The sequence below is a fragment of the Pseudoflavonifractor hominis genome, from assembly GCF_014288125.1.
GTDB lineage: Bacteria > Bacillota > Clostridia > Oscillospirales > Oscillospiraceae > Pseudoflavonifractor_A > Pseudoflavonifractor_A gallinarum.
In genome coordinates, this window is sequence record NZ_JACOPR010000009.1 from 1 (window position 1) to 57671 (window position 57671).

General features: G+C 55.6%; 49 protein-coding genes and 3 pseudogenes (1 of these 52 running past the window's edge). 16 read left to right on the forward strand and 36 right to left on the reverse strand.

Annotated elements, in window-relative coordinates:
• The 4 genes and pseudogenes from H8S34_RS15215 to fabZ all read right to left on the reverse strand — a co-directional run.
• A pseudogene (locus H8S34_RS15215) lies at window positions 1-119 on the reverse strand (electron transfer flavoprotein subunit beta); the annotation flags it as partial.
• Window positions 120-140: 21 nt separating this feature from the next.
• Complete coding sequence (locus tag H8S34_RS12625) at window positions 141-1283, reverse strand: acyl-CoA dehydrogenase (RefSeq protein ID WP_101692071.1); 1143 nt, start codon at window positions 1281-1283, stop codon at window positions 141-143.
• A 21-nt stretch (window positions 1284-1304) separates the two neighbouring features.
• Window positions 1305-2789, reverse strand: coding sequence for a 4-hydroxyphenylacetate 3-hydroxylase family protein (locus tag H8S34_RS12630; RefSeq protein WP_207724981.1), 1485 nt, complete (start codon window positions 2787-2789; stop codon window positions 1305-1307).
• A gap of 152 nt (window positions 2790-2941) precedes the next feature.
• Complete coding sequence (fabZ, locus tag H8S34_RS12635) at window positions 2942-3388, reverse strand: 3-hydroxyacyl-ACP dehydratase FabZ (RefSeq protein WP_235964341.1); 447 nt, start codon at window positions 3386-3388, stop codon at window positions 2942-2944.
• Window positions 3389-3631: 243 nt separating this feature from the next.
• On the opposite strand from fabZ, the gene H8S34_RS12640 reads away from it, so the two are divergent.
• Window positions 3632-4396: an IclR family transcriptional regulator gene (locus H8S34_RS12640; protein ID WP_186964164.1), complete on the forward strand. Its 765-nt coding sequence runs from the start codon at window positions 3632-3634 to the stop codon at window positions 4394-4396.
• A 69-nt stretch (window positions 4397-4465) separates the two neighbouring features.
• On the opposite strand, the gene H8S34_RS12645 is transcribed toward H8S34_RS12640, so the two are convergent.
• The 4 genes from H8S34_RS12645 to H8S34_RS12660 form a co-directional block, all read right to left on the reverse strand.
• Window positions 4466-5785 (reverse strand): L-cysteine desulfidase family protein, encoded by a 1320-nt coding sequence (locus H8S34_RS12645; protein ID WP_186964165.1) that lies wholly within the window; start codon window positions 5783-5785, stop codon window positions 4466-4468.
• Between the two features lie 209 nt (window positions 5786-5994).
• Window positions 5995-6423, reverse strand: a complete 429-nt coding sequence (nifU, locus tag H8S34_RS12650) for a Fe-S cluster assembly scaffold protein NifU (protein ID WP_101692075.1) — start codon at window positions 6421-6423, stop codon at window positions 5995-5997.
• Window positions 6413-7600 (reverse strand): cysteine desulfurase NifS, encoded by a 1188-nt coding sequence (gene nifS / locus H8S34_RS12655; RefSeq protein WP_186964166.1) that lies wholly within the window; start codon window positions 7598-7600, stop codon window positions 6413-6415. Before nifS ends, nifU begins: the two co-directional genes overlap by 11 nt.
• Before the next feature lie 132 nt (window positions 7601-7732).
• Complete coding sequence (locus tag H8S34_RS12660; RefSeq protein WP_101692077.1) at window positions 7733-8155, reverse strand: RrF2 family transcriptional regulator; 423 nt, start codon at window positions 8153-8155, stop codon at window positions 7733-7735.
• A 198-nt stretch (window positions 8156-8353) separates the two neighbouring features.
• On the opposite strand from H8S34_RS12660, the gene H8S34_RS12665 reads away from it, so the two are divergent.
• On the forward strand, window positions 8354-8956 hold the full coding sequence (locus H8S34_RS12665) for a cytidylate kinase-like family protein (protein WP_101692078.1): 603 nt from the start codon (window positions 8354-8356) through the stop codon (window positions 8954-8956).
• Window positions 8957-9021: 65 nt separating this feature from the next.
• Here the strand turns inward: H8S34_RS12665 and H8S34_RS12670 are convergent, their stop codons facing one another.
• The 27 genes and pseudogenes from H8S34_RS12670 to H8S34_RS12795 all read right to left on the reverse strand — a co-directional run bounded on the left by H8S34_RS12670 (window position 9022) and on the right by H8S34_RS12795 (window position 44336).
• A complete protein-coding gene (locus tag H8S34_RS12670) occupies window positions 9022-9231 on the reverse strand; it encodes a hypothetical protein (protein WP_101692079.1) in 210 nt (69 codons plus the stop codon).
• An 87-nt stretch (window positions 9232-9318) separates the two neighbouring features.
• Window positions 9319-10506: a nucleoside recognition domain-containing protein gene (locus H8S34_RS12675; protein WP_186964167.1), complete on the reverse strand. Its 1188-nt coding sequence runs from the start codon at window positions 10504-10506 to the stop codon at window positions 9319-9321.
• 55 nt (window positions 10507-10561) lie between these two features.
• On the reverse strand, window positions 10562-12547 hold the full coding sequence (locus H8S34_RS12680) for a sensor histidine kinase (RefSeq protein WP_186964168.1): 1986 nt from the start codon (window positions 12545-12547) through the stop codon (window positions 10562-10564).
• A 30-nt stretch (window positions 12548-12577) separates the two neighbouring features.
• Complete coding sequence (locus tag H8S34_RS12685) at window positions 12578-13249, reverse strand: response regulator transcription factor (protein WP_101692082.1); 672 nt, start codon at window positions 13247-13249, stop codon at window positions 12578-12580.
• A 194-nt stretch (window positions 13250-13443) separates the two neighbouring features.
• Complete coding sequence (locus H8S34_RS12690) at window positions 13444-14175, reverse strand: M23 family metallopeptidase (RefSeq protein ID WP_101692083.1); 732 nt, start codon at window positions 14173-14175, stop codon at window positions 13444-13446.
• A gap of 42 nt (window positions 14176-14217) precedes the next feature.
• Complete coding sequence (locus H8S34_RS12695; protein WP_101692084.1) at window positions 14218-15444, reverse strand: YibE/F family protein; 1227 nt, start codon at window positions 15442-15444, stop codon at window positions 14218-14220.
• A gap of 96 nt (window positions 15445-15540) precedes the next feature.
• Window positions 15541-21690, reverse strand: coding sequence for an S-layer homology domain-containing protein (locus tag H8S34_RS12700; protein ID WP_186964169.1), 6150 nt, complete (start codon window positions 21688-21690; stop codon window positions 15541-15543).
• A 225-nt stretch (window positions 21691-21915) separates the two neighbouring features.
• The gene (locus H8S34_RS12705; RefSeq protein ID WP_235964340.1) at window positions 21916-22113 is read right to left on the reverse strand and encodes a polysaccharide deacetylase family protein; all 198 of its coding nucleotides are present in this window, start codon (window positions 22111-22113) and stop codon (window positions 21916-21918) included.
• A gap of 191 nt (window positions 22114-22304) precedes the next feature.
• On the reverse strand, window positions 22305-23942 hold the full coding sequence (locus H8S34_RS12710) for an alpha-glucosidase (protein WP_186964170.1): 1638 nt from the start codon (window positions 23940-23942) through the stop codon (window positions 22305-22307).
• Window positions 23939-24442 (reverse strand): hypothetical protein, encoded by a 504-nt coding sequence (locus tag H8S34_RS12715; RefSeq protein ID WP_186964171.1) that lies wholly within the window; start codon window positions 24440-24442, stop codon window positions 23939-23941. The genes H8S34_RS12710 and H8S34_RS12715 overlap by 4 nt, the downstream gene beginning before the upstream one ends.
• Window positions 24436-26616, reverse strand: coding sequence for a glycoside hydrolase family 2 protein (locus tag H8S34_RS12720; protein ID WP_186964172.1), 2181 nt, complete (start codon window positions 26614-26616; stop codon window positions 24436-24438). Before H8S34_RS12720 ends, H8S34_RS12715 begins: the two co-directional genes overlap by 7 nt.
• Window positions 26617-26627: 11 nt before the next feature.
• A complete protein-coding gene (locus H8S34_RS12725; protein ID WP_180956771.1) occupies window positions 26628-27446 on the reverse strand; it encodes a carbohydrate ABC transporter permease in 819 nt (272 codons plus the stop codon).
• A gap of 12 nt (window positions 27447-27458) precedes the next feature.
• Complete coding sequence (locus tag H8S34_RS12730; protein ID WP_180956772.1) at window positions 27459-28355, reverse strand: carbohydrate ABC transporter permease; 897 nt, start codon at window positions 28353-28355, stop codon at window positions 27459-27461.
• An 85-nt stretch (window positions 28356-28440) separates the two neighbouring features.
• Window positions 28441-29754 carry an ABC transporter substrate-binding protein gene (locus H8S34_RS12735; RefSeq protein WP_180956773.1) on the reverse strand — a complete coding sequence of 438 codons (1314 nt, stop codon included), beginning with the start codon at window positions 29752-29754 and terminating at the stop codon, window positions 28441-28443.
• 56 nt (window positions 29755-29810) lie between these two features.
• On the reverse strand, window positions 29811-30818 hold the full coding sequence (locus H8S34_RS12740) for a LacI family DNA-binding transcriptional regulator (protein ID WP_101692092.1): 1008 nt from the start codon (window positions 30816-30818) through the stop codon (window positions 29811-29813).
• A 771-nt stretch (window positions 30819-31589) separates the two neighbouring features.
• Window positions 31590-33248 (reverse strand): response regulator transcription factor, encoded by a 1659-nt coding sequence (locus tag H8S34_RS12745; RefSeq protein ID WP_186964173.1) that lies wholly within the window; start codon window positions 33246-33248, stop codon window positions 31590-31592.
• Window positions 33223-35031: a sensor histidine kinase gene (locus H8S34_RS12750; RefSeq protein WP_186964174.1), complete on the reverse strand. Its 1809-nt coding sequence runs from the start codon at window positions 35029-35031 to the stop codon at window positions 33223-33225. Before H8S34_RS12750 ends, H8S34_RS12745 begins: the two co-directional genes overlap by 26 nt.
• Window positions 35032-35034: 3 nt before the next feature.
• Window positions 35035-35748 carry a cyclase family protein gene (locus H8S34_RS12755; protein ID WP_186964175.1) on the reverse strand — a complete coding sequence of 238 codons (714 nt, stop codon included), beginning with the start codon at window positions 35746-35748 and terminating at the stop codon, window positions 35035-35037.
• 21 nt (window positions 35749-35769) lie between these two features.
• Window positions 35770-36729: an ABC transporter permease gene (locus tag H8S34_RS12760; RefSeq protein WP_186964176.1), complete on the reverse strand. Its 960-nt coding sequence runs from the start codon at window positions 36727-36729 to the stop codon at window positions 35770-35772.
• Window position 36730: 1 nt separating this feature from the next.
• The gene (locus H8S34_RS12765) at window positions 36731-37756 is read right to left on the reverse strand and encodes an ABC transporter permease (RefSeq protein ID WP_186964177.1); all 1026 of its coding nucleotides are present in this window, start codon (window positions 37754-37756) and stop codon (window positions 36731-36733) included.
• On the reverse strand, window positions 37746-39284 hold the full coding sequence (locus tag H8S34_RS12770) for a sugar ABC transporter ATP-binding protein (RefSeq protein ID WP_186964178.1): 1539 nt from the start codon (window positions 39282-39284) through the stop codon (window positions 37746-37748). The genes H8S34_RS12765 and H8S34_RS12770 overlap by 11 nt, the downstream gene beginning before the upstream one ends.
• Window positions 39285-39390: 106 nt before the next feature.
• Window positions 39391-40467 (reverse strand): substrate-binding domain-containing protein, encoded by a 1077-nt coding sequence (locus H8S34_RS12775; RefSeq protein ID WP_186964179.1) that lies wholly within the window; start codon window positions 40465-40467, stop codon window positions 39391-39393.
• A 64-nt stretch (window positions 40468-40531) separates the two neighbouring features.
• Entirely contained in the window at window positions 40532-41203 is a 672-nt protein-coding gene (locus H8S34_RS12780; RefSeq protein WP_180956776.1) for a cyclase family protein, read from the reverse strand.
• A 404-nt stretch (window positions 41204-41607) separates the two neighbouring features.
• On the reverse strand, window positions 41608-42060 hold the full coding sequence (locus H8S34_RS15380; RefSeq protein WP_366485970.1) for a GTP-binding protein: 453 nt from the start codon (window positions 42058-42060) through the stop codon (window positions 41608-41610).
• Window positions 42040-42483: pseudogene (locus tag H8S34_RS15385) on the reverse strand (GTP-binding protein); the annotation flags it as partial. The pseudogene H8S34_RS15385 and the gene H8S34_RS15380, both read right to left, overlap by 21 nt.
• A 46-nt stretch (window positions 42484-42529) precedes the next feature.
• Window positions 42530-43798, reverse strand: coding sequence for an ASKHA domain-containing protein (locus tag H8S34_RS12790; RefSeq protein WP_186964181.1), 1269 nt, complete (start codon window positions 43796-43798; stop codon window positions 42530-42532).
• Window positions 43680-44336, reverse strand: coding sequence for a 2Fe-2S iron-sulfur cluster-binding protein (locus H8S34_RS12795; RefSeq protein ID WP_366485958.1), 657 nt, complete (start codon window positions 44334-44336; stop codon window positions 43680-43682). The genes H8S34_RS12790 and H8S34_RS12795 overlap by 119 nt, the downstream gene beginning before the upstream one ends.
• Here H8S34_RS12795 and H8S34_RS12800 point away from each other — a divergent pair.
• The 10 genes and pseudogenes from H8S34_RS12800 to H8S34_RS12845 all read left to right on the forward strand — a co-directional run bounded on the left by H8S34_RS12800 (window position 44260) and on the right by H8S34_RS12845 (window position 53134).
• The gene (locus H8S34_RS12800) at window positions 44260-44511 is read left to right on the forward strand and encodes a cobalamin B12-binding domain-containing protein (protein ID WP_186964183.1); all 252 of its coding nucleotides are present in this window, start codon (window positions 44260-44262) and stop codon (window positions 44509-44511) included. The genes H8S34_RS12795 and H8S34_RS12800 overlap by 77 nt on opposite strands.
• A gap of 7 nt (window positions 44512-44518) precedes the next feature.
• Window positions 44519-45547 carry a uroporphyrinogen decarboxylase family protein gene (locus H8S34_RS12805; protein ID WP_186964184.1) on the forward strand — a complete coding sequence of 343 codons (1029 nt, stop codon included), beginning with the start codon at window positions 44519-44521 and terminating at the stop codon, window positions 45545-45547.
• A 4-nt stretch (window positions 45548-45551) separates the two neighbouring features.
• Window positions 45552-46325, forward strand: a complete 774-nt coding sequence (locus tag H8S34_RS12810) for a uroporphyrinogen decarboxylase family protein (protein ID WP_186964185.1) — start codon at window positions 45552-45554, stop codon at window positions 46323-46325.
• Window positions 46326-46475: 150 nt separating this feature from the next.
• Complete coding sequence (locus tag H8S34_RS12815; RefSeq protein ID WP_186964186.1) at window positions 46476-47324, forward strand: transporter substrate-binding domain-containing protein; 849 nt, start codon at window positions 46476-46478, stop codon at window positions 47322-47324.
• A gap of 101 nt (window positions 47325-47425) precedes the next feature.
• Window positions 47426-48097 carry an amino acid ABC transporter permease gene (locus H8S34_RS12820; protein ID WP_207724982.1) on the forward strand — a complete coding sequence of 224 codons (672 nt, stop codon included), beginning with the start codon at window positions 47426-47428 and terminating at the stop codon, window positions 48095-48097.
• Window positions 48098-48106: 9 nt separating this feature from the next.
• Window positions 48107-48859 (forward strand): annotated as a pseudogene (locus tag H8S34_RS12825) (amino acid ABC transporter ATP-binding protein).
• A gap of 15 nt (window positions 48860-48874) precedes the next feature.
• Window positions 48875-49957 carry a uroporphyrinogen decarboxylase family protein gene (locus H8S34_RS12830; RefSeq protein ID WP_186964187.1) on the forward strand — a complete coding sequence of 361 codons (1083 nt, stop codon included), beginning with the start codon at window positions 48875-48877 and terminating at the stop codon, window positions 49955-49957.
• A gap of 179 nt (window positions 49958-50136) precedes the next feature.
• Entirely contained in the window at window positions 50137-51456 is a 1320-nt protein-coding gene (locus H8S34_RS12835; protein WP_186964225.1) for an MATE family efflux transporter, read from the forward strand.
• Window positions 51457-51624: 168 nt separating this feature from the next.
• Window positions 51625-52077: a MarR family winged helix-turn-helix transcriptional regulator gene (locus tag H8S34_RS12840; RefSeq protein WP_207724983.1), complete on the forward strand. Its 453-nt coding sequence runs from the start codon at window positions 51625-51627 to the stop codon at window positions 52075-52077.
• Window positions 52064-53134 (forward strand): FUSC family protein, encoded by a 1071-nt coding sequence (locus H8S34_RS12845; protein ID WP_186964188.1) that lies wholly within the window; start codon window positions 52064-52066, stop codon window positions 53132-53134. Before H8S34_RS12840 ends, H8S34_RS12845 begins: the two co-directional genes overlap by 14 nt.
• Before the next feature lie 134 nt (window positions 53135-53268).
• Here the strand turns inward: H8S34_RS12845 and H8S34_RS12850 are convergent, their stop codons facing one another.
• Window positions 53269-53694: a helix-turn-helix domain-containing protein gene (locus tag H8S34_RS12850; RefSeq protein ID WP_346727983.1), complete on the reverse strand. Its 426-nt coding sequence runs from the start codon at window positions 53692-53694 to the stop codon at window positions 53269-53271.
• 168 nt (window positions 53695-53862) lie between these two features.
• Between H8S34_RS12850 and H8S34_RS12855 the strand changes: the two genes are divergently transcribed.
• The 4 genes in view from H8S34_RS12855 to H8S34_RS12870 are tightly spaced (at most 14 nt apart) and all read left to right on the forward strand, a layout consistent with a single transcriptional unit that may run on beyond the window.
• Window positions 53863-54510 (forward strand): serine/threonine protein kinase, encoded by a 648-nt coding sequence (locus H8S34_RS12855; protein WP_207724984.1) that lies wholly within the window; start codon window positions 53863-53865, stop codon window positions 54508-54510.
• Window positions 54511-54512: 2 nt separating this feature from the next.
• Complete coding sequence (locus H8S34_RS12860) at window positions 54513-55775, forward strand: zinc ribbon domain-containing protein (RefSeq protein WP_186964189.1); 1263 nt, start codon at window positions 54513-54515, stop codon at window positions 55773-55775.
• 14 nt (window positions 55776-55789) lie between these two features.
• Window positions 55790-57046 carry a hypothetical protein gene (locus H8S34_RS12865; protein WP_186964190.1) on the forward strand — a complete coding sequence of 419 codons (1257 nt, stop codon included), beginning with the start codon at window positions 55790-55792 and terminating at the stop codon, window positions 57044-57046.
• A 14-nt stretch (window positions 57047-57060) separates the two neighbouring features.
• Window positions 57061-57671, forward strand: the 5' portion of a protein-coding gene (locus H8S34_RS12870; protein ID WP_186964191.1) for a zinc ribbon domain-containing protein. 310 nt of this gene lie beyond the right edge of the window; only the first 611 of its 921 coding nucleotides appear in the window; the start codon lies at window positions 57061-57063; its stop codon lies off the right edge, out of view.

Sequence of the window (57671 nt, forward strand, 5' to 3'; positions counted from 1 at the left end):
TTCATATCATCGGGGTTGGTGATGGTCGCCATGGACGCACGGTCCATGGTGCCGTCCGCCTTCACCGCAACCTTACCGGAGGTATCCGGCACCTGCTTCACACATACGATTGCTTTCATAATTGCTCTGTCCCTCCGTTCTTACTTCAGGCCCATGTGGCTGGCGATCACGATCCGCTGCACCTCGCTGGTGCCCTCGTAGATCTCCGTGATCTTCGCGTCCCGCATCATCCGCTCCATGGGATAGTCCTTCGTGTAGCCGTAGCCGCCGAACATCTGCAGCGCCTTCGTCGTGATCTTCATCGCGTTCTCGGAGGTGAACAGCTTCGCCATCGCAGCCTCGGTGGTGAAGGGCTTGCCAGCCGTCTTCAGGGTCGCAGCCTGGTAGGTCAGCAGACGGCCGGCCTCAATGGCCACCTTCATGTCCGCGAAGGTGAACTGCGTGTTCTGGAACAGCGAGATGGGCTTGCCGAACTGCACGCGGTTCTTCGTGTAGTTGATGGCCTCTTCCACCGCGCCCTCCGCGATGCCCAGTCCCTGGGCCGCGATGCCGATGCGGCCGCCGTCCAGCGTCTGCATGGCGATCTTGAAGCCCTGGCCCTCCTTGCCCAGGAGGTTCTCCTTGGGCACGATGCAGTCGGTGAACACCAGCTCAGCCGTGGGGGAGCCGTGCAGGCCCATCTTCTCCTCGTGCTTGCCCACAGAGTAGCCGGGGAAGCTGCTCTCCACGATGAAGGCGGAGATGCCGCGGGTGCCCTTGCTGGGATCGGTCATGGCGAACACCACCGTCACGTCGGCCACATAGCCGTTGGTGATGAACACCTTGGAGCCGTTGAGCACATAGTGGTCGCCCTCCAGCACCGCAGTCGTGGTGCCCTTGGAGGCGTCGGAGCCAGCGTTGGGCTCGGTCAGCGCGAAGGCGCCCACCTTCCGGCCCTCGGTCAGCATCCGCAGGTACTTCTGCTTCTGAGCCTCGGTGCCGTTGCGCAGGATGGGGTCGCAGCACAGACCGTTGTGGGTGGCCACGATGTCGCCCGTGGAGGCGCACACCTTGCTCAGCTCCTCCACCGCGATGGCCGCGCTCAGGTCGTCCGCGCCAGCGCCGCCGTACTCCTTGGGCACGCACATGCCCATCACGCCGTAACGGAACAGCTTCTCAATGTTTTCACGGGGATACTCGCAGGTACGGTCGGTCTCTGCCGCGATGGGCTTCACTTCGTTCTCCGTGAACTCGCGCACCATCTTCTGGACCAGCGCCTGCTCCTTGCTGAGATTGAACTCCATAATTCGGTTCGCCTCCTACCTTCAGTTCTTGTTGTCGTTATGGATGCCCGCAATGTTCCGGGCCAGCTGCTTCTTGCCCTCCATGTTGCATTGCCGGGAGATCATGATCCGCTGCGCCTGGGGAGAGCCGGCTCCGTGCATGGACTCCGTACGGTAGCCAACCGCCGCCGCGCCCAGGCAGATGTTCTCCAGGAACCGCATCACGCGCTGACGGTCCTCCGTGGACACGCCGGGGCGGCCCTTGAAGAACTTGTTGCAGATCTCGCCGATGGTCTCGCCGTTCCGGCCCACCACCGTGCCGGACTTGAAGTCCGCCTCAGAGGGCATGGTCACCATCAGGCCGCCCGCCACGTCCTCGGCCAGGCGCACGATCTCATAGGGGAAACGGGTCACGTTCTGCTTGCACACGTTGGCCAGCAGCAGGTCGATCTGGTAGTTGCCCGCCTTGGTCTGGAAGCCCTGGCTGGAGCAGGCAATGCCGCAGCAGTACAGGGTCTCGTTCAGGTGGGTCATCTCGATCAGCTTGTCCTTCACGGCGGAGGCCTTCTCCACGCCGTTGTACTCGGCCGCCAGCGCCGTGGCGCCGATCACCACGTCGCCCACGCCCACCTTACAGCCGCCGTAGCTCTGACGGTGATACCCGGCGAACCGCTCCACCATCATGCCGGCAAACTCGTACTCGCCGTTCAGGAAGATATACTCGTTGGGGATGAACACATGGTCCAGAACCACCAGGGCCTCCTGGCCGCCGAAGGCCTTGTTGCCCAGGTCGATGTCCGCGTTCTCCTCCATCTTCCGGGTGTCACAGGACTGACGCCCGTAGATCATGTACATGCCCTCCGCGTCGGTGGGGCACGCAAAGGAGACCGCCCAGTCCTTATCATCCGGACCCATGGAGATGGTCGGCATGAAGATGTGCCAGTGGGAGTTGATGGAACCCGTCTGGTGGCACTTGGCACCGCACACCACGATGCCGTCCGCACGCCGCTCCACCACATGCACGTACATGTCCGGATCCTCCTGGGCGTGGGGCGCCTTGGAACGGTCGCCCTTCGGGTCGGTCATCGCGCCGTCCACCGTCAGGTCGTTGTCCTGCACCATGGTCAGGAACTTCTTGAAGTTCTCGTGGTAGTGAGTACCATGGGCCTCGTCCACCTCATACGTGGTGGAGAACACCGCGTTGAAGCTGTCCATGCCCACGCACCGCTGGAAGCAGCTGGCCGTCTTCTGGCCCAGAAGACGCTGCATCTTCACCTTCTTGATCAGGTCGTCCGTGGACTGATGCAGGTGGGTGAACCGGTTGATCTTCCGCCCGGTCAGGCTGGAGGTGGCGGTCATCAGATCCTCATACTCCGGGTTCTGGGCCAGCGCGTAGGTCATGGCCACGCAGTTGATCGAAGGACGGATCATCGGGTGATCCACCCAGTTCTCGATCTGCTCCCCGAACATGTACACCCGCGTCTTCAGCTTCCGCAGGCTCTCGATGTACTCCTGGGATGTCATCATGCAGATTTCCTCCTTTAAAATATACAGGTCAAAGAGAAGGTATAAAAAGCCAAAAATGGAATCTCATTCCGAATTTGGATCATGGGCGAAATGGAGCGCCTGCACGAGGGGTCTCGGGGACAGGCACTCCATTCCAAGGTTTGCGCAGCGCCTCAGCGCATCGCAATGGTGACTTCAGTCTCCGCCGCCAGCTCTCCAGCGGTGAATACCTGACACCGGCACGTGGCAATTGCCTTTTCCATGCGTTCGCTGAGCAGCTCCGCGTGGATCTCCAGGGTATCGCCGGGGAGGATCTTTTTACGGAACTTCACATTGTTTATGCCAAGAAACAGGGGGGTCTTGCCGGCATAGCAGGGTTTGGTCATCAGGATCAGGTCCGTGGCCTGAGCAGTGGCCTCCACAGTGTAAACACCGGGCAGCACTGGATCGCCTGGGAAATGACCCCGAAATAAATCGCGGGCAGGATCCACCCAGAAGGTAGCAACAATACGCTTGCCGGGCTCCAGCTCACTCACCTCATCAATGAGCAGCATGGGGTCGCGGTGAGGAATAATTTCCATGACCTGTACGTGATCGAGTTTCATCACGTTCTCAGCCATTCTCCACCCTCCTTTTCTGTCATCGGCGCAGCGCCTGGTCTGTTCTCCGCAGAAATCAGGCCGCTTTTCTGACCATTTTTCCTCCAATTCCTTATACCGGAAAAAGATTCCGAAAATCTGTCAGAAAAAGATTCACAAATCAGACGGATTGTGATATGCTAATCATAGACAATTTTCGGGGCTTTGTCAAGTTGAATCCTCGATTTTTATATGTAGAAAATATGGACGAAAGGTCGATGACATATGGCGAAAGAACAGGTTTCCAGTATTCTGCGTGCATTACAGATCCTGGAATGTTTTATGGACGGAGAGACGGAATGGACGCTGAAGGCTCTGGTGGATCATCTGGGGATCCCCACCACCACAGTATTCCGGCAGGTCTCCACGCTGGTTGAGCGGCAATATCTGGAGCAGGATCCGGTACGCAAGAGCTACCGCGTGGGGCCCCGCCTGATCCTGCTCTCCAGCGTGATCCTGGGTCAGTCTGATCTCCGCCGGGTGGCCCGCCCCGAGCTGGAGCAGCTCTCCAACGCGGTGAAGGAGACCATCAATCTCAGCGTGCTTTTGGACCGGGATATCTTCTATCTCGACAAGGTGGAGACCCACCGCTCCATTGTCTGTAATACAAAGATCGGTTCCCGGGTCCCGGCCTATGCTACCAGTGCCGGCAAGATCATTCTGGCCGACCAGAGCGAAACCTATATCGACGATTACTGCGAGTGGCTCAAGCAGTGCGCCCCCCTCACCGAGCGCACCATCATCGATCCCGACCGCCTGCGGGAGGAGCTGGCGCGGGTCCGGATTGAAGGATATGCCATGGACAACGGCGAGATCGAAAGCGGCCTGATCTGCATCGGCGCTCCTATCTATGATCTGAGCCGCCGGGTGATTGCCTCGGTATCGGTCTCCGGGCCGGACTACCGCATGTCGGCCGATCAGGAAGAGATGATCAAAGAGGTCAAGCGCACGGCCGCCAATATCTCCCGTGTGCTGGGCTATCGGGGATAATCCCACTTGCCAAGCTCTCTTTGGTGCAAAAAGAGGACCTGCTTCTGAGAAGCAGGTCCTCTTTCTTGTTCAGCAGTTTCCCGTCTCGACCGCTCCAGACGCGGAGGAGAGGTTGTCCAGCATCAGCTCCACGATCTTCCGGTCGGTCTCCTTCATACCGTCCCGGGCCAATTCGCCCACGTTCCGGATGGTCTGGTCCACGCCCTTGCTGACGATCCCGTCTCCGCCCCAGAACTGGTGGCCCTGCCGGTACATCTGGTAGCCAAGGATACCGCTCTCCACTGCCACGGCGATCTTTCCGGCGCAGGAGGCTTTGGCTCCATCACAGATGACCCCCGAGGTGATCGCCAGGGCGTTGACCATCGTGTGGGCCACCGCGTCATAGCCGCCCCCCTCCAGGTAGGCAATTCCGGCGGCCGAAGCGCTCCCGGCGCTCACCGCTCCGCAGTAGGCCGAGAGCACACCGATGTAGGCCTTCTGGTGGATGGCCAGCAGATTGGAGACCGCCAGCGCCCGGTACATCCGCTCCTCGTCGTACCCCTTCTCCCGGGCCCAGACCACCACGGGCACCGAGGCGGTGATCCCCTGGTTCCCGCTGCCGGAATTGATAACCACCGGTAGCTCGCACCCACTCATACGGGCGTCCGATCCCGCGGCCGCCATGGACTTCACCTTGTTTTTGAGGCTTCCGCCGTCCTCCAGCAGGGTACGCCCGATGCCGGCGCCGTACTCGTGCTCCATTCCCTCCTGGGCAATGGCCATGTTATAGGACACCTGGCGCTCCAGGACGCTCCGCACATCCTCCACGTCCAGGCAATCGGCAAATTCCACAATGCGCTCCACGCTGAGCAGACCGCGGTCCGCCTTATCTGCCGGCGTATCCTGCGTTTCCCCCTGCTCTGCCCGGGGCAGCTCCTTCCCGTTACGCTGAAGGGAGACAATGTTGGTGTGTCGGTCGGTGATCCGGATGAGAGCCGTATCATCTCCTGCCCACGCGGTGAGCTCCATGTCCAGTACCGACGGGCTCTCCAGCCGCTCCACCTGGATGGGCACCTCCCGCAGGAAGGCCCGAATGGCCTCCCGCCCTGCCTCATCCACCGTGGAGATGACCTCCAGCTCCCGCTCGGCCGCGCCCGCCGCCGCACCTGCCGCCACCGATGTCTCGATCCCCCGGAGGCCGCCGGTATTGGGCACGATGACGCTCTTCACATTCTTCATCAGATTGCCGCTCAGCGCCACTTTCATCCGCTCCGGCCGCTTTCCCAGCGCCTCCCGTACTTTGGCTGCTGCGTAGGCCAGGGCAATGGGCTCGGTGCACCCCATCGCGGGCTGGAGCTCCTCCTCCAAAATGCGGACAAAATTCTGGTAGAGCGAATCCTTGCGCTGCATACTCCATGTCCTCCTTCTGTAAAATCTCAACCGGGAAGTTCCCTATTCCAGTTCAGTATAGCACACACCCGGTCCCTCCGCCAATCCCGAATGCAGAAAAGCCATCAGGCCCGGCAGATACCGGGCCTGATGGCTTTTGAGTTAAAGAGAGAGAGTTGGAATATATCTGCACTCCGCCGCAGGAGGGCGGAGGCATATGTGGGGTTGTATCAGCCGTGGCAGCAGGGGCACTCGGGCGCCGGGGCCAGATCCTTCTCATCGTAGCAGATGCCGTTGCGGTCGTAGTAGTCCTTGACCGCGGCCTTGATGGCCTCCTCTGCCAGGACGGAACAGTGGATCTTCTGGGTGGGCAGTCCATCCAGAGCCTCCACCACCGCCTGGTTGGTGAGCTTCACCGCCTCTGTAATGGGCTTTCCCTTCACCAGCTCCGTGGCCATAGAGCTCGTGGCAATGGCGGAGCCGCAGCCGAAGGTGTTGAACTTCACATCGGTGATGATCCCGTCCTCCACCTTGATATACATCTTCATGATGTCGCCGCACTTGGCGTTGCCGACTTCTCCGATCCCGTCGGCGTTTTCCATCTTGCCCAGGTTCCGGGGATTCTGGAAATGATCCATCACCTTTTCACTATATAACATGTGTTTTCACTCCTTTTTCCAGGTCCTCCCACACGGGAGAGATGTCGCGCAGATAGGAAACCACCTCGGGGACGACCTTGAGAATGTGGTCCATCTCCTCCATGGTGTTATACTCAGACAGGGACAGGCGCAGGGAGCCGTGGGCCACCTCATGGGGCAGTCCCAGGGCCAGCAGCACGTGGCTGGGATCCAGAGAGCCCGAAGTGCAGGCCGATCCGGAGGATGCGGCCACCCCCTTGGCATCCAGCAGGAGGAGCAGGCTCTCCCCCTCGATGCCCTCAAAGCAGAAGCTCACATTGCCGGGAAGACGGTGCTCCCGGTCTCCGTTGAGCCGGGCGTGGGGGATCTGCGAGAGCCCGTCAATGAGCTTGTCCCGCAGGGCGGTGATGTGGGGAGCATTGCGCTCCAGATTGGCATTGGCCTCTTCCAGCGCGGCGGCCAGTCCCGCGATCCCGGCCAGGTTCTCGGTACCAGCCCGGCGGTTGCGCTCCTGTGCGCCGCCCTCAATAAAGGGCAGCAGCGGAAGTCCCTTCCGGCAGTAGAGGGCACCCACACCCTTGGGCCCGTGGAACTTGTGGGCGGAAAGGGATAGCATATCGATCTGGTCCCGCTCCACGTCGATGGCAAGGTGTCCCACCGCCTGGACCGCGTCGGTATGGAAGGGAATCCCCTTCTCCCGGCACAGCGCGCCGATCTCGGCAATGGGCTGGATGGTGCCCACCTCATTGTTGGCGTACATGATGGTGACCAGCGCAGTATCCTCCCGGATCGCGGCGGCTACATCCTCCACCTTGACCAGACCCTGGCTCCCCACACCCAGCAGAGTGACCTCAAAGCCCTCCCGCTCCAGCTTTTTGAGGGTGTGGAGGACGGCATGGTGCTCAAAGGCGGTGGAGATGATGTGGCGCTTGCCCTTCCGGGCGCCTACCAGCGCGGCGGAGCGGATGGCCTGGTTGTCGGCCTCGCTTCCACCGGAGGTGAAGTAGATCTCCTCCGGCTTTGCACCCAGGCAGGATGCTACTTTGGCCCGGGCGGCCTCCAGTGCTTCGGCGGCCCGCTGGCCCACACTGTGCAGGCTGGAGGGATTGCCGTAAAGCATATCATAATAGGGCTCCATAGCCCGAATCGCCGTTTTGCTCATGGCAGTTGTGGCGGCATTGTCTGCATATACGTACACGAAAAGACCTCCTGTTCGGCTGTCATTTTTCTTTTTTCTTTAATTCCTATTGGTTTAATATGATTATAATAGAAACCGCTCTTTTTGTCAAGCGCAAAACGCGGACTTCTGTCAAAATTTACAGTACCTCTGTCATTCTCCCGTCTTGGGGAGCAGATCCTGCAAGGTCTTACGGTCCAGAAAGTCATTGATCGTATCGTAGAATTCCGTCCAGAAGGCCCGGGCCGGACAGTCTCCATGGGCCTGGTGCCGCTGGCACAGATCGGGTCCCAGTTCCAGACAGACCGTGGGGGCCAGCTTTCCCTCGGTCGCCCGCAGGATGTCCCCAACGGTATATTCCCAGGGCTCCCGTACCAAACGGTATCCCCCGCTTTTCCCCCGGACGCTCTGAAGGAAGCCCGCCCGGCTCAGCAGAGAGATGATCTGCTCCAGATATTTGACGGTAATATCCTGGCGCTCCGCGATCTCATGGAGCGGGATCAGCCCCTCATCCCGATGGACGGCCAGATCGATCATGACCCGCAGGGCATAGCGCCCCTTGGTGGAAATTTTCAATGCTGCTCACCTCGTTTTATTTTGATTATACGATAGAAATAGTAGGAATTCAAGAGGGTACTCGGTTTCTCCCCTCCAAAACCGCCTTTCAAAGTACAGAAATCCGTTGACAGGGTTTCCGAATCGACCTAAAATATAAGAAAGGGGGAACGATTTCCCCGGTTCCAATCACCCACTGCCGGAAAGGAGGTCCCGAGTATGGAACATACCGTTATCTGTCTGAGCCGTCAGTTCGGGAGCGGCGGACGTGAAATCGGCCGCCGTCTTGCCCAGCGTCTGGGCATCGCATTTTATGACCGTGAGCTCATCGAGTTGGCCGCCGCCCGCGGCCAGATCCGGGTATCCCGGCTGGAGGACGCCGATGAGCGCAAGAGCAGTCCCTGGCTCTTCGAGAGCCTCTATGAGGGCAACGGCGCGGTCAACCGGGGCTCCTCCCCCAACGATACGCTCTTCTGGCTTCAGAGTGAGGTCATCCGGGAGAAGGCCCGCACGGAGGACTGCCTTCTGGTGGGCCGGTGTGCCGACTATGTGCTGACGCAGGCCGGCATTCCCCACAAGAGCGTCTATATCTGCGCCCCCTGGGAGGAGCGGGTCCGCCGGGTGAGTGCCCTGGAGCAGATTGACGAAAAATCCGCTGCGGCACTGGTCCGTAAAACCGACAAACAGCGCAAGTCCTACTCGGAGTATTATACCGGAGGCACCTGGGGCGACCCGGAGAGCTATGACCTGTGCCTCAACAGCGCCCAGCTGACCACGGAAGAGATCGTGGAGCTGCTGGCCTATTTCTGCAAAGCCAAATAGACGATGCATGCCGCACCGCCGATGATACGAAAGAGGGCAGACCATATGGTCTGCCCTCTTGCTGTTTACAGACTGAAATCCTCGTCGTCCAGACGGCTCAGGTCCAGCACGGCCGGACGGGGCGGGACCCGCTTGAGCGGATCATACTGGAACGACCGGCAGTGTCCTCCCGCTTCCACCACGCCTTTCTTTTTACAGAGGATGGTATGTTCCTCCAATTGGGTCCCACGGGCGCAGTAGGCGCAGCGGGGCTCGATCTCTTTTTTGAATAGCATGGTGTGACCTCACTTCCGTCTCTTGTACACAGTGTTCTCGCACAGTCCATCCTGCGGCAAATGCCTTTCCATGGACTTATTAGGATATTATAGCACGCTTTCCCCGGTGTGAACAGGTTTTTTTCGCGTCTTTCCGGCACCCAGAAGGAGCAGAAGCAAAAAAATTCCTCCCGCCGTCCCGAAGGAGCACATCCAGAGGCTTCCCGGCTCCACGGAGAGGAGAAACGCTCCCCCTCCGGTCACCGCGCTCCAGGCGGGCTGCTCCATCGGCAGCAACGATACCGCCGCCGCGGTCAGGCCCGCCGCACACAGGGCATGCAGCCCTTTTCCCAGCAGATAGGTGCGGGTGGAAAGGCCGCTCCCGCCCAACAGGGAGAGGACCTGACAGTGGACCGACAGCCCGGCCCACCCCAGGATCAGGGAGGCCATCACCATCCGCGGCCCCGCCGCTCCCCCGCCCGAGAGGGTCCACACGCCGGAGGAGATCTCCAGTGCCCCGGTCAGGAGACGCTGGGCCCACACCCCGTCCATCCCCAGGGACCCCAGCAGCACACGGAGGAGCCATCCCGCTCCGGTGAGTACCCCCGTCACAGTGAGCAGACGCAAAATCACATTGAAGCACACCACAAAGGCGCAGATATTCAGCATTGCCTGGAGGGATTGCTTGACCGATTCCGTAAAGGCGGCCGTGAGGTGTCTGGCCTGAAAGACCGGCCGCCGTCCCGCATGCCCTCCCCTTTGGTCCGCCCGGCCGCACACCAGCCGGAAGGCCGCCCCCACGCACAGCGCGGAGAGGATGTGCAGCCCATAGAGGAGCAGTCCCACCCGGGCACTGGAAAAGATCCCCGCCCCCACTACCCCCAGTACAAAGGCCGGGCCGGAGTTGTTGCAGAAGGCCAGCAGCCGCTCCGCCTCCCGGCGGGTACAGAGCCCGTTCTCGTAGAGACCCAGCGCCGTCTTAGCTCCCACCGGGTATCCGCCAATCAGCCCCAGGGCCACAGCAGAGGCACAGGCGCCGTTCAGGCCGAAGAGCGGCCCCATGACCGGCTCCAGCGCCCGCCCCAGCTGACCGGCCAGTCCCAGCTCCACCACCAGAGAAGAGAGGATGAAAAAAGGAAACAGCGAGGGGATAATGACCTCCCCGCACAGCGCCAGTCCGCTGCGCGCCCCCTCCATGGCCTGGGCAGGACAGGCCATCAGCGCCGCCGCCGCACACAATAGGCCAACCGCTGTTCCCACGTCCCGGCCCCATCCCCGCTCCGGTCTATGCGCCATACGCATCACCTCCACGGGCCTATCCTATGTGTGTCTGTCCTCTCCTATGCCGCCCTCACAGAGTAAAGCGAAATTCCACTCCCCAGTCGGTATTCCGCACCGAGCAGCGGCCCCCGTGCAGTTCCACGATGCTCTTTGCGATGGCCAGTCCCAGCCCTGTTCCGCCGCCGGAGCGGGCCTCATCCACCCGGTAGAAGGTGTCCCAGATCCGCTCCAGCGCCTCTTCCGGCAAAGGTGCGCTCTCATTTGCAATGGAGAAGGAGACCGTATCCCGCCCATTCTGGATGCACACCATGATACGCCCGCCCTCGGGGGTGTATTTGACGGCGTTTGAGGCAAAGTTCTCAATCACCTGGGCAATGCGCCCCTCATCCGCTGTGATTGTAAAGGGCGGCGGAAACTGGTACTCGATCTGAAGATTCCTGGCCTGCGCCGTCCGCTCCAATTTTTCAAAGACCGCCCGGGTCAGGTCGATGAGGGAGAACTCATCCCGGGAGAGCTTCACCTTGCCCGCCTCCAGCCGGGAGAGGTCCAGCATCTCCAGCACCAAAGCGTCGGTGCGCTCGGCCTCGGCCAGAATGACGTCGACGTATTTCTCCCGCTTCTCCTCCGCAATATGCTCCTTCAGCCCCTCTGCGTAGCTGTGGATGACGGCAAGGGGGGTTTTCAGCTCGTGGGCGATGTTGGAGGTCATCTGGCGGCGGTTCTGCTCCGCTGCCTTGGCATATTCCAGCGCAGTGGTCAGGCGGTTGATCTCATTTATACGGATATGCCGCCAGTCCTGTTCGGCGTCAAAGGCCTTTGCCAGTCCTTCCGCCTCTCCCCACAGCGCCGGGACATGGTCAGGCCGGTAGACCTTCTTCCACTGATCTCCCATGGCCTGCACGATCTCAGCCACCGGCTGTACCAGACGCTTTTTGATCTGACTCCGGACGATCAGCAGCAGTACCAACGCCAATGCGAAGGTAACGAGATATACATTGCGCAGCTCCCGGAAGGCCGTGCGCCACGGCGAACAATAGATGATGCTGACCGTATAGAAGCGAAGCTGCGGGGCCCCCTCTTCATAGGATTCCTCCCCATAAAAATAGGGCGAGTAGTGGGTCTGCCCATCGAAATCCGTGCAGTAATTTACACTGGGGATCAACAGATCCATCCCCTCATACCGGGTCAAATCCTGTAACCCGTCTGCCAGTTTTGGGCCCAGCTCCGCAGTAAGTGCGCTCACATTTTCGTAAGTGCTGCCCCCATAGGAAAAAGCCGGTGCAGGCTGATTATAACAGACATCAAACCAGTCGGAATAGAGTGTGACCCTTTCGCCATCCGGCGCCGTGGCCTCCGGATCTTCATAGATCGTGATCCAGGTAAGGGCGTTGTCCTCTACCACACCGGGAACCGTATACTCTCCGCTCCCTCTGGAGAAGAGCGCCTCCTGAAAGGCATCCCAGTCAATACATTCGATTTTACAGGGCGTGAGATCCACACCATCAAAGGTGCCGGTAAACCGCATCGCACTGGCGTCAAAGGTCAGCGAGCTGTCCGCAACTATTGCCCGGCCCGCTTCGGTCATCTTTTCCCGGTCAAAAAGTGCCCGTGCGTGATTTCCGGAGCGCTCCTCCCGGTTTTGCCACTGCTCCTCGGTCAGATATTCAAAGTAAAAATAGTTTCTCCAGCTGCATTCGAGCAGCTTTCCCTCCGGGTCATAGATTGCCGCCGCGGAATAGACCTCGTCACGATCCAGCCGCGGAAGAAAACCACCGCCTTCTCTTGTCTCCATATTTATGTTGTGAAAAGAACCTGCCGAACTTCCGCTGTCCACCGCTTCCCACATCCGGTTCCGATCGTAGTTTTCATAGATTTCCGAAAACTCCCGGCCCAGCCACCTTTGCAAACTCCGTGTCGAAAGGACTGACGCAAAATCGTGATATTCCGTCAGATATCGTGCGGCGGCATACTCCGCCGCGATGGATGTGACACAGTACATGGATACCAGCCATGTACCCAGCACAGCAATGGCTAGGAGCCGTGTGATTGCCGTCATGGAACGCACTCGGTTGCGTCTTCTCATCCCTCACCCCTCCAGTCGGTACCCCGCCTTGATGACCGTCTTGATGCAGGCGGCCTGCTCTCCCAGCTTTTCCCGCAGGCGCTTGATCTGGGTGTCAACCGCCCGGGATTCCCCCTCGTAGTCATATCCCCAGCATTTGACCAGAAGCTGTTCCCGGCTCAGGACCATGTTTTTGTGCTCCATGAGGCAGCGCAGCAGGGCAAATTCCTTGGGCGTCAGCACTACCTCCCGTCCGGCCGCAAAGACCTTTTGGGCGGCAAGCTCCATCGTGATTCCCCCCGCCTCCATCCGGTCCCCGGCGAGCACATTCCTCCGGTTGCGCCGGATGAGGGCCATGGTCTTGGCATAGAGGACCGACAGGGTAAAAGGCTTTGTCACATAGTCGTCGGCCCCCAGCTCATACCCCAGCAGCTTGTCCTCCTCATCGGACAGCGCAGTGAGAAACAGGATGGGGACATCATTGCTCCGGCGCACCGCCCGGCACACCGAGAGTCCGTCCAGCCCCGGCATCATGATGTCCAGCAATACCGCGTCAAAGGCCTCCTCTTCCAGCCGCTCCAGGGCCTCCAATCCGCCGCCGGCCTCCACCGGGCGCTCTCCCTTGCTGAGGAAATAGTCGCACAGCACCTCCCGCAGCTTGGCCTCGTCCTCTACGATCAGGATCTTACAGTCCATACTCCACGCCCCCTTTTCTCCTGGAGTATAACAGAAGAATTTGTATTCTCTGTGTCACCGCTTTTATAAACCTTCCTTTGATTTTATCATACACGATGGCCCTCTCTGCCGCAATTCTCCCCCATACAAAAATCCAGCCCCGGAGTCCTCGGACTCCGGGGCTGGATTGCGCTCTGATTCGTTCTCTCCCTTACTCAGGAGGCGGGCAGGTACTCGCCGGGGTCCAGCGGGGCATCCCCCTGCCACAGGGCAAAGTGGAGATGGGGGGCCAGCGCACTTTCGGCGATAGCACTCTCTCCCACACTGCCCAGGGGATCGCCCGCCTGTACGGTGGCTCCCTCGGTGACGGCGGTCTCTTCCGCCAGATTGGCGTATACGCTTCGCAGCCCATCCGCGTGCTCCACGGTGACGGTGGTCCCCATCAGGTCATCCAGATGGACCGATACCACCGTTCCTGCGGCGGTGGCACACACCGTGCTCCCCACCGGGGCGGCCAGATCCACCCCCTCGTGGGTGCGCCAGTCTCCCATCGTCTGATCATAGACCAGGGTCTCCACACTGTACGGGTGGATGGTCTCCCCCTCCACCGGCCAGACAAAGGCGGTGGATGTCTCCGTCTCTTTCTGCGCGGCAGAGGGCGCAGGTGTCCGGGTGGGTGCCGGTGTGGCGCTGGGTCTGGCCGTGGACTGCGGAGAAGGCCGGGTGCTCACTGCCGGTTTTTGGGGCGAGAGCGAGTGCTCCGCCGGGGGCGGCGTGACGGTGACCTGGACCTTTCCGGCCACTTCCAGCTCCTGGCTGGGAGTATCCAGATTGGCAAGAAGATAATAGCCCGAGATTCCAATTGCGGCGACGCACAGGAACAGGACTATGTAGAAGCCCTTTCCCGCCATAAAATCGCCGATGCGGTCTTTCCATGGTTCTTTCATGTTTAGCACCTCCGAGCCTATTGTGGCCCGGGGCGCTGGCGTTTATACCCGTCTTTTCAAAAGATTCCCACTCTTTTTCTCCGCGTCTCCGCTGCCCCGCATGATCCGGGCACTGAAGAGGGCCACCAGCGGCACGGTGAGCAGGATTCCCACGGAACCCGCCACACTCTGGATGAGCTCCACCGCCATACTGTCACTGTTGAGGATCTGGATGAGTGGATAGCCGTAGACCTGGAACAGCAGCAGCGTGTTCAGCGACGCCCCGGCGAAGGCAAGGATCAGGGTGTTGGCCATGGTCCCCATGGCGTCCCGCCCGATGTTCATACCGGAGCGGAAGAGCCGCCCGGACGAGATCTTCGGGTCCACCTCCCGCAGCTCCCAGCAGGCCGAGGAGATGGACATGGCCACATCCATGACCGCCCCCAGTGCGGCGATGAGGATCCCGCTGATCAGAAGACCCCGGATCTCCAAATCGGCATCATAGGCCCGCAGCACCAGATCCTCCGCCTCGGCCATGTTGAACCCGCCGATGGGCGTGATCTTCCCCACCGCCCAGGCAAACAGCCCTGCGGCGGCCACGCCGCATACACATCCCAGGGCGGCGCACAGAGTCTTGCGGGAGCACCCCGTCAGCATCAGCAGCGAGGCCACCGCCGTGAGGGCACACACCGCCACCGCACAGGGGATGGAGGGCAGCCCCCGTAAAATGGCGGGGATGAGCAGAAACCAGATCCCTGCCAGCGTATAGGCAAGCCCCAGCAGGGCCATGAGCCCCTTTTTTCCGCCCAGCAGCAGGAGGAGCAGGGCGAACACCCCCACCATTCCCAGCAGCACGATCCCCCGGTCGTAGTTGGGGACCGACACGATATAGGGCTCTCCCGCATCGTCATAGTCCAGCCGGACAATGACCCTTGTCCCCACGGAGCAGTCCACATTGGCATAGGCGCCGAGGTAGTTGGGGGTCTCCAGGATTCTGCCCCGATAGGGACCGCTGAGCAGCTCCACCTCCAGCAGCTGGGCACCCAGTCTCAGCCCTTCGCTCCAGGGCTCTGGCTTGGCGTCGTCCGCCAGGATATCGGTGACCCGAGCCACGGCAAACTGGCGCTTCTGCGCGGCGGTGAGTTCCCCGTCCGCCGGTCGGAGCAGAATGGCTCCGACCACCAGCAGCAGGAACAGCCCCGCTCCCATGGCCAGTCCGGCCAGACGCCGAGGCGAGCATAGGCCCTCTTTGAGGCGGGAAAGAGATGGAGATGGTTTACAGCGGCCCATAGCGGTCATCCTCTCTGGTAAAAGTCAGCGGGCGCCGCCCGCACCCGGCAGGCGGCGCCCTGTGTTATGGCTGTTTCCGAAAAATGGGGAGATACATCAACCCTTGAGCGCCTGGAAGCGGACCAGAATGGAGCACAGCTCCGCCCGGCTGGTAGCGCCCAGCGGCGCCAGAAGTCCGCCGGTCCGGCCCTGGATCAAGCCCTCGCCCACGGCCCACTCCATGGCCTCGCGGGCATAGGCGCCCACCTGTGCCTCATCGGCAAAGGCGGAGAGATCGCCCCGCTGGCTGGTATCCCGCTTCATGTACTGCTGATAGCGGTACAGCATGACCGCCAGCTGCTCCCGGGTCACCGGATCCTCGGGTCCGAAGCGCTCGGCGCTGTATCCGTAGACCACACCGTTGGCACTGGCCCAGCCCACCGCCTTGCGGTACCAGGCATCCCTCGGTACATCCAGGAAGGTGGGGAAACGGTTGTCCTGGGAACCGGACAGGCGGTAGAGGACCGTGGCCACCATGGCCCGGCTCACCGTCTCCTCCGGCGCGAACCGGTCAGCGGAGACACCCACCATCAGACCGCTCTTGAGGACGGCAGAGACATCGTCATAGTACCATGCCTTCTCGTCCAGATCGGTGAATACGCCGGGGCCCAGCGGGGTCTCGGGATCCTTGATGCTGGTGGTGCTGTCATCATCATCGTCGTCATCACCGCCGCTGGGCGCTGTGCAGACGATGTCGGCCCGGTCCCGGATGCGGATGCGCGGGAAGGGACCGTCCGGCGCGTTGAAGGTGTTGTCGTAGGACGCCAGACCTGTGGCCGAGATATTGCACCCCACACTCAGGTTCTGTACATCCTTATCCGTGGTGATATAGCCGTCGATGAACACCCGGCCGATGGTGCCGGCGCTGTCGCGGACCAGAATGGTCTGGATCAGCCCGTTGGCCTTCTCAAAGGAGACCACGGTGCCCTTCAGGGTCACCAGGCTGCCCAGGACGGAGCCGTCGTTGAGCTGCTTTGCCGTGATGGCCTTGGGGGCAGGTACAGTTTCCTCGCCGATCTTCTCAATGGTCTTCACCGCGATCTGACGCTCGCCCTGGTAGGAGGAGGTGGTGCCGGTGATGCGCACCTTGTCGCCGATCTTGAAGTTGCCGGCCACCGGGAAGGCGTTGATACCCGCCGTGCCGTCCTGGAGGTAGATGCAGTCAAAGAAAGCGGTATTCTTGTCATAGCCCGAGGCGTTGGAGGTCACCACACCCTCGATGGTGTACTTGACTCCCTCCAGCTCCTGCTTCTGGACCGTCTCAATGGGGGTGACCGTGATGGGATTGAGGTAGCCCACCAGATTCTCACAGATGTTGTAGTTGGAATAATTCTTCTCCGAGCCGGAGTCGCCCACCTGAGCCTGGACCTCGAAGTTGGACATGAACGCCGCACCCGAGACCACGATGAGGCCCTTTCCGGGCAGCTGCTCGGTGGCCAGCACCATCAGGCGGTCGTCGCCCTCGGCCACGGTGTACTGGGGCATGGAGTCGCCGCCCAGGCCGTCCTTGTCGCTGTCCTCCGAGTAGGTGGACGCGTGGCCGTAGACCACGGGGGAGACCGTCTCCGGCAGGACCGCGGTGGGCTCGCCCTCCTCGTCCACTACATAGATGGACGCGCCGCCATACTGGCTGAAGAGCTGGGAGTAGAGGTTGTTATTGGGATTCTCGGGGTCAAATTCCACACCCTTCATGAGGAAGTGGTCCCAGTTGTAGGTGGAGAAGTAGAGCCGCTGTGTCTGGCCGCCGTTGAGCTCCTGGTCGTTGGTGGCGTCATCCCCGATCCGCAGGGAGGACCCCAGCGCCGCCAGGACCTTGTTCTGCTGGGCCGCCATATGGTCCTCTGCGGGGAAGCTCTTGTAGCTCTCGTAGTAGTCCGACCAGCCCGCCAGCACCAGTGTGCCGCCGGCGCTGTTGAAGGTCTGGAGCGCCTGGATCTCCGCGTCGGTGTAGTTGTAGTAGGGTTCTCTCAGGGCGCTGCCGTCCCGGCGGGAGGGCGCGGTGAGGATGATGGCCTTGTACTTGCCCTCGGCATTTTCACAGGCCACGATCAGGTCCGCGCTGGTGTTGAGCTGCACCGTGCGCACTGAGTAGCCGGCGGCCAGGTTGCCGAAGTTGCCCATGGAGTCCTTGTAGTTGCCCGCCACATACTCGTTGGCATGGGAGGCGTCAATGCCGATGTACACCAGCTGGGAGGCATCCTGGATGTCCAGAGTGATGTCCATGGTATAGGTGTACTCGGTCCCGCCCTGCTCCAGCAGGGCAGTCACACGGATGGTAGTCTCCCGGGCGGTCTCAGGGGTATACTTCCAGTCCACCTTCAGCGTGGAGGAGGCCTTCAGAGTATCCAGTCCGGTCTGTGTGCCCAGAACCTCGGTGCCGCTGGTGTAGGTGATGGACTTGACCGTAGCATCGGTCTGCTCGCTGTTGAAGAGGGTGGTGCTGAGGGTCAGCTCCTCCCCGGTCACGGGGGTAGAGGTGCCGCACTCCACCGAGGAGATGCCCAGCTTCAGGGTCTCGCCCACCCACACGGGGGCGGTCACGGCGATGTCGCCGTCACCCTGGGTGACCCGGATAAAGTAGTAGCTGTAACTGGCCGGGATGGAGCAGCTCAGCTCTCCGGAGGCCAGCTGGGCGGGATCATCCCAAGTGTAGGCCACTGCGCCCGAGTTGACCACCACTTCCACCTTGGAGATGGAGTCGGAGGCGTCGGGATCGTAGAGCGTGACGTTGATGTCGGCCATCTCCGGGACGTCCTCGATGATGGTGCCCAGCATCTCGCCGTTAAGGGTATAGTTGATCTCCAGGTTCTTGTCCTCGGTGGCGTAGACCCGGTAGTTCCGGATCGCCTCATAGAGGCCCTCTTCCGAGAAGTCGTCGGTCAGGATTACGTCTCGGGCGTCGTTGGCGTTGCCCCACTTGCCCTTGTGGTTATCCTGGTTGTTGGTGGGGGCCACGTGCCAGCCCTTATCCAGCGCCATGATGTAGTACTCATAGCTGGGATAGTAGCCGCCCGCGCCGATGGCGCCCTCGCCGTTGCCCACTTCCACCAGGAATATCCGGCTGTCGATCAGAGCGTCATAGTAGGCGAAATCGGCAAAGGTACCGAAGGTAGAGCCAGGGTGGTTGAACTGGCTGATGGAGCCATTGCCCTCGGCCTGGCTGAGGAGGGCATAGTAGGCCTTCATGCCCGCGTCGGCCGTCTTATTGTTGAGAGTGGTGTTGTTGCGGGAGACGATACCGGGGGTATTGAAGGTGTTGATGTGGCCCGGGCCGCCCGACCAGGTCATCTCAAAGCCGGCGATGGCCACGATATCGGACTGGCTGGCGTTGAAGTCGGCCACGGTGTTCTTGTAGGAGGCCCAGGTCTCCTGGCTGTATGCTGTGGCCTGACTCATGTCATAGAGCGCCGCCTCGGGGTTGGCATCCCCGGACTTGTCAAAGTAGTTGGAGTGGTCCGTGAAGGACACAAAGTCCACATTGGCGCTCTCAGGCAGATTCTTCACATACTCCAGGGCGGACTCCAGCGAGCCGGAGCCATCAGAGTAGGTGGTGTGGGAGTGGAGCTGGCCAAAGTAGAGCTGATAATTGGCCTTGCCGATGGTAAAGCTCCAGGTCCGGTTCGTGCTCTTCCCATCCGCACGGGTGAGGGTGACGGCAACCGTGGTCCGTCCGTCCGGCAGATCGTCGGCGGGAAGATAGGTGGCCTTGCCGTTCTCCACGGTCGGGGTGACGGCAGTGCCGTTGATGGTCATGACGATTTCGGCGTTCTCCCCGGCGTTTGCAAAGGTGAACCCGATCTCCGGCCGCTTCTCCTCGCCGGTCTGGGTATTGGCGGCGGGGAATACGCCGGAGATGACCGGCTCATCCTTCACTGCAATCGAGAGGGCGCCGGAGAAGGCCACATCCTTGTTGTCGGTGCCCCGGACGGAGACCTCGATGGTCCCCTCTTTCAGCACGTCAGCAGGAATGACCAGAGAATAGGTGCCGTTCTCATAGGTAAGGTCGACAGCGGTCTCCCCGTACTGGGCGGAGATCTCCTTCACGCCGAACACGCTCTCTACGGTAAAGGAAACGGTGTAATCCTTCCCCACAAAGGCGTCGCCGCCGTCGGCAAAGCGGACCGCAGGCACATTGACTACGCCCTCTGTGACCTGCACGTCAGCGGACACTGGATAGAACTGGAAGGTATAAATATCCTTATCCGTGACGTTGTACATGCTGTAGGACTTATAGGTCCCGCCATAGTACTCCAGGAACTGGGCATATTTCCCGTTGAATTTGGCGGTGCGGCTCTCCAGGGTATAGCCGCCATTGTACTCCGCCAGTGTCCAGTCGGCATCCTCGGAAGGCTCCTTGGCATAGAAGGCATTGTTGCCTGTGCCGTTGGAGCAGAGGTAGCCGTCATACTCCGTTTTGAAGCGGTAATACGCGCCGTTCTGCTCTACGGTAAAGACCCGGGCGCCGTTTCCGATCTCGGTGATGGGGTCGGCGGCCACGGCCGAGGCGCTGGTGATGGAGGGGCTCTCCGCGTTGTCGTCCTGTCCGGCCAGCACGCCCTTGGCGCTCACATTGTAGAGTACTACCGTGTCGCCGTCCTGGGGCAGTCCCTCGCCCGGCTCAGGCCCGGGAATATCGGTTACCTTGTAGAAGGCCAAGGCAAAGAGAGACTCCTGACCTGCTCCAATTTTGTAATAGGAACTCCAGTTGTTCTTCTCCGCGTACCACTCCATATAGGCGCCGCGGACGGTGTTCTTGATGTAATAGAGGCCGTCACCCGCCTCCTCCAGCGTCCACTTGTCGTTCTTCTCCCCCAGGGGCATGCTGGAGAATTGATCTCCCATACCGATGTTCTTGCCGTCATAGGAGAAGGACCAGGTGCCGTCGCCGTTATCGGCCACCGTCCACACGTCGGCCTCGGTGAAACCCCGGAGAATGCCGTCGGCCATGTTCACATCGGTACCGTTGTTATAGTATCCATTGTAAGTGCCCGAGAGAGCTTTCGAATACTTAGGGTTATAAATCACAACTTGATCGCCATCTGCAATCGGTCCGGCGGGGGTACCGCCCAGAACAATCTCATCGGCGATTGTGTTGCGCAGCTGGAGGGTATCCTTAAATGCGCTCACCGCGGCGGTGATGGTGATCACATCGCCCACCTTCACGGGCCATTCACCCTCTACCTTTTCACCGATCACAGCCTTGTAGAGCTGAATGGAATCGGTGCCGTCGGTGACAGTGATATTGGGGTTGGAATACTGACCATTGTTGTCAAAAATCTCCGTGACCGTCACGTTCTGAAGGGTCACATAGGTGCAGATATCGGTGGCAGCCAGTTCTCCGATGGTCTTGACCACAGGAGCCAGTGTCAACCCAGAGGATTTTTCATAGGTGCAGCCGTCCAGCTGAGGCAGGCCGTTATATTCCTTCCTCTGTCCGGTGGCAATGACCGTGTCGCCCAGGGCGATGTCCTCGAAGTTATTGCTCATACGGGCACAGATCGCGCCCGTATCGTCCTGGAGATAGACGTTCTTTCCGTCCAGCAGGGTGACCACACCCTTGACGGTCAGATCCGCAGTGTCTAACCCGGCGGCCAGAGCCTCCGCGATGGAGATGGTCTCGGGCTCCTCCGGATCGGGGGGCGTCACTTCTCCGCCACCCTCGCCCTCCAGCTTGTAGAGGGTAAAGTCACAGGGATAGCCATTGGGATTATCGGCGATGGTCGCATTTTTGTAGGCCCGGAACTTGCTTCCAGCACTCTTGTTGCTGGCCAGCGTCACAGTGTCCTCGCCCACCCCGGCAAAGCGGAAGGTACCATCCGCAAAGGTGAAGGCCCATGTGTAGTCTCCGGACGAAATGCCGTTTTCGTTCCCGCCTTTGGGTGCCACCGTCACACCATTGTTGTCGGTAAGCACCGCGCCGTCCTCCGTCACGGAGATATTCCATCTCAAATCCACGGCGGGATCAAGGATCGTTTCCTCTGTATTGGTCTGCTCCACAGCGCTCAGCCAGGAGCCATCCAGGGCCCCTACGGCATAGCCGCTGTCTAGGACCATAAGGTACGTTCCGGTGGTGAATGCTTCTTCTGTGTCGATCTTCTGGTATGTCTCTGCTTCCCCGGCGGCAAGGGCCGCGGTGGGCAGCAGGGTCAGGAGCATGGCCAGCGCGGCCAAACTTGACAGGACCCGACGGAATCGCTTTTTCCGCATTGTTTTTTCATCCTTCCTAACATACAGGGCCGCACGGGGCGGCCGGTCCAAACCTTCTGCTCGACCGTTCTGCCTTCTCCTCCTTTCTTCCTGATATCTATGGCGTCACATGTTCATTTTACCAAATTATCCGGTAAAGCACAACGACACTTTTGTAAGTTTTGTTTTCTTTTTGTTTTGACTCTGTAACTTTTTTAAGATATTCTTCCGCATCCACTCTGTCTGCTACCCCTCAGAAGTGCAAGGCAGCTGCCGCCCGGTGTGATCGATGGTATACTCCCCGCTCAGAATCAGTTGAGAGATGGGCACGAAGGTATATCCCTTTTGCAGCAGCGTTTCCAGAATGGCCGGCAGAGCCTCCGGCGTATGGAGCGCGGCATTGTGAAAGAGAACGATCGAGCCCGGCTGGACTTTCTCTGTCACCCTCTTGGTAATCTCCGACGCGGGTATCTCCTTCCAGTCCAGACTGTCCCCATCCGTTACCCCTTCAAGCCTTTCTCCCGCAAGAATTTGTACCACTTATTTTTTGTTGTTTTCCAAAAGGAACACCCCTCATGGGCCTGTCGTCCGACACATAGTCGGTCTGCATCAGGCCCATGAGGGGCGTACATATACTATTCTTCTCGTTCACACCATATCAACGACTCATAGGGCCTCAGCTCTAAGCTTCCATGCAACTCACCCATGCGTCCATAGTTAGACAATCGAATCTTTCCTTGCAATTCCAACGCATTTACCTGACGTGTCTGCGTCGAAAAATTATGCACCGCTCCCCAAATACTGCCGTTCCATTGGCGCCGATAGGCAATGAGATCTGTCTCTTCTACCAAAAATGGAGCATAGTCTCCAAATATGAGCGCTTCGTTTTCTCTACGTAGCCGGATTACTTGTCGATAAAAAGATAGAATAGAGTCTGGCCGGTTCTTTTGCTCGCTCACATTAATCTTTGGATAGTTTGGATTGAGCCGAAGCCATGGTGTTCCGGATGTAAAGCCCGCATATTCTGTCCCATCCCACTGCATCGGAGAACGAGCGTTGTCTCTGCTGACTGCCTGGGATAACTTCAATGCCTCTGTCTTTGACATACCATCCAACAGACAATTTTCATAAAAATTGCGTGTATCAATGTCATCGTAGGCTTTAATATCAGGGAGCATAATATTGGTCATCCCTATTTCTTCTCCCTGGTAGATAAATGGCGTACCCGGGAGTGTATGGAGGAGAGCTGCCAGCAATTTTGCGGATTCCTCCCAATACTCCCCGTCATTCCCATACAATGAAACCTGTCGAGGCTTATCATGGTTGCTCAGGAAACGTGCCCACCACCCTTCCTCTTTTAATACCTTGTAAGACGCAGCCAGTTCTTCTTTCATCTGCTCCGGCGACCAGTGTGTAAGCTCATGAAAAGGTGTGACAAAGGGAATCGCCATATCAAACTCTCCCCTTTGACGGGCAGTATAGTTCCAAAGATCATCAGGAGTATAGCAGGTAACCTCTCCTACCGTCATCAGATGTTTTGACTTACATGTCTCATGAATCATTTCTTGAATATAGCGGTGGGTCCCGGGTAGATTTGCACAGGCTGAGGTACCATAGCGGTCATCCTCGGGCTTCAGATTTTCCAGCCCCTTATCAAGATAGCTGATCGCATCTACCCGGAATCCATCCACGCCTTTTTGGGTCCACCAACGAATGGTATCATAGACCTCCGCTCGCACTTTGGGATTTGCCCAATTCAGATCCGGCTGCTCTTTAGCAAAGAGGTGCAGGTAATACTGTCCCCGCTCAGGAACATATTCCCACGCGCTGCCGCCAAATACCGCTCTCCACTGATTGGGAGGGCCATCGGGTCCCGGGTCTCTCCATATATAGTAGTCACTGTATGACCCTTCTCTGGATTGTTTTGATGCCTGAAACCAGCGGTGCTGGTCTGAAGTGTGGTTGAGGACCAAATCCATGATAATAGCAATACCGCGATGATGGGCCTCTTCCAAAAGATCGTCCCAATCCTTCATAGTGCCAAATTCCGGCATAATTTGACGGTAATCCGAGATATCATACCCATTATCCACATTGGGAGAAGCATATACCGGCGAAAGCCAGATCGCATTAATTCCCAAATCTTCAAGGTAGTCCAGCCGTGACAGAATCCCTTTTAGATCCCCTATACCATCTCCGTTAGAGTCCTGAAAACTGCGCGGATAAATCTGGTAAATTGTAAGGCGCTTATACCACTCCTGTTCATGTATCACGCCTGCACCCCTCCTAGTCTCAGCTCAATGGGCCCATGTTCCACAGTCCGCCAATACAGTTCCTCGTCCCTTACCCGGTAGGCAAAGAGATAGAACGTATCCTCTACAAGCGGCATACAACCTGCATGCCAAATGTACTCATCCAGCACCACGGTATCTCCCGGACGAAGGATGACCGCCCGGACATCTCCCACCCGCGGATGTTCCATCCGATCATTCCGATCCCGCGGCAGACACAGAGGCAATACCACCGGCTGGTCCCCGCAGATCACAAGCTCCTTTGATTCCCGGTGCTGTTCCATTTTAGGAATCGAGAGGACTGCGCGAGAACGTGCCTGTTCAATACCAAAGCGCATTTCGCCCATGGGAAAAGTATATTCTGCCGGCCAGCATTGGGAGTAGCCGGTATCCAATCCGCATGGATGATTTCCCGGTCGGGACAGGTAGCGGCCATAGGGTGTAAAATCAAATTTTGAAATCTCTTCTGGTGTAATCAGCACGTTCTTGCACGCTCCTTTACAGCCTCATCAAAATAGTAGGTCCGCATTCCAAGCTCGTTGTCAATGCTCTGACCTGCCATTCCCGGGAATTCATAAAACACATCCCGATAAGTCCGTTCTGCCAAAGACGTACCGTCTTCTCCAGCAAAATATAGACGCAGTTCCAGTCGCTCCTGTGGGTCAAATACCCATTGTACTTCCCCCACCACAGCGGAGGTATCTGCTCCCACCGCAGTTTTCATCGCGCCGCTACAAATGGCCATTCCATCTTTGCAAAGACTGTAAGAGACCGTTCCCTGGAAGGACCGAAGCAGATCGTTTACCAGCAAAATACGGAAGCCCTCCTCTGTTTGCCTAGCCAGCAACGACAGCGGCTGAAATGCCTCTAGCATGGCATAGTAGCCTCGCTTCGGCACTCCGTGAAAATCCAGAACGCCGTAAAAGCTCTGTGGGCAAAGGTCAATAAACATAAACTGAATGCATCCGGAGCACGGAGTATATTTCTGGGCGCGGTAGTGGTCAATATAATAGCTCAATAACCGATACTGGTATTCCTGGTAGCCGGCGAGCTCTCCCAGCACAGGATGCAGCGCCTCAAATATACGCCGATCCCGGAATAGTCCTGGAATATTTCCCGGCACATCCATACCAAATTCTGTGTTTAGCTTTTCTGTCTGTCCCTGAATTTGAGGATAGGCCGTACCCACAGCAAGAGATCCAGTGTAGGTATGGCTGTCCCCACTCTCCAGATCATCCTCCTCCCGAGAGGCTCGGATATAAGGCCGCTCTGGGTCTATATGCTTCAATTCATTCATCAACTTTACACAGAGTGTATCCAGCATGATCTGATCTTCCGGTGTCTGCTCCAGAAGCCCATGCGTAAAGATTTTCCATAGGTCAGGCTCGTTAAGTGCCACCCAACAGAGGATCGAAGGATGATCCTTTTTGGTACGCACCATTGCACCAAATATAGCTGCCGCCCGCTCCATCCATTTTTCATCGGTAGGGTGGTCCCAGTTAAAATCGGAATCCTGAATGACCAGAAGACCCAGCGAATCACAGATTTCATAGAAGGCTTCTTTTTCCACATGGACATGGACGCGGACACAGTTGCATCCCAGATCCCGGATCATCCTTAAATCGCGATAATAGCGGTCAAAGTCCAGCTCTGAGAGATACACATCTCCAAAATAGGATGTTCCCCTCAAGAAAATGGCCTGTCCGTTGATAAAAAACCGGGTCATTTCATGTGTCCGCTCCAGACGCACTTCCCGTACGCCGATCCTCTTTTCCAATCCATCCAGTCTTTCTGTACCATTCATCAGAGTAAGGCGCACCGTATAGAGGTAGGGTTCTCCTCTTTCCCAAGGCTGCCACAGTGTTGGCTGATCCAGCCGGAAACGAAGGCACACTGCGCCGCCGGATACTGTGCTCTGTTCGGCCCTGGCTACCTCCATGCCCATCTGGTCCAAGATCCGCCCCTGGACCAAAGTACTGTTCCCGCTGCCCAGGACCTGGGCAGAAACGGCAACTTCCGCCCATCCCTCGTCCGGATGATACTGCACATCTGCGTTCCAGTCCTGCGCAAAGGCAAAGCGTTTGGAAATATACAGTTCCACATCGCCCATGATCCCTACCGGGTTTACATCTCGCTGGATAAATCCATCGGCGTGCTCATAGGTACCCTTTACCATCTCCCGCTTCACAGAAAAACAGCGCATTGATTCTGCGCGGGGCAGGATTTCATGGTCCCATGGTGCCCAGACTTTTACCCAGAGAAGATTATCTTTCTCTTGTAAAAGATGTGTCACATCAAATTCAAATGGTTCAAAATATCCCTCGTGCTCCCCCACCAGAACACCATTGAGATAAACCTTACAATAATAGTCTACCGATTGGAAGCGCAGCAGAGCCACTATATCCTCCTGCTGGTCCGCATCAAAATGGCAGACATACCACCAAGGCGCCTGATTAAAATAGCGTAGTTCCCGCCCATAATAAGGTCTATCACTTAATACAACTTGGAGTGCGCCCAAACGGGGCAGCCTTTCCGGACTGGAAACCAAGTGGGCGCATTCATCGAAGCGAAATTCCTTTTCATAAATGTGAAGCGCCTCTCCCAAATTATGAATATCTTGTAGCACAGACCACTGGTTCAATCGTTGTCTCATCATACTTGCTCCCTCTAACCTTTTAAAGCGCCTTCTGCCATTCCCGCAACAATATATTTCTGCGCCGCAATAAAGATAATGGTCAGGGGCACAATGGAAATCAAGATTCCTGCCGTCATTCGTTCATAGTGCTGGGCATACTCCTCTGTGAAGCGAAGGATGCCTGCCGTGACGGGCAACATCTCATCTTTCGTCACATAGATAATGGAAAGGACCAGATCGTTCCACACATTCAAATAGTTCATCACCAATGCGATAATGAGCACCGGCAATGACATAGGTAATATGATACGGAAAAAAATCTGCCATGTGGGGCAACCATCTACCATGGCAGCCTCTTCAATCTCTCGACTGATTCCCAAAAAATGTCCCCGGGTTAAAAAGAATGTAAAAGAAATATTCAAAGCCACATAAAGTAAAATCAGTCCCACGCGGCTATTGAGCAAATTCAGTGATTTGAGAACCATATAGTTGGGAAGCAATGTCACATGCGCTGGAAGCAGCATTCCCAGCATAAGCAAACCAACCAGTACATTTTTACCCCGAAACTCAAACCGAGACAACGCATAGGCCGCCATAGAAGACAACAACACAATGATTGGTACAGAAATACTTACATAAATAAGGCTGTTTCCAAAATAGGACCGTATTTTTTTCCAGGCAATGGCAAAGTTATCCAAGGTCGGTTCTTGTGGAAGCGCAAACATCCCGTTCATGAAAAATTCATTGGGCGATTTGAGTGCACTGTTTACCAGATACAAAATAGGCATCAGCCAAATCAGAATCAGCGCAGTCAGGCTGACATAGGTCGCAATCTTTTTTGCACGTTTCATCCCCATGCCTCCTCAGTTCTTTTCCATACGGACAAGCTTGTTGATAACCAAAGAGCCAGCTACCAGAATGGCAGAGAGCACAATGCACATAGCGCTTCCTGAGCCGTAGTCATTATAGCGGAAAATCGTGTAGTACGACCATGTGGCCATCACATTGGTCATTCGGGCCGGACCGCCGGCTGTCATAACATAAATGAGGTCAAATACCTTAAACGAGTTGATTAGTGTGAAGGTCAAAACAATATTGATCGTGTTCTTCATTTGAGGCAGAATTACCTTCGTCAAACGCTGCCACCCGTTGGCACCGTCCAGAAGGGCAGCTTCCAGTGTCGTCTCCGGAACAGATTTGATTCCAGCCATGAAGAGGATCATACAGAGTCCGGAATACGCCCAGGAGCCTGCAATGATTAGGAAATAGATCGTATATTCCGGTGGATCCTGCCAATTAATCGATACCGTGTTATTGGTGGCCGCTTTCAGCATTCCGTTAATTAGGCCAAAATTGGGATCATACATCCAACGCCAGATCAAACCAATTGTACTAATAGAAAGAACAGAGGGGAAAAAAATACAACTGCGGAAAAAGCCAAATCCCCGCTTTTTACTATTAAGCAACACCGCCAGAGCCATCCCCAGACAGATAGGAATAATTTCTGACAGAACCGCCCATATAACATTGTTTTTTACTGCTGTACGAAATACCGGATCAGATTGAAAAAGATTTAAATAGTTATCCAACCCCACAAAGGTACGCTCATTTGTCAGTCCGTCCCACTGAAAGAGACTGATAAACAGAGAATACAGCGTGGGAAAAATCATAAACACCAAATAGATGGCCATTGGTACGATTAAAAAAAGGTAGGGCGTCCACTGCACCCGCCTTTTTTGAGGCGCAACTTTTGTATGCATACTTTGATACCCCTTTCCCGCTGCTCCGTGCTTCTGTCGCGGGCCGACAGAAGGGCAATCCTTTCCGTCGGCCCGCTTTGGCTTATCAACTCTGATAGAATTCGATCTCCTGCGCAGTTTCATCTAACATTTTAGCGCCCTCTTCCGGAGTAATCTCCTCCAGGATCACCTTATCCAACACTTCATAAAGCATATCTGTCAGCTTGGGCGGCCAGCACATCTCATTGGTAGCCATATAAGAACCATCCGGGTTTGCCGCATCCTCTACCAGAGCAGTGCGCAGAGAGTCCAACTTCGAGAGATCAAATGCATCATCCCGGATACCAACAATAGAGCCTCGCTCTTCAAAATCAACCTGGTAGGGTTCCAATGAGGCACATATCTCTAAAAAGTCGTAGGCCAGATCCTTGTTCGGGGAATCCGCATTCACATAGATGCCGTAAGTAAAGCGATTCGAACGGGACTGTTCCAATCCACTGGGGAATCGGAAGTATCCCCAGTCATCCACATTCTGACCTTGACTTTCAAAGGTATCTGCCTCCCAGGTAGCACTATACTCCATGGCTGCGTCACCAGGATAGAGGAGCAGACGACATTCATTCTCCTCCGCAGAGAAGTGTCCCTCTTGGAAATACTGGGAAAGTTCCTTTAGATCCGCAAGCGACTGGACCACTTCCGGACAGTCCAGGCTAGCCCGTCCATAACAGAGATCGTCATGTAGCTCAATCCCACAGTTCTTCTCCAGCAGACCGTCAAACCAGCGGTTTGTTGCTGCCGGAACTTTACCCGGATTTGCTATGGGAACGATACCATTTTTCTGTAAAGTATCGCATACCTGAAGAAACTCCTCATAATTAGTAGGAACTTCCAGGCCATACTGTGCAAAAACATCCTTTCGGTAGAAAATTCCCATTACTGTACGGCGGATCGGAAGTGCGTAGAGGCTTCCGTCAAAAATATTTTCCTGATCTGCCAAAAGAGCAGGGTCAATATTTTCGCGCCAGCCATTTTCATCAAAGAGACTGGTGAGATCCTCTAACTTCCCACCCTCGATAAAAGGTTCTACCAGAGATCCGACACTGTATCCAAACATATCTGGTGCTGCATCCGAACTGAAAGCAATGTTCAGCGCATCAATCTCCTGTTCTGGGCGTCCTTTGGAACCCAAAACAAATTCCACATCCGGATGCTGCTCCTCAAAGAGTTCAATCGCCCTCCGGTAAAAGGCGTTCGTCTCCAAATCGGTATAGTACGAGGATTCCCAAAAAACTAGCTGCCGACCTGTCTCTCCACCAGAGTCCGTAGGTTCATTGACGGATCCCCCTCCGCAACCAGCCAATACGGTTCCCATCAGTACCAATGCAGTAAGTGTTTTAACTGTCTTTGCCCGTTTTTTCATTTGATTTTCCTCCATTTCTTTATTGTTTCTTCCATATACGGAAGAGGGATATAAAATTAGGAAGATTTTTGACTGGAACGTCGGTGAAGCAATTGATGATTTAGCTGAATACGGGTGGTCTGACCATGTTCTACCGTGTCGATCAGCATTTTCCCGGCCAAATTTCCCATTCTGATGTAATCCAAATTAATACAGGAAATACCCACCGCCTCATTGACTGGTCCATTTTCCAGCGAAAAAAGTGCCATATCCTCTGGAATTCGAATCTTCTCCTCTTGGCAGAAGCGGAGGAGATGACAACAGATAATATCATCACTAGCAATGATAGCATCCGGCATCGTATGGGTGTGCTGATAACGGCGCAATGCAGAGTAAATCGCCTGCTCTTCTTCCATCCCATCCAGAAGATATTTTTCCAGAACTGGCATACCCCGTCTTTCAAGGCCGGTCCGATAACCTTCTATATAACTTCTGGTGGTGGAAAGCCCCGTATCGCTGGCAAAAAAGGCAATACGCGTCCTGTTTTGCTCCAATAAAGAGTCAACAATCTCAACCATGGCCGCTTGATAGTCGTATGTAACTTGGTTGATTCCAGTAAACCCTTCACAAGCACCAATCACAGAAAAGGGAACATGATTTTCCAATAAGTAATGGAGGCTTGGATCATCCGGAATTGTATAGAGCAAAATTACACCACAGACATGATAGGTGCGTACAAACTTTTGAATGGTATCCAACTCGACTCCGCTACCAGAAGAGGTAATAATATCATAGTCATATGTTTTCAAAACCTGAGTCAGTCCCGTAAATGCATCGCGAAATAGCTCATTGCGATAGAATGAACGACATTGAAAGGGCGTAATCAGTCCGACCAGTTTGCTCTTGCTCTTTACCAAGGTGCGGGCAACCTCACTTGGAAAATATCCACTTTCTTCAATTACTTTTAATACCGCTTCTTTTGTCTCAGGCTTTACTCTTGGTTCATTATTTAAAACACGGGATACTGTCGACTTTGATACCCCTGCCATACGTGCAATATCGATAATTGTCAGATTTTCATTCATCCTGCATCCCCGCTTTATCTATTATCTATTTGTGGGAACGTTTTCATTTATCTCTACATTTATGATACTTCTGTTTGTTTATATTGTCAATCCTATTCCAAAATAATTTTAACGACATGTGCACTTTATATAGTAACATTAATTTTTCTTAACTTTACCTCTTTTATACTAATCCAAAAAATATCCCTCTTTTTCTGTTAAAACTTTACTTTGTTCTCTTTTTATCATTTTTTTAGTCCATTATATAAGGTCAAATTAAAAAATAAAGCGGTGTATTTTATATTTATTTAATCTCTACCTCTTTTTCACTTTAATTTGCAAATTTATTTGAATTTTTTAGATAGTCTATACCCATTTTCTTTTTAGCTAAAAAATAGATTACTATATTCTTATCGTAATCTTGGTCTCTCATTTGTTAGAGACTATAAGCGAGTGCTCTTTGAATATACTCCAAAATTCAAAATGTTTTCTGTAAAGTCTATCTACATACTGCTCCCAGTATTTACATACTAGTTGCCCAGTCAATAATCCAATTCCTGCCCATTCAACTCCGGGTATGGTAACAGACATGCTCGGCAGCGCCTCTGAAACGATACTATATAAAGAGTGAATCGCCCAGTTAGATGAACATCATATTAAGGCAGGACGAGAAAGGGCCTGCTGCCCGTACTTTACAGACAACAAGCCCTTTGAATTGCTTAAATAATTTTTGAGGACACTTCAAGCGTCATTTAAAACAAATAATTATTCTCCTGATCTACAGCCGGTATTCTAAAAAGACCCGGCACCCAGATTTCCTTCATCAGAACCGAATCTAGGCTTCTCCAGACGGCTCGCCAAAAATTTAGAAGGTGTAACGCCATAATATTTCTTAAAGCAACGGCTGAAATAATATGGGTCGGTGTACCCAACCTGCTCAGAGACTGCCGTCAGACTGAGATCATGCTCCTGATGGAGCAGCTCAGCCGCCCTGCGCATCCGACAGATGGTGATATATTCAATAATGGAATTTCCTGTCTCCTTTTTGAACAGAGAACTCACGTAGGCCGGGGTGGCAAATACGGTAGCCGCAATCTCTTTTAAGGAAATATCTTCGGAGGCATAGTGTTCCTCAATATAAGCTTTGGCCAGATATACAATTTTTGAAATCTGGCAGGAGGTCTGAATCTTCTCTGTTAAACGGCAGTAATAATCCACCAAAACATGCTCGATTTCTGTACAGGTATCACTCTGATCAATCCGTTTGGAAATCAACGTACCGTCCGAAGACAGCAATTCCGTCGGGAACTGATAGCGCGAAACCAGGGAATGGAGCACGGTAATCAGTCCCAGCGCCGTCATCTTCACCACTTCCGCCCGGACCCGCTGCTGCCGCATCTTTTCAAAGAGATTTTGGATGAGGTGAAGTCCCCCCTCCCACTCTCCCGCATCCATACGAATCTGCAATTCTTCCAGATCAATGCCGGAGAAGTAGGTTGCCTGACCATCTGATATAGTACATTCGGCCGCAAAAAAGAGCTTTTCCTGGTTTTCGTAAAATTTTTGACTCAGCGCCTCCATCGCTTCATGTACCGCGGAGGCCGCCTGCCCGTACCCCTCAAACACATTGCTCACACCGGCAGACAGAACCACCTGGAAGTGCTTTTCCATGGTCTGTGTCAGCTCGATCCATGCCTCCTTCAGATCGGCCCGTATCTGCTCTTCTTTTCCCATTACATTGTACAGAACGATCGCACAGTTATCGATCTCAGAAAGCCCCTCTACTCCGGTGATGTGTTCTTTTTTCCGTAAAAGCTCACAGAGGACATTCAGTACGGCATAGACATAGATCCCATCTCCAGACTCCTGATGGCATGGTTCCAGCTCCACCACCATCGCCATGAGTTCTTTGGGACACAAGGCGATCTCCAAACGCTCCAACTCGGCAGCAATCTGCACCTCTGACTTCCGAATGCGGCCGAATGCCAACTGATGCAGAAAATGATTTTTCATCAGCCGCTTTCCGTAATCTCCCTGCCGTTCATTTTGGATTGCCTGATCATGGAGATGACGGTCCTGCCGGATCTCTTCCTGCAGCCGCAGAAGGGCCCGCTCCAACTCAGGCGCTGAAATCGGCTTAAGAAGATAGTCTGATACACGGCACTGCACCGCCTGTTTCGCATACTCAAACTCCCGGTACCCGGTCAACAGGATCACTTTTGTTCGATACTGCTCTTCCATGATCCTATGCGCAAGTTCCAGACCATTCAAAAAGGGAATATTGATATCTACCAGCGCAATATCAGGCTGGCAAGTCTTGATAAATGTGAGCGCCTCCTCCCCGTCACCGGCCTCTCCAATTACCTCCATTTCGATTTTTTCCCAAGAGACGGAGTTGCGAATCAGACTACGGATCAGATATTCGTCATCTACAATTAAAACTGAAGTCATCCTGAGCCTCCTCATAGGGCTTCCGGGGCAGACAGATCTCGACACAGGTTCCCACATCTCTCTCCGAATGGACACGCAGCCCATAATCCGGACCGAAATAGAGTTTTATGCGCTGATCTGCATTGAACATACCAAATCCCTTTCGATGAAAAATAAGATCTCCCTTTTCTCCGGACTGCGTCAACCGATCCGATTCCTGTGGAAATCCTTTTCCGTTGTCTTCCACCGCGAGAATAACCTGTTCTTCCTCCAACCGACCGGTGATCCGGATATGCCCCATCCTGCGTACATTTCGGATTCCATGGTAAATCGCATTTTCCACCAGAGGCTGGATGGTCAGTTTGACGATCTGGATCTGTTCCAATTCTGGAGGAATATCGATCTGATAGTCAAAGCGATCCCGATAGCGCTGCGACTGTACTCTAAGATAGCTGTCAATGATGTCTATTTCTTCCCGCAGGCGAATGATGCTGCGCCCATCACTGAGCACACTGCGATAAAATTCGCCCAGTGCATGCGCCATCCCATAGGCTCCCTCCATATCACCGATCTGGGCCAGTGCACTCAGATTGTCCAGCGAATTATAGAGGAAGTGGGGTGTGATCTGTGTCTGGAGGGAGCGGAGCTCCAGCGTTCTCTTTTGCCGCTCCGCCTCTGCCACTTCCTGCATCAGTGCTTCAATCCGGTCGAGCATGTTGTCGATGCTGCCCGCCAGGATCCCGATTTCACTTCGGTCCGAATTCTGTATGCGGAGAGAGAGATTACCCGACCGAATGCGCTCCACCTGCCTCGTCAGTTCCACAATAGGCCGCGAGACCGCACGTCCCATGAAGAAGAAAAACACCAGTTCTGCGGCAACACAGAGCAAACCAAGGGACAGAATGGTCATCTGCAAGAGCCGGATATCCTGCAAAAGGCTGGAGTATGGGGCAATACTGACTGCATAGAGCCCATACTCCGGCAGCGGAAGACTCTGTACGCAGTAGGCCTCATTCTGGAACCAATAGCGCCCCTCCCCCTCACCTGTGTCCAGATAGGTCTCGAAGCTGTCCCTTCCCACCCGCAGAATCGAGGGGGTAGTCTCCTTGGGCAGCAGCAAATTTCCGCTCATCGTGAAGATATACAGCTCTGACGAGAGGTTAAAACCAACATAGTTATAAATATCAGCGAGAGCGGCACCATCCAGTACCGCTCTCGTCACCCCGATTGGCATTCCGGTCTCCCGAGAGACAACCGCCCGGTAAACTGATATTCCATCTGTCCGGCTATTCCGGGCATCGCTGTCATCCCGCCAAAGGTTATCCGCTGGACTGGCACAGACTTCTGCCTGGACCTCCGGTTTTAATCCGCCGTCCGGCTCCTCCGTGGTGCGCGTGGCCGCCAGGCACACGCCATCCAAGGTATAGAGCTCGACTCGTTCCAGACAGGCAAGACTCTGAATATCCGCGAGAAGGCCATCCACAGACCAGACCGTACCGCTGTCCTGCGTACCATTCTGGTCCTCCAGCATCTGCCGCAAGCTGATACTGGTATCAAGATGGCTGAGTCGCCCTGCAATCTCTGTATTCAGATGTTGAAAATACAGCTGGATGCGGGTCAGATTCTCCTCCGCATTCCTTGTAGCACGTTCAACGGTAGTACGGGCTGCCACAGAGCTATAAAAGCTCAGAAAAATCAGGCAGAGCAGAACGGTAAGCGCCGTGCCAAACAGCTGGATTTTAGGACGAATCTTCAGATTTTGAAAAAAATGCTGTGCGCTTTTCCAACCAGTTTGAAGCAACATATCCTAGGTACGCTCCACCAAAACAATGGGACGAACAGGGGACGCAGAACCTTCCCGAATCAGCAGGGGCAACGCCACAAAATACCCCCGCTTTTCGTGGAGAAGTCCCAGATTGCGCAGGTTTTCCACCACGGGTATCCGGTGGGACAGCAGCGTGTTATGAGCCGGGTCCCCGTCTGCTCCATCCCGGTCGACCGACAGGGTATCTACCCCCACCATGCGCACTCCCTTCTCCACAAAATAGGCGGCGGCGGAGGCACCGACTCCCGGGTAGTCGTGGCAAAAACGGCTCTCCTCCGGACGGAGTGCCCAATACTTCATCCAACCAAAGTCGAGCAGCACCCCATCGCCCGGGCGAATAGGCGCATGGGCCTGCTCCCATGCCTCAATGTGAGACCGTTCCAATGTCTCATGTTCTTTCAAAAATGTCGCATCAATGGTAACGCAAGGACCGCACAGAGCCGACAGAGGCACCCCGTCGATCATCTCATACCCCGGCTGATCAATATAGTGACCAAACGAGTCCACATGGGTTCCATTATGCTCATTCAGAATGAGCTGAAAATCATTGCAGCAGTCCCCTAAACGGAAGCCGTGCCAGCGCATCTTGTAAAACTTGGAGTGACTGGGATGTACCGGCATGTTCTCTTCCAGATATTGTCCTGCTTCCACAACTTCCAGATCCTGAAGTGCTTCCACAAGCCGTTCAATACTCATGACAAGATGCTCCTTCCTGCATCAGGCGCTTTGTTTCTTTCCTCTGCCATAGGCCAGGAGGATGATGAGGATGATCGCGCCGTTCACGATCTCCTTACCAGCCTCAGCAATGTTCAAAATGATCAAAATGCTCTGGATCAGGTAGATAATAACCACACCGCCCATGGTACCCAGATAGCTGCCGTGGCCGCCCAGAATCGAGGTGCCGCCAATCACCACCGCCGCGATGGAGATGAGCTGATAGCTGTCGCCCATGGTGTAGTTGGGATAGCCCAGATAGCCGATCAGAAGTACGCCGGCAATGGCCATCATGACTGATGCAATGATATAGACGCCCATCAGAACACCTTTGGTGTGAATACCAGATAGATCCGTCACTCGTGTACTGCATCCGACCGCATATATTTTACGGCCAAAGGAGGTCTTCCGCAATAGGAAGATCGTTCCAATTCCCAGAATCACCCAGAGCATGACACAATAGCGAATTCCCAGAAAGCTCTCCTTGGCCAGCGCCGTGACCAGTTCGGTGGACTCACCCTTCAGGACGCCCTGGGTATAGAGGAAGGTACTGCTCATCAGAATGGAGTTGGTGGCCAGGGTCATTACCATGGGGGTAATGCGAAGATAGGCTACGCCAAACCCTTTGAACACTCCCATGACCAGTCCTGCCGCCAGCGCTGCCGCGAAACCGATCACTCCGCTCCCCGTCTGTTTCGTGGTCTGCGCAAAGACACAGGCAGAGAAGGTCACACTGTATGCCACAGACAGGTCTGCGCCTCCCGTCAGGATAATCAGGGTCTGTCCAATGCAGATGATACCCAGGAAGCAGCAGAGCACCAGTACCGACATCAGGTGGCTAGGCTGGAAATAGTTAGGTTCCAGGATGCCCGAAACCAGATAGAGGGCCACCAGCATCAGGACGATCCGGGCGCCATTGGAGGAAAAAATTCCTTTCAGGGAAATGGCATTCTGTTCCGACATGTTAATTCCTCCCCTCTTCTGCGATCACCTTGGCACGCTCCCTTTTCTGCTTGAAAAACAGGGAGAGGAATCCAACCGAGAGAGCCAGGATGAGAATAATGCCTTGTACCAGATTCTGATAGTAAGAGGATATTTTCCAGAAGATCAGCAGTCCCACAATGAGGGAGAGGATCATGGCTCCCGCGATGGAGCCGAAGTAAGAGCCCTTTCCGCCAGCCAGCGAGGCCCCGCCCAGCACAGCCGCGGCGATGGAGTTATTGGTAAAGTTGTTGGCTGCCGTGGGGTCACCCGAGCGAGTCTGTGCGGTGAGCAGAATCCCGCAAATGGCGGCGCACAGTCCGGCGATAGAATAGGCAATCAGTTTGGAACGATTAATCGGAATACCGTTGAGGTATGCGGCCTTTTCATTTCCGCCGATGGCGTAGAGGGCCTGTCCATAACGGCTCTTACGGTAGGGGATCCAGATGCATACAATCGCCAGGAACAGGATGATGGCAGACATGGGGATGACACCCAGTACTCTCCCGGTAAAAAAGCGAGCAAACTGGGAAGGTACATCACCTCCGGGACTGGGGCGGACATACCGTGCCATTCCGCTGAAGATGGAGCCGGTCGCCAGTGTGACAATGATGGGCTGCAGGCGGCCATAGACTACAAAACATCCGTTAAAGAACCCGGCCAGCACGCCGATCAGCAGAACGATCAGGATCGTAACCACACTGCCGCCTACCAAAGAGCCGTTCATGGCCTCGGTGACCGGCGCAAAAATGGTCGCGGCCACACAGTTTGTAAAGATGATGAGCGATCCGACCGACAGATCAATGCCGGAGGTCAGAATAATGACGGTCTGTCCCAGCGCCGCAATACAGAGCGTGATGACTTGGTTGAAAATAGATTGTGGGCCATATACCGTAAAGAAGTCTGCCTGATTCGCAGCAAACAGCACCAGTACCACGAACAAAACACAGTAGGCCACGACCCCCTCTGCGTTCCGTCTCAAAAAGATTTTTGCCCGTTCATTCTTCATGGTCTGCGCCTCCCACGCCAATGGATTGAGCGATGATATTCCGTTCGGTCACCTGGTCGCCCTCCAGTTCTGCAGCGATCCGTCCCTCGTAAAATACCAACACACGGTTACACAGCATCAGAAGCTCGGCCATCTCGGTGGAGTAGAATACGACAGAATAGCCATTTTTGGTCAGCTCTGTCATCAACTGATAGATCTCATTTTTCGTTCCGATATCGATGCCACGGGTGGGATCTGACAGCAGAACAATCCGCGCCTGTGTGGAGAGTGCCTTGGCAATGACCACCTTCTGCTGATTGCCGCCGCTCAGGCTGGATACCGGCAGCAGGGTGCTGAAAACCTTGATGCTCATCCGGTTCACTGCATCCGCAATGACATTCTCCTCTTTCTTTCGGGAGAGCACACCCCGGCGCCCGATCTCTTTCAGGCACATCATGGTGATGTTTTCCCCGATGGAACGGCTGAGGATCAATCCGTCGTTTTTCCGGTCCTCCGGGATCAGCACGATCCCGTGGGAGAGAGCCTCCCGCTGGTTGCGCAAGCGAACTGCCTTTCCATTGACTTCCACCGTTCCGGTGTCAAAATCTCCGTCTCCAAAGAGGCCGTGAAGCAGTTCCACCTGCCCGTGTCCGGAGAGTCCGGCGATGCCCAGGATCTCTCCCCGGCGAAGCTGGAAGTTCAGCTCGTGCAGACAGGTACCCTTCGAGACGTGCCGGAGTTCCAGTGCGATGTCATTGGGATCACCCAGCGGTTTTTCAAAGAGGCTCTCCGCCGTCTTTTTTCCCGAGATGTGTTCCACGATAGCTTCGTCCTTCAGCTCTCCCCAGGGGAATGTCATGATATAGTGGGCATCCCGGAAGATGGTCGCCCGGTCCGCCACCTGGTGCAGTTCATCCATTCGGTGGGAGATAAAGAGGATACCCTTGTTCTCCTCTTTTGTGAGGCGGTGCATTGTGGCAAAGAGCCACTTGACCTCTTTCTCGCCCAGGGCAGAGGTGGCCTCATCCAGGATGAGGACATCAGGCTCTTTGTAAAGGGCCTTGGCAATCTCTACTAGCTGCATCTGACAGAGATTCAGATCCCGCACCATCATTCTGGGGTTGAGATCCAGCCCGATCTGCTGTAAAAACACCTGGGCCTGCTGATAGATACGTTTAAAATCGATCTGGCGCAGGCGATTGAGCGGCTCCTGTCCCAAAAAGATATTTTCTGCCACGGATAGATCCAGGATCAAGGAGAGCTCTTGGAAAACTGCTGCAATCTTATGTCGGTGGGCATCCACGGCACTTTTCAGTTCGATCCGCTCACCCTCCATATAGATCTCGCCCTCATCCTTTTGCGTCACACCGCAGATGATCTTGACCATCGTGCTTTTGCCCGCGCCATTCTCTCCGATGAGGACGTGAGTCTCTCCCCGATAACATTTGAGCTGCGCATCTTCCAGGGCATGGATGCCAGCGAAGCGCTTACAGATATGGGCCGTTTCGATCAGCGGAACACGCTCCGGCTGCATAGGTTCCTGTTTCACACCTACATCCCTCGCTTTGTCTGTAAAATAAAAATGGGGGCTGCCTCAAACAAATCCGGTTTTGAAACAGCCCCCATGCCGCTATCCAGTTATGGTATCGCAGAATTTAGTCGGGCGCCACGTCCGAGATATCCAGGTTCCAGGTGTTGTCCGCATCGGTCCAGTCGCAGACAAAGCCACCCTCCTGGTCAGGCTGATACCACTTCTCCTCCGCCTCTTCCTTGGAAGAGCAGGTGGGCAGGTCCACGTAAGTGATGGGATCCACTTCCTCGCCGTTCAGGACTTTCAGAGCCACATCCACCGAGGCCGCAGCCAGGTAGGGCGGCTGGGCCGTACAGAAGGCATCCAGGTCCAGCTCCACCCAGTCCTTCATAAAGGAGTTGAACATCTCGCCCTCCGAGATGGGGATGGATTTGGGATCGATTCCATTCTCGCTCAGGGACTGCACGATGGCGTGTCCGCCGCCGCCTTCCGACAGGATGCCGTCAATTCCCTGGGAGGAGTAGGCGCTCATCAGGTTAGACATGACAGAGGCGGTCGTGGAGTCATCCCACTTACCGAAGCCCTCGCCCAGCACCTTGATGTCGGGGTAATTGTCCAGGACGCTCTGCATGCCGGCGGTCCGGTCAATGGTAACCTGGTTGCCCTCGATACCCTTGATCCAGAGGATATTTCCAGAGCCGCCCATCCGGTCGGCCAGAGACTGGGCCAGCAGGCGTCCATACTCGAACTGATCGGTATTCACATTGTAGACCAGGTCGGAATCCACACTGGTGTCAAAGCAGACCACCACGATTCCGCGCTCCGCGGCCTCCTCCAGTACGGATTGGAGACCTGTGGCCGAGGCAGCGATACAGATAATAGCGTCGTATCCCTCGGACATCATGTTACGGATCTCATTGATCTGCGCCTGCACGTCATCACCGGCGCTGGATGAGTAGGCCTTAGCAATGACCCCCTGCTCCACCAGATCCTCCGTGTAGGCATCAAAGATATTGACTGCCGCCGTGCGCCAAGCATTGCCCACATAGGAGTTACTCAAGGCGATCTTATAGCCCTCACTCTCTTCCGTCCCGCCAGGGGTGCTGCCAGAGGGCTGTTCTCCGCTATCCCCACCGGCACCACAGGCGCAAAGGCTGAGGAGCATTGAGGCAGCAAGCAGACCAGACAACCACTTTTTCATCTTGTTTCCTCCTTCATCCGATTCCTTTTCCTTTTATCTCCGATGAGCCTCAGCTCGACCAGACCTACTCCACTTCTGCCAGGAGAGAGACAGGCGCGCTGTCTATCCCTCGTACCCAGAGGGGCATGGCAAATACCCGTTTCACACACTTATTCCGGATCTGATTCAGATCGACATCTTCAATACCGCAGATGAAATGGCCGTTCTTCCCGCGGAACAGTGTCCGGTGAGCCTCGTTTCCGTCATCCTGTGCCCGATAGGACGCCAGAGAGACAAAATCCACCGCCACTGCCCGCAACTGGGGAGCGTATTCCACCAGCCAAGCAGCAGCCTCTGCGCTTAGACCTGGACCTTCTGACACATACTTGTTTGGGTCCTCGCTCCGCGATCTGGAAAAACCAGTATCCAGCAGCAGAAGGTCACACCCGGCAATCTCCTCCCGATGGGGAGCCAGATCCGCCGCCGTAATAAGCTCCCGCTCCCCTTTCGGCAGTTCCACTCTGAGGGGACATGTAAAGATAAAATACTCCAGAGGAAGTTCCGAAATGGACAATCCGTCCTTTACATAATGGTTGGGGGCATCATAGTGTGTACCGATGTGGTTGTGCAGATGGAGCAGAAAGGTGTTCGCTACATCCCCAGCGGAGAGCTGCATAAGTGGCTCCAGTTGAAGCTGTGGCGTACCCGGCCAGGCAGGAACATAGGCCTCAAGCGGATAGGATAAGCGTACGTACATCTTTCCACTCCCCCATATAACTTTTGACATATCGCTTATATGTTTTGCAGATATAAACATCTTTTTCGACATTTTCTATAAAATATACTATACAGTTTTATCAAAAATGAAAATGTAATTTTTTTCGATTTTTAATAAATTTTTTAGATGTTCGCTCCCATTGATCAAAAAGTAACATTTTCAAAAAACGATATATTTCATAAAGTTTTTTGCAATAAATCCATACCTCGTTAAGCCGCGCCAAAAGGTCTTCTTCTACCTCTGCATTTTTCCACCATGCTTCTCCCCTGCCTTGTACATGGAGAGAAAGAAGCCTGTTTTATCCTCCACCAGCGTACACAGCCCTGTCTCAAAACAAAAAGGCGGAAGGTCTTCTCTTTCGAAAACCTTCCGTCCTCTGTTGTTTAAGATTCTATTTTCTCAAATTGCTCTGAGAGCGCCGAACGATTCATATTCCGGCCGATCACCGTCAAGATGCTCTCACAGGGCGCTCCCCAGGGATGTAGATACACATGCCCGGGGGTATAGTCCGCCTGTATCCACGCACCATCCTCCAGCGGTAAAAAACCTTTTGCGCGCAGGATTTCTCCCCTTGCAGGATCGCTCAGTTTCATCAGCTCTTCCTTCCAATGCGCGGCCGTGCGAGGCCGGTAGGGATGAAACACCTCCGATGTAAACAGTTCGGCTGTATGCACATGTCCGTGTCCCGACACAGGCACACAGGACGCTCCTTCCCCCAACGCCTGTTCCAAAACGCTTGAAACATCAAGCGCATCCCAAGGACAGGCCCAGATATGGGCGTCAGGGTTTTCTTCCACCAGAGAAGTGTACACAGCCCCGGCTGTCTGCGGGGACACCAGATCCAGTTTGCTGCAGATAATGGCATCCGCATGTCGAATCTGGTCCAGATAAAACATCCCCATATCTTCCACATAGGTCTGATGCATCTCCGCATCGACAATGGTAATCGCCCTGACCTGAGCTATCCCCAGTTCATCCGACACGCTGCGGCAAGTATTCAACAGCATACTCAACTCCGCTAATCCAGAGGGTTCTATCACCAGCAGATCGGGATGGTATGAGTGCTCCAACGTACGGATGGCCTGGTCAAAAGCGCCGGACAGAGAGCAGCAAATACACCCCGAGGCCAATGTGCTCACCGGAAGATCTCGGCGCTGAAGCAGAATGTCATCCACACTGCAGGTCCCAAACTCATTTTCCAACAGAGCCGTTTTTTGACCTGAGGCGGTACAATTCAGCAAGCGGCGAATAAAGGTGGTCTTCCCTGCCCCCTAAAAAACCAGATACCAGTATGATTTTTCCCATTTAATCTGCCCTCAAATCAAAACTCATGCAGGATAAGAAACTGGACTCATACCCTGACTTGGTCGACAAATCCACATAGGAGATCGCTCGCGCCATCCTCTGCGCACGCTGCCGCTCTGCCTGAGAGAGCAGGCACATAGTGGCCCCCGCCCGGGAAGAATTGCCTACATACGAAATTTTGGACGCAAATGCAGGGGGCAGCAGGCCTGCCCCCACCAGACTCTCCGGGGAGAGATGGCGCCCAAATTGCCCGGCGACCAGTACATGGTCAATCTCCTCCGGACGCAGTTTCAACTCATCCAACAGGCACTGACATCCGGAGAGAATGGTCCCCTTGCAGAGTTGTACCTGCCGGATATCCCCCTGCGTCAAGGAAATGTTTTGCTCGGACGAAAGCGTAATCTGGCGCTTCCCATTGGCGTCCTCACAGACCAGAGGATGCTCTGGCACGATCCTTCCCCGCTTGTTGATGATTCCCTTTGCCACCGCTTGACTGACCACATCCAACAGACCGCTTCCGCACAGCCCCTTTGGGGTTCCGGAGCCAATGGTGTGTAACTCGATCCGGTCGTCCAGCAACGACACCGCTTCGATGGCCCCCTGTGCAGCGCGCATGCCGCATCCGATGTTCATACCTTCCAGCGCCGGACCTGCCGCACAGGAACAGGACACCAATTTATGATCGCGGCACAGGATCATCTCGCCGTTTGTCCCGATATCCACAAAAAAGACCGTGTCTTCCCGCTCATCCAGCCGTTCGGCCAAAGCACCAGCCACAATGTCTCCCCCAATATAGGCGGAGACGGCCGGAAGGCAGTAGAGAACGGCCTCCGGATGGAGGTGTAGTCCAGCCTGTGCTGCCGGCACGGTGACGGCATCCCGAAAAACCGTACGGAATGGCGTCTGGCTGAGCGAAGCCGGGTGGACCCCCAACAGCAGGTGGATCATGGTCGCATTTCCCGCCACAGAGACTTCAAAAATATCTCTGACGCTCCCTCCCGCCTGATGGCCCAACCGTTCTGCACAGCTCTGCAGCGCCTCTGCAATGGTGCGCTGCAGGTCCGCTATTCCAGTGGAATGTTCCAAAGTGTACTGAATCCGCGAGAGCACATCCAGTCCAAATGCCTTCTGTGGATTGACAAAGCCATCTTCACACACTTCTTGCCCGGTACGCAGATCCACCAGAGAGACCGATACCGTAGTGGTTCCCAGGTCTACCGCCATCCCCCAGAGCGGAGTCCTCCGGATCAGGTCCACGGGTCTCCCCAAATAGGAGACGACCTCCACTTCGGTATCCCCCGGCAGAGATGCAAGGTTGCGCAGCAGGGTAAGGGCCGGCTGCTTCTCTGGCGGTAAGATTGTCTCTGCAAGCGAGTTCCCGCTCCACTCTCTGTCCTTTGGTACAGGCTGCGCGGTAACTGCCCTGCAGGGAAACCGCCGGCATGGCACTGCTTCCAAGCACTTGCGTATGTTCCGTCTTCAAAAGCTCCAGCGGGTCCAGGTCCACTGGCTCCACCGGTACTGCCATACAGGCCAGACGGATCCCCTGTTCTATTTCTTCCATCGTAAGAAAGCTGCGCTCCGTCTCTGTGAGCGGCCCCGCATTTCCCCGCAAAATCCGAACTTTGCATTTCCCGCATACGCCTTTTCCATTGCAGGGGCTTTCCAATAGGATCCCCTGGACCCGGAGTTGGTCCAAAATACTGCTTTCTGTAGGATTGACTCGCAGCATGGTAACCTCCCGATGGGATAATTTTGAGGAAAATGCCCAGGTGGTGGCGATGTCCACCCTGATGTCGACCTCCATGGACTATATGCGTCAGGTCATTGAAGCCCTTACGTCCGCCGGTCTGCGCAGTCAGGTCAAAGCCATTGTGGGAGGGGCTCCGATCTCCCCCGCATTTGCAGAGCGGATTGGAGCGGACGGATATTCCAGCAGTGCAACGGAAGCGGTCAAACTGGTCGCACGTCTGGTAGGGTGAGCATCGGATGGAAAAACAGTCTTACATCCAGCGCCTTCAAGACGCCGCTCATGGGGGGACGACAGATCGTCCCCCTTGTATTTGCCCGGGCGGCATGATGAACATGATCGTAGACGAAGCGATGGAAGCCGCAAACAGCTTCTGGCCAGAGGCACATTGCAATCCTCAAAAAATGGCCGCCCTGGCCAAGGTCATGCGGCAAAACGGCGGCTTTGAGAACTACGGCGTGCCGTTTTGCATGACGGTAGAAGCGGAGGCCATGGGGGCTGTCGTGGACCTGGGCGGCGCACATGTGGAGCCGCACGTCACATACAGCCCGCTCCACTCCTCCGGGGAAGCCGACCGTCTGACCTCCATGGATCTGACCCAGGGACGCCCGCACTGTGTGCTGGAGGCAATCCGCATGTTGAAGCAGGAAAACGACGGCGTTCCCACAATCGGCAATGTGACCGGGCCCGTCAGCGTGGCCGGAACTCTGGTCGATATGACGGCGCTGCTGAAGGAAATGAGGAAAAGTCCGGAGTCCTGTGTCCATTTACTGGAAAGGATCACCCACGAGCTCATCCGTTACGCCAGAGCACAGATCGAGGCCGGAGCAGATGTCCTCTGCATTTCCGAGCCCAGTGGCACCGGTGAGATTTTGGGCGCCCGCCATTTTCAAACCTATGCGCTGCCCTATATCAATCAAATTCTGGACGCAGTGGAGGTCCCGGTAAAAATCGTCCATATTTGCGGAAGGCTCCACAGTATTTACGGGCTGTTGGATCAGATTCACTGTGACGTGTTCAGTTTTGATGCCATGGTCCAGCCGGAGGAAATCAGGCCTTATTTGGGCAACAAAGCGGTCATGGGCAACATCAGCACGCACGCGCTGGGAACGATGCAGCCCGAATGGGTGGCTGCCCTGACCAAGACCGCACTCAAGAACGGGGTCGACATTGTTTCCCCCGCATGTGGTCTGCCGGTCACTGCCCCTTTCCAAAATATCCAGGCAATGGTACAGACTGTCCAGACATACAAAAGGACGGGTTCGTAAGAGAATGCAGGAATATTGTTGTCAGCGAGATCAATATCTGATCTCTGAAGAAATGCTCTCCTCTTTGGGCATCAAGGCAAACAGCATCTATGAGAATGAAACAACCATTGCCCGCCTTGCACAGGCAATGGGGGAAATGACTGGTACCGGATACGCCATTCTCCCCTTTTGTCACACCGTAGAGGCAAAGGCACTGGGGGCGGACATTCTGCCAGCGGATGCTGCGGCCGGTCCCCGCCCCGGGCGCTATGTATACGAGACACTCTCCCAAATTCCCCTGCGCTCCTTTGTGCACACCCCGGAAATCCAGCATCTGCTGGCGGCCTGTCAGGAATTACACCGCACCGGAAATAAGGTGGCCTTTCAAATCACAGGCCCCATTTCCATGTTAAGCTGTCTGATGGATCTCTCCTCTCTGTTCCGGACCTGGCGAAAGCAGCCGGATGCTGTCTCTGCTTTTCTGGAACAACTGGTTCCGCTGATGCTGGAATATGTAGAGGCCATCTGCTGCGCCGGAGCTGATGCCATCTCCTATGCCGACCCCGCCGGAACCGGAACGATTCTGGGACTGCGTTACACCGAGGCAATCCTGCAGTTATTCACATTGCCTTTTTTACAGGCCGCATCTGAGTACTGCGCAGACCGCACCGCTCTGATGGTCTGTCCGTTAACCATGGCAGATCTCACCAAAACTTCTGCCTTTCCTTCAGAATGTACTGCCGCAAACCGGCTTTTGTGCCGCTGTGTGAAAGCGCCTTCCAAGCCGCTTCTTCACTAGAACCCCTCTGCTCCTTTTATAGCTATCACCAATTTAGAATGCACCCAATTATAGATAGAAATGATTGGAAAATGCAAAAAAAAGAATGCTAAGATGTTTGGGGCAAAAATAAATTGTCTGAATTGGAAAGAAAGAAGGTTTCTCCTAAACATGAAGCGTATGTTGTCTCTTGGCATTGCGGCTATGATGGTAGCCGCTCTGGCTGGCTGCTCGAATTCCAGTGCCTCCCAGTCCACTCCTCCCGCCACTTCCGCTACCCCCGCTCCCTCCGCAGAAGCGACGAACAATGAGGAGAGCAAGGTCGTCCGCATTGGTGCCTATGGCGCCCACGTTCCCTTCAATTATATGGAGGGCGACGAGCTGGTCGGCTATGAGGTCGATATCTGGAAGGAGATTGCCGAGCGCAACAATCTGGAGCTGGAGTATACCATTTCCAGCGATGTAGCCGGTCTCTTTACGATGCTGGACACTGGAAAGATCGACACGATCCTCTGCCAGGTCAGCGCTACGGAAGAGCGTGCAGAGAAGTATGACTTCTCCGATCCCTATATGTACAGCCCCGGCGGATGGTTCATCAATGAAAACAGCGACGATGTCAACAGCATTGAGGACCTTTTCGGCAAGAGCGTGGGTGTCATCGCCGGCAGCGTCGATATCGATATGTACAACGAGGCAGATCCCGAGGGCAAAATCGAGCAGGTAATCTACTCCAACATGGCAGCCGCCTATGAGGATGTGCGTCTGGGCCGTCTGGATGCGGTCGGCATCTCCATCCCCCAGGGTTCTTACCTGATCAAGAACGGCGATGTCTCCGGACTGAAGGTCAGCGGTTATAACGGAATCACCGAAACCGATATCTTCCCCTTCCTCAAGGGTACCAATGAGGACCTGCGCCAGATGGCAAACGATACCATCAACGACATGCGCGAAGATGGCAGCCTGGCAGAGCTGTCTATCAAATGGTTTGGGGCGGACGTGACGGAGCAGCCCGAAGCGTAAGCGCGTTCAACGACTGAGCACACTACAAACGGGTGGGACAAAATCATTGTCCCACCCGCTTTTCTAGCTTATATCTGGATGGATTGAGGGGGTATCCCGTTTTGTTTGACCAATTGGACCTTGTATATATGGTAGAAGTGTTCCCTACCCTATTGGATGCTACGAAGGTCACGCTGTTTCTTTCCGTACTGGCACTGGTCCTCGCCTTTGCGCTCGCCCTTGTGCTGGCCTTCATCCGCTATTTCAAAATTGCCATTCTCTCCCCCCTGGTACAGCTATACGTCTCCTTTTTCCGCGGTACTCCCCTGATTACACAGCTTTTTCTCGTTTACTTTGGTATTTTTACCTTAAATCAATTTTTGACCAAGCTCTCCCCCACCTACGCCGTCGTGGTTACCCTGGCGCTGAACAGCGGCGCCTATATGTCCGAGACGATCCGTGCTTCCTTTGCATCGGTAGATCAGGGCCAGATCGAGGCGGCCGAATCTCTGTGCATGAGCAAATTGCAGTATATGCGCCGCATTGTATTCCCGCAAGCCATGCGGGTGGCATTGCCCTCCCTGTTTAATTCCCTGATCGATCTGATCAAGGGAACCTCCATCGCATTTACGATCGGTGTCACCGAAATGATGGCCTGCGGTATTTACGAGGGCAGCCGTCAGTTCAATTTCTTCGAGATTTATTTGGATGTGGCCATAATCTATTGGATTCTTTCTATCATCCTCAGTTTTCTCCAGCGCAAACTGGAAAAAGCTCTGAATGTCTATCAGTGAGGAAATAAAATGATTCAAATTGAACATCTCTATAAAAATTTTGGACCCACGCAGGTATTGAAGGACATCAACCTGCGCATCGAGCAGGGCGATGTGGTTGCCATACTGGGCCCTTCCGGCACCGGAAAATCCACCCTGCTGCGCTGTTTGAATTACCTGGTCACTCCCACCAGCGGCATTATAACCGTGGGCGATGTGCGGGTGGATGCGCAGAAGTACCGGAAGCAGGATGTACTTGCCCTGCGAAAACACCTGGCCATGGTATTCCAAAATTACAATCTGTTTTGAAATATGACTGCGTTGGAAAATGTAGCCGAAGCACTGATCACGGTCCACCGACGCCCCAAGTCCGAGGCGATGGAAACCGCCCTCAAGCTGCTCCAGAAAGTGGGGATGGAGGAGCGGAAAGACTTCTATCCCTCAAAGCTATCCGGCGGACAGCAGCAGCGTGTGGCCATCGCCCGTGCATTGGCCGTAAATCCGGATGTCATTCTCTTTGATGAACCGACCTCAGCGCTGGACCCTGAGCTGGTTGGAGAAGTCCTGCGTGTCATGCAGGAGCTGGCTCGTGAGGGGTCCACCATGCTGGTGGTAACCCATGAGATCGGCTTTGCACGCAGTGTGGCCAGTCGTGTGCTCTTTATGGACGGCGGCGAGATTGCCGCCGATGGTCGGCCCGATGAGATTCTGGACCACCCAAAGCAAGAGCGCATTCGTCAATTTCTCAACATCATGGAGCATCAGCCCATCTCCGACCAATGACCATAGGAGGGAACAATGGATAGAATGACGAGCAGCGAACGCATGGCATGTCTGTTTGCAGGAAAGCGCCCGGACCGGGTCCCGGTCATCCCCCATATGGAGGCCTTTGCCGGTGTCATGTGCGGAATGTCAACTTACGAGTGGTATAATTTCCCCGAGAATGCATACCGCAGCCAAATCTGGTGTCAGGAACTGTTCGGCTATGACGGTGGAAAATGCTATGACGTCTCCTCTGGAATCGCCGGAGATTTTCCAGGTGGCGAGGTCGTCATTCCGCAGGAGCCCCGGCTTTCTCTGCCCTATGCGTCCCGCTTGGCCGCTCCAACAGAGGCCGATGTGGAAAAGCTCACCCTGCCGCGCAGCATTGATGAGACATTTGATGCCAAACGCATCCTGGAGTTCAACCGGATCTGCTACCGCAACGGAGAGGGCGTCTCTGTATTTGCCGGTTCCCCCACCAGTGTGGTGCAGTACTTGGTCGGCGCAGAAAATATGGTCCGCTGGATGATCAAGAAACCCGAGCTGGTCCACCGCCTCATGCGTTTTGCCACGGATTATATCTATTTTTTGGCTCAGGCATACCTGGATGAGTTTGGACCAGAACCTCTGGGCGCCGGAATGGCCTGTCCATTGGAGTCCAATGCACTTCTCTCCCCGCGCCAGTTTGAAACCTTTTGTCTGCCCTATCTGGTGGAGATCTTTGAAACGTATCGGGAGTGGAAGATCCCCATTACGGGCCTGCATCTGTGCGGCCGTCATGATAAAAATCTTCCCATCATCAAGGCAAACATCCCCTTCCACGGAAGAACTCTGATTACGGTGGGCGCCGAGACCGATTTGGAGTATCTGGGAAAAGTCATGGGCCCTGATTTTATTTTGGGCGGAAACGTACGCAGCATTACCCTTCAAAATGGAACGCCGGAAGAAGTTTATGCGGAATGCGCGGCTATTTTAAAGAAAATGAAGTATTTCCCCGGCGGCTTTGTGCTTACGCCTGAGTGTACCATCAGTTGCCTGACCCCGCCAGCCAATTTTTATGCGATGCTAAAAGCCGCAAGAGAGCTGGGTGCATATGATCCCAGCGAATCTCCCAACTAAGCCGCTCGCATGCCGCTGAAAAACCCGGTGCGCTCTATCCTCTTCTCCGCTGATTTTCCCCATGCCCTTGCGCAATGTGGAAAAGGGTCCTATAATGGGCCGTGTACCTGTCGGCTCTGCCGGACAGGAGATCGACGTACCGGGAGGGACATGACTTGCAGCAGGAACGCACTGCCTCCATGCTCAACGGCTCCATTCGCAAAAGCATCACCCTTTTTGCGCTGCCCATCTTCTTCGGCAATCTCTTTCAGCAGCTCTATAACACCGCCGACTCCCTGATTGTGGGCAACTTTCTGGGCAGCAACGCGCTGGCCGCGGTCAGCTCCTCCAGCAGCCTTATCTTCATGCTCATCGGCTTTCTGAGCGGCGTCTCCATCGGCGCAGGGGTGGTCATCGCCCGGTATTTCGGTGCCAAGGACTACGACCACATGCGTCTGGCCATCCATACTACCGTGGCCTTCGGTTTGGCCGCCGGTGTGGTTATGACCCTAGTGGGGATGCTCCTCTCGCCACAGATCCTCTTATGGATGGCTACGCCCCAGAATGTCATGGGGGACTCTGTGCTCTACCTGCGGCTTTACTTTGCCGGCTCCCTCGGTTTTGTCCTCTACAACGTCTCAGTCGGTATCCTCCAGGCGGTGGGAGACAGCCGCCATCCGCTCTATTATCTGATCATCTCCTCTCTCATCAACATTGTGCTGGACCTGGTATTCATCGGGCTCTTCCACATGGGGGTGGAGGGGGCGGCCATCGCCACGGTCATCTCTCAGCTGGTCAGTGCCGTTCTCTGCCTCATCCAGCTGGTGCGTACCCAGGACTGCTATCGCCTGTATCTGTCCAAAATCCGCTTTGACGGCGAAATGCTGCGGCAGATCATCCGGCTGGGGCTCCCCTCCGGCCTGCAAAACTCCATCATCGCCTTTGCCAACGTGGTGGTCCAATCCAACATCAATGTGTTTGGAGAGATCGCCATGGCCGGCTGCGGGGCCTATTCCAAGATCGAAGGGTTCGGATTTCTCCCCATCACCAGCTTCACCATGGCACTCACCACTTTCACCGGCCAGAACCTGGGAGCCGGACAGCTGGAGCGCGCCAAAAAGGGGGCGCGTTTTGGCATTTGGACCACGGTCATCCTGGCCGAGATCATCGGCGTGCTGGTCTTTGTCTTTGCGCCGCAGCTCATCGCCGCTTTTGACTCCAACCCAGAGGTCATCCGCTTCGGCATCGAGAAGGCCCGCACCTCGGCGCTCTTCTTCTTCCTGCTGGCCTACTCCCACTCCATTTCCGCCCTGCTGCGCGGCTCCGGAAAGGTCATGATCCCCATGGCAGTCATGCTGGTCTTCTGGTGCGTGGTCCGGGTGACGTTCCTCACCATCACCGTTCCGCTGACCCAGAGCATCCAGATGGTCTATTGGGTCTACCCCCTCACCTGGCTGCTCAGCTCCATAGCCTTTTGGATCTATTACCACCGGGCCGACTGGCTCCACAGCCATTTTTGAGCTGTGGTCCGTTCAACCCAAAGTAAAACCCGGCTGTGCAGAGAGACACAGCCGGGTTTTTTGTGTAAAAAATTTTGCTGTTCTGCAAGAATACGGCACGGTCCTCTTGACAGGTCAAAATACGGGCTATATACTTAACAACGTTAACTATATAGAAGAGGGATATCTATGCAGATCGAATGGACCGATATGGCGCACTATCAGCAGCAGCTGCAAAAGGTCGTGCGGGCACTGCTGCCGGCACGGCAGTCCACCCTGACGGCCAGTGAATGTGAGCTGTTGGCAAGACTCTATTTGAATCCCGGGCAAAATACCCCTTTCCTGCTCAGCGAGGGGAGCGGCATGAAGAAGGAAGCGGTGAGCCGCTGCCTGAAGTCGCTCTTTGAAAAGGGCTGCGTCCGCAAGGAGCGCCAGGCGGAGGATGAGCGAAGCTATCGTCTTTTTATCACCGAATCCGGCCTGTCTGAACTGAAAAAGGGATATGAGAGCATTTTACAGCCCTTTTACGACCTGTGGCGCAGCACAGGAGACGTATTTGAGCAATTTCTATCTCATACCGATCAACTGGCCGCACAGATCGAGAAAGGACCGAACAAGCACCTTGACCATGAAATTTTATGATGCCTTACGGATGGACCCGTCCATTCTAAAGCGAAAGATCTCCGCCTGTGAAACGCTGCAGGAAAAGAATTATTATTGGTTGGCAATCACGGTGCGCTCCGTGCTCATCGTGGCCTTTGCCATTGTATTTATCAGCCTCCTGTCCGGCATCTTCGGCGCGGATAACACCGCCATGGCCGTAGCGTTATTCTGTATCATGCTGGGCCTGCGCTTTGTCAATTTTGAATACTGTGTCGGTGATTCCCTCTTCACACTGGCAATCGCCCTTGCCATCCTGGTGCTGGCGCCCAGTGCAGCGGCCGTGATCCCTCCGGTAGGCCTGATCCCGCTCCATTTTGCGGCCTTCTTTGGACTGCTGTATATCACCACCCAACGGCCGGAGCTGGGAAATGGCGGTCTGTACAGTTTCGCCTACGTCTATCTGACCGGCAATCCGGTCAGCGGCGAGGCCCTTGTCCGCCGCGGCATGCTGGCCCTGGTGGGCTACCTTATCTGCGGCGCGATCCTCTTTGCCAAACACCGGGAGCTGCACAAAAAGATCCGCTTTCACCATGTAGTGCGGAAGTTCAGCCTCTCGAATCCCGTCCATCTCTGGCAGCTGCGCATGGCCCTGGGGGTCAGCCTGGTATTATCGGCGGGACAGATCTGGGGAATGGAGCGCTTCATGTGGATCGGCTTTGCCTGTGCATCCCTACTCTCCCAGTATCCCTACTCTCATGATACTACTCTCCGCTTCCGGCAGCGTATCGTGGGCGCCGTTGCAGGCTCCTGTCTGTTTTTTATACTCTATCAGCTCACCCCTGAGGCGCTGCATTCCCTGCTCGGTCCGCTGGGGGGACTGTGCCTGGGCTTCTGCACCGATTACCGCTACAAAACGGCGATGAATTGCTTCGGCGCACTGATGTTGGGTGCCGGTATTTACGGTGTCCAGCAGGCCGTCCTGCTCCGCATCGTCAATACCTTCCTGGGCGTGGCGTTTGGACTGCTCTTTGCCCTTCTCTTTCACAAAGTGGTCGCCGCGAAGTTTCTCCCCGCGCCGGAAGAGCAGCCCTCCTGACCTGGAACCCCCTTTCTGCGATTGGGCGCCCGGTGCACCCACACAGCCAAAACATCAAAATGCCAGGGTCCCGCCCTTACAGCGGGTCCCTGGCATTTTCTTTGCCGAAACAATCGTCTGCGGCCCATTCCTATTTAGAACAGGGTCCTCTCATTCTCGGCGAACAGCTTGTCGTTGATGGCACTCAACGGCGTATGGTGAATGATCCCGTGGCTGATGATGGCATCCCGCTTATTTTTGGGATAGACCTGGGCATAGGCCGCCTGCTTGAGCAGACGCTGGGTCTCATCCAGCGTTGCATCCAGGCCGATGCACAGACAGAGCAGCCGGTCCCGGGACGGTTTCCTCCGCCCGGAAAAGATCTGATGGAGGTATACCTCACTCATCCCGGCCTTGCGGGCCAGCCCCGCCTTGGAAAGGCCGCTCTTTTCATACAGCTGTCCCAGGAGTTCCGAGACGCTCCAGTCACAGAAAAACTCCTGATTTTCTTTGATATAAGAATCAATATCCGGCTGGGTCATCAATTCCTGCCGGAGGTCGTCAGTGGTCTTTTCTTTCACCACAGATCCCCCCTCTCTTTACTTCCGTGGTCAGATTGTATATACTAAATCTACAACATTTTGTGATTGATAACAATATGCACACTGCATAGTGTCTCTGATTTTGGGGTGATTTCCATTTATACTTGGTTGCAACATCGTCTCGAAGAAGAATACGACCCTGTGCGCATGCTCAAGCAGAGCGACCGGGGCAGCGTTCAGCTCATCCGTCACAAAGCCTCCGGCCAGCGCTTCATCCTCCGGCAGTTCACCGGTAATCCGGAGGTCTATTACAAATTACTGGACTACACCTGTCCCAATCTGCCCACGGTGTTTGAGGTGGCGAGCCTGGGGAGCGAAAACCTGGTGGTGGAGGAATTTATCGCGGGCGATACCCTGGGCTTTCTGCTGGAGGGCGGACTTTTTTCCCCGGAGGAGACCAAAAAAGTGGTCATTCAAGTGTGCCATGCCCTGTGGGTCCTCCACTCCATCGGCGCAGTCCACCGGGATGTGAAGCCGGAGAATATCATCCTCCGGGGAGATCAGGCGGTGCTCATCGACTTTGATGCCGCCCGCCTGCATAAGCCGGAGAATGAGATGGATACCCAGATCCTGGGAACCACCGGCTTTGCCGCCCCGGAACAGTACGGCCTGTCCCAGTCGGATATCCGCACCGACATCTACTCCCTGGGCGTGCTCATCAACGTCATGCTCACCGGGGAACACCCCTCCAAAAAGCTGGCGGGGGGCAAAATGGGCCGCATCGTGGACCGCTGTACCCACGTCAACCCCCAGCACCGCTATAAAAACGTGCTGCGGCTGATGGAGGCTCTCTGAGGATGCCCGGGCCGGTAAAGCCCTGCCCCCACTGCGGCGCCTCCCTTCCGGAGGGCGCCTCTTTCTGCCCCTACTGCGCAAAGGATCTCCATCCCCGGCAGGCGGTGTTCGTACCCATCCGCCGATGGCTGCGGCCACTGAGACGGGCCGGGCTTCTGCTGGCGGCGGCCGCTCTGATCGCGGCCTTGATTTTGCTGTATGACGCCGTCACACCCGACGTGTACGACGCCTATGGGGAGCTTATCTATGAGATGGACGGCAGCGACTACCACCTGGCGGTCAGCTTCCGCAACGACGGTACTCCGGAGCCGGAATACACCGTACAGGTGGAGTCGGACGAAAGCTATCAACGTTCCTCCAAGCTGATCATTACCCACGTGGACACCGGGATCGACGCGGGGCGGATGTTTAACCAGCAGATCGACTCCTGCCAGGTCCGGGTGCTCCAGCCGGACAACGCCTCTCCGGTCATCTGCCATGCGCCGCTCTTTTCCGACGATAACGCCGGCAGCCTGCTGGTCTCCACGCTGGATTTTACCGGAACGAGCCAGGGACCGGTGGAGGTAGAGTGGCGCATTGACATGAAAAACGGGGACACCATCCTTCTCCGACAAACGCTGGTCTTTGAGCCGGTGGACACCGTCCACTACTACCCGGAGGACTACGACATGGACACCATCGAGGACCTCCAGGCCCTGGTGGACCAGATCCAGGAGGAGGTCCCCCTGCCCACGGTGGTGCGACTCCACCTGCCTCCGGTCCATTATGAGGGAGGGCTCACCATTGACAAGCGGTCCATCCAGCTCTCCGGCTCGGTGGATGAGAAGAATATGCGCACCGCCTTTTTGGGGCCGGTGGTCATCCGGCCGGAGCAGGACCCCCTGACCATGATCGAAAACATTGACTTTCGTGGCAGTGGCTCTGACACCGGCCTCACCATCGAGGCCGACTGCCGGGTGCGCAACTGCCTCTTCACCGGTTGGGACACTGGAATGCTGGTGGGCGGGGAAGACTGGGCCGACCCGGTGGGGTGCTCCTTTGAGGACAACGACGTGGGACTGTGCTTCCACAGCGCGGGCTCCTATGTGAACTGTACCGATTTTGAGGGCAACACCTTTCTCCGCAACCAGATGGCGGTAAATCTGCTGCAAGTACCTGGTACGCAGACCATCTACTTCTCCGGCTGCCGGTTCTCCGGTAACAACGCCAACATCAATAACCCCACCGGCCATGTCATTGATACCACTTACGCCACCTTTGAGTAAACGGGAGAATCCCTATGAAGCACGACTGTCCCCACTGCGGTGCGTCCCTGTGGTCAGGTGCCTCCTTCTGCCCCTACTGTGCCCGGAGCATCCGCCCCCGTCAGGAGGTGGATGTACCTGTTCGCCGGTGGGTGGGCCCTTTGAAGCGTGCCCTTCGGCTGTTGATCTTGGCCGCTCTGGCAGCGGCCGCGGTTTTACTATATGACGCCGCCACTCCAGACGTATACAATGCCTCTGGGGAGCTGATTTACCATCTGAACGGTCAAGACTATCGCCTGCTGCTCACCTTCCGCAACCTCCCCACCCCGGAGGCAGAACGCACCATGCCGGTAGAGGCGGACGGTTTCTATGAGCGGTCCTCCAAGCTCTTTATCTTCCACCAGGACAGCGGAACGGATGCAGGGCAGATGTTTTATCAACACACCCAGTCCGTTCAGGTCCGGGTATTTCAGCCGCCGGACAATCCCTCCCCTGTGATCTGCCAGCCCCCCATCCGTGGTGAGGAACTGTCCGAGGGTCTGCTGGTCTCCTCGCTGGAGTTCACCGGTCAGAGCTGGGGGCCGGTGGAGATGGAGTGGACCATCACCATGAAAAACGGGGATACCATCTTTCTGTGGCAGACCCTGAACCTCCAGCCGGTGGACTCCCTCCACTGCTACCCGGAGGACTATGATATGGACACCATCGAGGACCTCCAGGCCCTGGTGGACCGTCTCCAGGAGGAGGTCTCCCTGCCCACCGTGATCCACCTCCACCTGCCCCCGGTCCAGTATCAGGGCGGACTCACCATTGACCGGCGGGCCATCCAGCTCTCCGGCTCCACAGACGAGCAGGGCCGGCGCACCTCTTTCCTGGGGCCGGTGGTCCTCTCGCCGGAGCAGAATTCCCTGACCTCGGTTCAAAACATCGACTTCCAGGGGAACGGCTCGGGCACCGGCCTTACCATCGAGGCCGACTACCGGGTGAAGGACTGCCGCTTCACGGGCTGGGACGTGGGCATGCTGATCGGCGGAGAGAACTGGGCCGATCCCATCGACTGCTGGTTCGAAGACAACGGGGTTGGCCTGCGCTTTGACAGCGCCGGGACCTATTTTAACTACACCGATTTTACCGGCAACACCTTTGTAAACAATGGAATAGGCATGGATCTGGTCCGGGTACCAAGCAATCATACCATCCGCCTGGCCCAGTCCCGTTTCTCCGGCAACGAGGAGGATATCCTCAATGCCACCGACAACATTCTCAGCACGGTACATGTCATCTTTGAATGAAAGAGAGGTTCTTTATGGAACATAACTGCCCGCACTGCGGCGCAGACCTGCCGGCAGATGCCTCCTTCTGTCCCCACTGCGCCCAGAGCATCCGCACCCGGAAAGCGGCCGCCGTTCCCTCCCACCTGTGGCGTAAGGGCCTGAAATGGGTTCTGCTGCTGGTAATTCTGGCGGCGGCAGCGGCGGCAGGCTGGGGACTGCTGCACGATTCCCCCACCGGCCTCCCCGCCGGGGAGACCACGGCCGTGGTTTTTCAGGAGGACGAAGACGGCATGGTGACGGTCACCCCCGAATATCTGGAGGAGTTCTTCCCCACCCTCATCGCCATTGACTTCGGCACCACCTCCAAGAGCAGCGACAACATCGACGACTACCTGGTGGACAGCTACCAGATGGCCCGGCTGGTGTCCTCCCGTGGCACCGAATCCGCCGTGGGCGAGCGGGGGATGTACAGCGCGGGCAATGACTCCAACAACCGGGTGTCTCTGCTGATCTTTGACAGCAGCACCCACCTGATGGGCTACTTCATTGGCTCCCCCACCAGCCTGGGGGACGGCAAGTGGCAGATGGACGTGGTGAACTGCGACTACGACTTCACCCACCTCTACGAGGCGGAGCTGGCCGC

What these genes read in the sequence shown, in the direction of transcription:
- H8S34_RS12625 (WP_101692071.1), bottom strand. Translation starts at nt 1,283, where the DNA reads ATGGAGTTCAATCTCAGCAAGGAGCAGGCGCTGGTCCAGAAGATGGTG.
- H8S34_RS12630 (WP_207724981.1), bottom strand. Translation starts at nt 2,789, where the DNA reads ATGATGACATCCCAGGAGTACATCGAGAGCCTGCGGAAGCTGAAGACG.
- fabZ (WP_235964341.1), bottom strand. Translation starts at nt 3,388, where the DNA reads ATGGCTGAGAACGTGATGAAACTCGATCACGTACAGGTCATGGAAATT.
- H8S34_RS12640 (WP_186964164.1), top strand. Translation starts at nt 3,632, where the DNA reads ATGGCGAAAGAACAGGTTTCCAGTATTCTGCGTGCATTACAGATCCTG.
- H8S34_RS12645 (WP_186964165.1), bottom strand. Translation starts at nt 5,785, where the DNA reads ATGCAGCGCAAGGATTCGCTCTACCAGAATTTTGTCCGCATTTTGGAG.
- nifU (WP_101692075.1), bottom strand. Translation starts at nt 6,423, where the DNA reads ATGTTATATAGTGAAAAGGTGATGGATCATTTCCAGAATCCCCGGAAC.
- H8S34_RS12665 (WP_101692078.1), top strand. Translation starts at nt 8,354, where the DNA reads ATGGAACATACCGTTATCTGTCTGAGCCGTCAGTTCGGGAGCGGCGGA.
- H8S34_RS12670 (WP_101692079.1), bottom strand. Translation starts at nt 9,231, where the DNA reads ATGCTATTCAAAAAAGAGATCGAGCCCCGCTGCGCCTACTGCGCCCGT.
- H8S34_RS12675 (WP_186964167.1), bottom strand. Translation starts at nt 10,506, where the DNA reads ATGGCGCATAGACCGGAGCGGGGATGGGGCCGGGACGTGGGAACAGCG.
- H8S34_RS12680 (WP_186964168.1), bottom strand. Translation starts at nt 12,547, where the DNA reads ATGACGGCAATCACACGGCTCCTAGCCATTGCTGTGCTGGGTACATGG.
- H8S34_RS12685 (WP_101692082.1), bottom strand. Translation starts at nt 13,249, where the DNA reads ATGGACTGTAAGATCCTGATCGTAGAGGACGAGGCCAAGCTGCGGGAG.
- H8S34_RS12690 (WP_101692083.1), bottom strand. Translation starts at nt 14,175, where the DNA reads ATGAAAGAACCATGGAAAGACCGCATCGGCGATTTTATGGCGGGAAAG.
- H8S34_RS12695 (WP_101692084.1), bottom strand. Translation starts at nt 15,444, where the DNA reads ATGGGCCGCTGTAAACCATCTCCATCTCTTTCCCGCCTCAAAGAGGGC.
- H8S34_RS12700 (WP_186964169.1), bottom strand. Translation starts at nt 21,690, where the DNA reads ATGCGGAAAAAGCGATTCCGTCGGGTCCTGTCAAGTTTGGCCGCGCTG.
- H8S34_RS12720 (WP_186964172.1), bottom strand. Translation starts at nt 26,616, where the DNA reads ATGATGAGACAACGATTGAACCAGTGGTCTGTGCTACAAGATATTCAT.
- H8S34_RS12725 (WP_180956771.1), bottom strand. Translation starts at nt 27,446, where the DNA reads ATGAAACGTGCAAAAAAGATTGCGACCTATGTCAGCCTGACTGCGCTG.
- H8S34_RS12730 (WP_180956772.1), bottom strand. Translation starts at nt 28,355, where the DNA reads ATGCATACAAAAGTTGCGCCTCAAAAAAGGCGGGTGCAGTGGACGCCC.
- H8S34_RS12735 (WP_180956773.1), bottom strand. Translation starts at nt 29,754, where the DNA reads ATGAAAAAACGGGCAAAGACAGTTAAAACACTTACTGCATTGGTACTG.
- H8S34_RS12740 (WP_101692092.1), bottom strand. Translation starts at nt 30,818, where the DNA reads ATGAATGAAAATCTGACAATTATCGATATTGCACGTATGGCAGGGGTA.
- H8S34_RS12745 (WP_186964173.1), bottom strand. Translation starts at nt 33,248, where the DNA reads ATGACTTCAGTTTTAATTGTAGATGACGAATATCTGATCCGTAGTCTG.
- H8S34_RS12750 (WP_186964174.1), bottom strand. Translation starts at nt 35,031, where the DNA reads ATGTTGCTTCAAACTGGTTGGAAAAGCGCACAGCATTTTTTTCAAAAT.
- H8S34_RS12755 (WP_186964175.1), bottom strand. Translation starts at nt 35,748, where the DNA reads ATGAGTATTGAACGGCTTGTGGAAGCACTTCAGGATCTGGAAGTTGTG.
- H8S34_RS12760 (WP_186964176.1), bottom strand. Translation starts at nt 36,729, where the DNA reads ATGTCGGAACAGAATGCCATTTCCCTGAAAGGAATTTTTTCCTCCAAT.
- H8S34_RS12765 (WP_186964177.1), bottom strand. Translation starts at nt 37,756, where the DNA reads ATGAAGAATGAACGGGCAAAAATCTTTTTGAGACGGAACGCAGAGGGG.
- H8S34_RS12775 (WP_186964179.1), bottom strand. Translation starts at nt 40,467, where the DNA reads ATGAAAAAGTGGTTGTCTGGTCTGCTTGCTGCCTCAATGCTCCTCAGC.
- H8S34_RS12780 (WP_180956776.1), bottom strand. Translation starts at nt 41,203, where the DNA reads ATGTACGTACGCTTATCCTATCCGCTTGAGGCCTATGTTCCTGCCTGG.
- H8S34_RS12800 (WP_186964183.1), top strand. Translation starts at nt 44,260, where the DNA reads ATGGTAACCTCCCGATGGGATAATTTTGAGGAAAATGCCCAGGTGGTG.
- H8S34_RS12795 (WP_366485958.1), bottom strand. Translation starts at nt 44,336, where the DNA reads ATGGAGGTCGACATCAGGGTGGACATCGCCACCACCTGGGCATTTTCC.
- H8S34_RS12805 (WP_186964184.1), top strand. Translation starts at nt 44,519, where the DNA reads ATGGAAAAACAGTCTTACATCCAGCGCCTTCAAGACGCCGCTCATGGG.
- H8S34_RS12810 (WP_186964185.1), top strand. Translation starts at nt 45,552, where the DNA reads ATGCAGGAATATTGTTGTCAGCGAGATCAATATCTGATCTCTGAAGAA.
- H8S34_RS12815 (WP_186964186.1), top strand. Translation starts at nt 46,476, where the DNA reads ATGAAGCGTATGTTGTCTCTTGGCATTGCGGCTATGATGGTAGCCGCT.
- H8S34_RS12830 (WP_186964187.1), top strand. Translation starts at nt 48,875, where the DNA reads ATGGATAGAATGACGAGCAGCGAACGCATGGCATGTCTGTTTGCAGGA.
- H8S34_RS12835 (WP_186964225.1), top strand. Translation starts at nt 50,137, where the DNA reads ATGCTCAACGGCTCCATTCGCAAAAGCATCACCCTTTTTGCGCTGCCC.
- H8S34_RS12840 (WP_207724983.1), top strand. Translation starts at nt 51,625, where the DNA reads ATGCAGATCGAATGGACCGATATGGCGCACTATCAGCAGCAGCTGCAA.
- H8S34_RS12845 (WP_186964188.1), top strand. Translation starts at nt 52,064, where the DNA reads ATGAAATTTTATGATGCCTTACGGATGGACCCGTCCATTCTAAAGCGA.
- H8S34_RS12855 (WP_207724984.1), top strand. Translation starts at nt 53,863, where the DNA reads ATGCTCAAGCAGAGCGACCGGGGCAGCGTTCAGCTCATCCGTCACAAA.
- H8S34_RS12860 (WP_186964189.1), top strand. Translation starts at nt 54,513, where the DNA reads ATGCCCGGGCCGGTAAAGCCCTGCCCCCACTGCGGCGCCTCCCTTCCG.
- H8S34_RS12865 (WP_186964190.1), top strand. Translation starts at nt 55,790, where the DNA reads ATGAAGCACGACTGTCCCCACTGCGGTGCGTCCCTGTGGTCAGGTGCC.